This is a genomic window from Streptomyces sp. NBC_00887 (assembly GCF_045207585.1).
The window spans coordinates 9,953,130-10,004,517 of the sequence record NZ_CP108788.1; the positions used below are offsets into that span (position 1 = coordinate 9,953,130).

Here is a 51,388-nt window from a genome sequence, read left to right on the forward strand (position 1 = left end):
CCCAGCACGGCCGAACCGCCCGACCTACCAAGCCCGAGGACTGACCACCGTCGCTTGCGGCTGGGCAGCGGCCCTTGCGACCAGCCCGTTCCCCGAGCCCGTTGCGTGGAGACACCGCAACGGCGGGTGCGGCGGGGAATCGCGCAGGGCGTCTTGACCGTTAGGTCAGCCGTTTGTACCGGCGGCTGCCGGTCGTGGTGTCCACCGCAGTCGGGATTTGGAAGATCATTCATGGGAGTGAGATTGCACCTCGCCCGCCGGGCGGGCAGTCCAGCCCGCATCGTCGGGCCCACGCTCAGTGGTCCATGGCGCCCAGCCGACCCCCGTCGGTCCAAAGGTTCATCGTCGGGGCACGCACGTGTACCTGCGCGGTTGCAGTCCGCTGCCTGACCGAAGGGGGCTCAGGTGAACCGCCGGGCTGGCAGCCTCGGTGGCCGGGCAGGCTCCGAGGCTGCCAGCCGGTGCAGCGAGTGCGGCCTTGGGGGGTGAGGCGAACACCGCACCACGCTGGCCTCTATCACTGGGGCCACGGGCAGCTGCCTGCCACTATGGCCCACTCCCGGTCCGTCCGGCCGGGCACGACACGCCCCGCTGCCGCCCAGTGAGCGGTCAGTGCGGTGAAGCTCGGCTCAGTTGGCGTGGCAGGAGCCGGCGCAGGGCTGTCGCTGATTGGCGGGGCTGCGCACACAGCCGTCTTCGGCCCGTCGGCGACCGAGATGTCCTGGAAAACGTTGCCGTCCACCAGCGCGGTGAAGTCCTCAGCATCGATCAGCGCCATCAGCGCCCATGTTCTCTTGCAGCCAGTCGGCCGAAGCGCGCGGTTACGCCGCCGGCGCCGGTTCGTCAGTGCTGGCAGAGGCGGGCCGACAGTGCCTGACGCAGAGTCATGCCGAACCAGACCGATCGATCGTGTGCCCGGGCGCGCGCCCCGCCCGGTGGCGCCGTGACCGTCCCGTCACGGCTGCCCCGCCCCTCAGGAGCGCGTGTGCTAGGCGCTCAACAGGTTGAAATCCCGTTCTCCGAACGGAGATCAGCCGAGGCACGGAGTGCCGCGCGAGTGGCGAATGTGCAGGCAGTGGCATTGGCGTCACGTGATCTCGAATGGGCACTGAGTGCCGTAAGAGATCTTGGTCACTCGCCTCGATAAGTGGGCCTGATGCTCGCACAATTGCATGGTGTGCCGAAAGCATTTTTGAAGTAATCAAAAATGGGCGACCGTGCGCGATCCTGACTGATAACTGATCAGTTTGAGTGGAGTGCCAGCCGCTTGGTGGATGGATTTTCTGTACCGCCGTGCCGGGGGTTTGCAAGTTTTAGCCGATCAAATGGATAACGGCTGGTGCGGGGCGGTAGCGTCCGTGTCGCGAGTGGGGCCCCAGGCGGCCTTCCCAGCAACTCCAGGGCCCCCTCGTGTTCCACGACCGAATACATAGCTCCACAGAAGGAAGACCATGTATCTCGACCGCTTCATCGCTGCCGTGAGGGATTACCAGCTCGCGGCAGGTCACGACGCTAACATTCCGCGCTTCACGGCGGGCGAAACCCTCACGGGTGTCGCCTGGGATGTCACGGTCCAGCTGGGCGCTTTCCTGGCTGTTCCGGTCCTCGCCGTCATCCTGATCACTGAGTCCTGGGAGCAGCCCGCCGCGGCGGCTCTCGTCGGTGCTCTCTTCATGGGAACGCGCCACTCCTACCTCCGCTACCAGCGGGTTTCCCTGACCTGACCTCTACCCGGCGCCGCGCCCTCGCTGTGGGGGCGCGGCGCCGCCGGACAGGGGCGAGATGCCCGCACCCCCATCAATCGGAACCCTCTATTCCTTTTCTGTTGGGGTGCGCGGATTGCGCGACCGGTAAAGAAAACGGAGCGATCAGATGGTGACGGAAATGACGGACGAGGCGACCGAACAGAGTTCACGGTGCTGGCACTGCGGGCAGAGGATCGAGCAGCGCACCGGGCGTGGACGCAAGAAGACCTACTGCACGGCTACGTGCAGGCGGCAGGCCCAAAAAGCCCGCGACGGGCGGGGCGCCGGCGCCGGCACGGCGAACGCTCACGCCGGACGGCCACTGGCGAGGGTGATCGCAGAAGAGCTGCTTACCCTCGCATCGGACCTGCTCGACGCAGAGTACGAAGGGCAGGGCGTGGACGAGCTGTTGCCGCGTGCTGCGGTGGTCATGAAGGAAGTGGCGTATTACATGGGCGCCGCCGCCCGTGACGCACGCCGCCGGGGGACGAGCTGGGAGGACATCGCACGTGCGGCGTGCGTGAGCGAGAGCACCGCACGCACCCGCTGGGGCGAGAGCGAGGTGATGCGCCGCCTCGCACTGAGGTCCCTTGAGCGTCAGCGCGCCCGTCAGGCGCATACCTCACCGACCTCTGCAGTTCGGGAGACAGAGCCCGTTGTGGCCTCCGCCAGCAGGGCCGCCCGCCAGCTTGCCCAGGCCCTGGCCAACCTGCACCACGCCAGCGGTCTGAGCATCCAGGAAGTCGCTGACTCCACCGACCTCTCCCGCTCCTACGTCTCTCGCATCCTGTCGGTGCAGCGCACCCCCTCATGGCCGGTGGTCTGCCAGCTGGTCGAAGTCTTCGGCGAAGACCCCATGGCGTTACGTGCCATGTGGGAAAGCGCGAACGGGCTGGCCGCCCCGCCACAAGACCTGGTCGAGTCCAACGCCCGCCTGTACGCAGCACTGCAGGGCCTGCACCTGATGGCCGACCGCCCTGATGCGGTCAAGATCTGCGAACTGTCCGGCGGCGAGATCGACGTCGCGACCGCTGAACGCATTCTCGATGGCGGACACGTCCCCACCTGGGAGAAGACAGGCCGCTTCGTCACCGCAATCGGCGGATGCCCCGCCGACATCCGGCCGTTGTGGGAAGCGGTCTACACCGCCTTCCTCAACGCCTGCGACCCCGAACCGAGCAGCCGCAAAGACGGCGTGCGATTCGACTGCCAGGGCCCGCAGTGAATCCGGTCTCCTGGCCCGCACCTGTTCCGGCCCCGGCCGAGGGCTTCGGCACCCAGCCCCGCCCACCCCTGGCACTTACCTTGCCTGTCGAGTTCACCGCGTTCTGCCTGCGCCACCAGGAGCGCTACATCCGCTACGCCCGAGCCCGGTCTCTCGATGCGGGCAAGGCCCGGCAGATCGTCGAGTCCGTGCTCGGCGCGCTCGTGGTGGTCTGGCCCAGCGTCATCAGCAGCGACATGCCCTCCCGCGTGGCCTGGCAGGTACTCACTGCTCAGGTGGACTGGGCACTGCTTGACGCCGACCGGGCCCGCCGGGGCAATGCCGGAGATGCTGCGCATCTGGCACTGCCCCCCAGGCAGGCCGATGCCGTACTCCTGCGCTACCGGCTCTGTTTGAGTCGCGCGGAGACGGCGGAGCTGATGGGCGTGAAGGAGAGTGAGGTGGCCCTGGACCTGGCGAAGGCCGTCGACAGCCTGCAGAGCCAGGATCGTCACCGCCTGGACGCGACACCGGTCTTCCGCTGAGCGCGCCCCGCGTATGGGCATATGTCAGAGGCATGTGGAAGTTGCCCAGTTCGTCAAGTCAGCGCACGACTTGGCCCGCGCCACCCTAGTTGCTCGTGACATGCTTGTTACCGGGTAGATAGTGCATGGCTACGGGTGAGAGTGTTGATGGTGCAAGGACGCGAATTCCTGCCGGAAACGATCGACCTCAACAGGGCAAGCGTCCCTCGCATGTACGACTACTTCCTGGGCGGCAAGGACCATTACCCTGCTGACCGCGAGGCCTGCCACCGATTGCTGGACCAGGCGCCCCAGAGCCGGCTTTTAGCCCGCGCGCAGCGCCACTTCCGGCTTCGGGCCGTCCGGACCCTGGCTCTCGCCCATGGAATCGACCAATTCGTCGAGTTCGGCTGTGGACTGCCCAGGTGGGAGAACACGCATACAACCGCCCGCCGTGCCCGGCCCGAGAGCAAAGTCGTCTATGTGGACCGGGACCCCATGGTGGTCGCCCACGGGCGGGCATTGATGGAGGAGGCCGGCACGGCAGTGGTCCAGGGTGACCTGTCGCAGGCGCCGGGCATCCTCAGCCACCCCGACATCGCCAACCTGGTCGATCTCACCAGGCCCGTAGCCGTACTCGCTGTCTCCTATCTGCATACTCTCCCCGACCGGACTGGTGATCAGCCGGCCATCGCTCGTCTCATCGATGCACTGCCGACCGGAAGCTTCTTGGTGGCCAGTCAACTCATCAGCCGTGAAACGGAACTGGCCAACAGGATCGACGCGGTGATGCACGACGCGACGGGCGGGCAGTGGGGGCATGTGCGCTCTGTCCCCGAAGCCACGATTCTCTTCAATGGGCTCGAACTGCTCGATCCCGGAGTGACGGACGTGTCACTGTGGCGGCCTGACGACATGCAGGGCAGACCGGTCCCCGGACCGCTGCAGGAACTAGGCGGCATCGGGCAGAAATCCCGCTAACGGATGCTGCGGACCGTCTTCTTCAGCTCGCTGACCGTCTGAGCCGGCGAGAGCGCTGTCATGGACAGGTGGTCCAGCATGGACCGATACTGCGCGGTGTCCTCGGGCTTGTCGATGTAATTCGCTCCCGTCGGGTGCTCCAGATAGACCACATCCGGCAAGTCCGGCAGGCCGAACCGCAGCAACGTCACCGGGGTGCCGATAGCCAGACAGTCCGGCGGAAGCACCTGAAGCTTGATACTAGGAGAACTTGACATCTCGATGAGGTGCTCCAGCTGCCTGCGCATCAGTCCTGCACTTCCCAGAGGCCTGTGCAGCACCGGCCAGTCGACAACGGCCCACAATGTCGGGCTGACACTGCGCTGCAACAACTCCTGGCGGCGCTTACGCAGACCCACCCTGGCGCTGACCTCCTGCGGGGTGGCCAGCGGAACACCGCTCACGGTTACCGCGCGGGCGTATTCCTCGGTCTGCAACAGGCCGGGAACCAGCTGTACTTCATAGGTTCGGATCAGCTCCGCGGCCTCTTGCAGCCCCAGGAACTTGTCGAACCACGGAGGAACGGCTGGACCGAAATCCTCCCACCAGCCGGGCTCATTCGCCTTCCTGGCCAGTTCACACGCAGTCTCCAGCTCGGCGACCGCACCGTACCGCCGCATCAGGCAGCTCACATCGCCCACATGAGGAGGGGACTGCCCCCGCTCGAGCCGGCTGATCTTCGCTTCGGAGCAGCCGATCTCCGCGGCCGCCTCTCTCGCGCTCACCCCGGCCGCGATGCGCAGAGCCCGCAGCCTCGACCCCAGCGCCATGCTCAGCGCGGTCGGACTGAATCCCGGCAGAGAAAGGTAACTTCCGAGCGGGGGGTGCGGACGCTGGTCACTGGGAACAGCCTGCATGTGGGCTCCTGCGGGACGTCGCTTACTCGGATTATCCCACGCAGAAGCCCTCCGTCAGGGAACAACACCCCTGCCGAACAAGCAAGTTACATGCCGAGAGCGTCGAACTCGCCTTCCTTGACCCCGTGAAGGAAAGCGCTGATCTCCTCACGTGAGTAGATCAACGCCGGTCCCTGTGGGTCGCGCGAATTACGAAGCGCAACATCCCCGTCAGGCAACGCGGCCAACTCTACGCAGTTCCCCTGCGGTCCACTGTGCCGACTCTTCGCCCAGTCCACTCCTTCGAGTGAACCTGCAGAAATGCCATTGCGAAAATTGTCCATGCCGGATATCCCGTCTGCTGTTAGTTTCATCCCGCTGATGAAGCCCAGTGGCCTTCACAGTGGGAGCCCCTCGCCCCTCTTTTGCGTAGTAATCGTCGATGCAATTGCACGAGACGGGAGTGGGCTGGATACTAGCGACCGGCAGGCCGTGAGGGCTCCGGACAACTGAGCGCCCATCGGGGGATGAACAGTGCGGGCACCAGCATCGATTACACACTGCTGCGACAGCAGTGACCGAATCCAGTCCGGTCTGGCCGAAATGATCCCACTCGAAATCGGTAACCTCGCCGTCTCCCACCCCCCGGACTGGGGTCTGGCGCTCGGCATCAGCACCGCAGGGTTCGCCGCCAGCACATTCACCGACACCTTTGCCGCCCGGTCCCAAGTGCGGGAGTTCACCCACGAGACACTGGCCGAATGGGACGTGAACAGGCGGCAAGGGGCCGACGAGATCCTCGCCGTAGCCTGGGAACTGGCAGCCAACGCCATCCAGCATGCACTGCGCACCACTGCCCCCCACACGCGGACAAAGGCCTGGCTGGGACTCGTCCGCAAGGACGGCGCCATCGTCTGCGCCGTAACCGACCCCAGCACTTCTCTTCCACAGCACAGACCATCCAGCCTGCTCGACGAAACCGGCCGCGGGCTGTTCCTCGTCACAAGACTCAGCACGGCATGGGGATGGTCGGTCAGCCACGCAGGCACCAAGACCGTATGGGCGCGCGTACCCACACGGCCTTGAAGAGGCGAGTGCTGCGTCAGTGGCCGCACGCTCGAGAAGCCGGCCCAGGCAGGCGGTAGGTCCGTCCGCCAGGGCACCCTCCGTCCCAAACTCTCGCGGACGCTGACGCGCCAGCGTCGGCCTTTCACTCACCGCGGTCGTTGTCGTAGCGAACGGGCCGTCCTCTCCCACCCGCATGCACATCCCACAAGTTCCCACCGCTGCGCCGGGCGTCTGCGAGGCATGAGGCTGCCGTGCCGTGTGAAGAGAGCGGCGAGCGAAGAGGCGCCGTCGCGAGATCAGCCCCGCCGCCTGACAAGCCGAATCAGATAACTGATCGGACTTGAACGGGGGTGAAGTTGACGATAGCGTCAGCGCAGTAAAAGACCCGACGGGCCAGGAGGCAGGCCATGCTGCTCACGACGGGGCAAGTCGCCGAGGAGCTGGGCTGCGCAATCACCACCTACCGGCGCCTCGTCGAGGCAGGCGTACTCCCAGGGCTCTCCCGGCGGGGTGTTCGGGTGATGACGCCCCTCTGGGTCGTTCAAGCCCTGCAGGAACGAGAGCGTGCACCTCTGCACCACCTGGAGGCCAAGGAACTTGGGGTCCTACGTGTCGACGCGGCCCGCCAAGTCGAAGACACCGACCGACAATGGATCGGATACGGATCCAACCTCGGGCCCGACGACCTCCTCAAAGGCCTGCGCGGCTGGTGGCGCTGCGACGCCGCCAGTGTGGCTGCCGGGGGAATACTGCCGGTGACCCTGTCAGGCTACGTCGTGGCCGTCCTGACCGGCTTGGACACCTGGGAGAAAGGTGAGGGCGGCCGGCACACGTTTCCGGGCGCAGTCCTTGCCGGATACCTCACCGACCTGGCCACTCCTGTTAAGCACGTGACGGCCCCACGTCAAACGGACCGGAACGTAGCTGACCTTCTCCTGGGGACGCGCCTCACTTCGCATTCGGGCGGCGCGATCGCCTACGTCTCCACCGGAAACCGCCTCACCAACTGACCTGCGGGCATGAGGGATCGTGATGGACGCAAAGACCTATAACGCACAGTTGGCCGAGCTGCGCGTGCTGCGTGATGACATCAAGAAGTCCCAGGCCGCGCTCGCGAAGCTGGAGACGGACCGTGCACGGCAGATCACCGCGCTGGCCGGATACGAGAAGGCGAAGGCCGAGCGGATCGCACCTGCGGCCGGGCTCAGCCTTGCTGACGTGGTGGCCATCGCCCCGATCCTCGCCCCCGACCGGCTCACCACCGCCCCACCGGCAGCACAGTCCATCCCCGTCCAGCCGACGCCTCAACCCGGGGCAGGTCCGGCACCCACCAGTGTTGCTGAGGAGTCACCCGGCCGCTCAGGCACTGTTGCACCGGACATGACCCGACCGACTCCCGAACCTGCACCCAGCCGGCACTCGGAAACCAACGCGAGCGACACGGCGCCCGAACCTGCCTCAGTAGCCGGGCCCGCTACACAGACGCCCGGACGATGCTCAACCGATCCCGTCGCCCCTCAGGCACAAACACCACCAACTGCCCTTGCTCCGCCTGTGCGGACGGGAGAGCAGCGCGACCTTCCCGGCGTCCCTGAGGGCCCCGATGGCGACCGGTGGTTCGCACACACCGAAATCCTCACCTCCACACACCCCAACTTCACCCAGCAGGCCCGCAGCACCGTCTTCCTGGATACGCAGACGGGTGTGCTGGTGCACCGCGACCAGACGTTCCGCCTGGACCTGCCGACCGCCAGTGCCGCAGAGATTTTGAACACCGTCTTCCACGTTCTGCCCGACGGCGTCGAGCGGATCTACATCACCGCCGGGGCTCCCTGGCACCGCGTGGCAGACCAGCACCCCTTCCTCAAGGACGCTGTCGGAGCCTGGCTGAATGCCTCCACACCGGGCTGGCGTACCGACACCGGTCGCGGCAAGGACCGCATGGCCGGTCACTTCGTCCACCCCCGCAATCCCGTCGGCCGCTACCAGCGCGAAAACGGGGAGCAGCATGTGGAGATCCGCTCGGCGGGGGAGTGGTTCGACACCGAGGGCACCGAACCCGCCATCATCCGCGACGCGTTCGTTCTGCTCTGGAAAGCCCTGCGCCGTCACTGGCCCGACGCCGTCCTCATGGGCTCTCCCTCCCAGACCGGCCGGGACCTGTGGACCCGCACCGTCCCCACCAAGGGCCAGTACGCCGACGGCTACCCCGTCCTGTCCGAAGAGCTCCGCGGCCTCTTCCACGCGACGGCCGGACAGGGCCGCACCGAACTCATCACCCCGCCCCGCGTCCCTCAACAGCTTCCCGCCCTGGTCGAATACGACCGGACCTTCGCCTACGCCAAACACACCTGGAAATCAGGTGTCGGCACCCCCCGCCGCGTCACCGCCGCCACGTTTGCCTCCTGGTCCCAGAAGGAACAGACCAAAGCCCTGTTCGCCTGCGGGCACTGGCACGTCCGCGTCACCGTCCCCGACACCTGGAACCACGTCGGAATCCTTCCCGCACCCGCCCCCGGCGACCGCGCCTGGCACTACCCTGCCGCCCCCGGCCACACGTTCACCACCTGGGCAGGCGGACCCGAGATCTACACCGCCCTGTCCAACCCCTTGGGCCCGTGGAAGATCGAGATCCTCGACGGCATCCTCTTCGACGACGGCAAACCGCTCGACGACTGGTCCAAGAAGCTGAAAGAAGCCTGGGCTTCCCTCACCGCCCAGGCCGACCTCAACGGCGACCCCGCACAACGCACCGCCGCCCACCTCGCCTCCCGGGCCGTCCGCGCCATCCTCCTGTACGGCATCGGCGCCTTCGCCCAACGCCCCCGCACCGTCACCGGCACCACCCCCCGCACCGCAGAGCGCGACGTCCCCACCGACGCCGAAATCATCGGCTTCAACGACGAGACCATCACCTGGCAGCGCCCCACCGGCTTCACCCGCGACCCCAACGCCCACCCCGAATGGGCAGCCCACATCTGGTCCTCCGCCCGCGCCGCACTCCTCTCCCAGCGCCACCGCGAAGACGACACCTACGCCGGAGCCCTCCACACCCCGCCCGGCACCGTCGTCGCCTTCCGCACCGACGCCGTCTACCTCACCCAGCCCCAGCCATGGCCCTACCACGGCCAGCCCGGCGACTACCTGAACAAAGGCCACCTCACCGGTCCCGTCATCGCACCCGCCAGCGAAGACGAACTCCTCGCCCTGCGCGACCGAGGCCGCTCCACCCAGCAGCCCACGACCACCCCTGAGGCACCCTGATGCCGCCCCGCCGCCCCGCGCCCGGACCGCACCTGAACGAAGCAGCCCGCCTCGCCGACCAGCTCCAGGCAGCCGGCTACACCAAACGCGACATCGCCCGCATCATCAACCGCGACGCCTCCCTCGTCTCCCAGTTCTACACAAAGAACAAAGGTGCAGCCTTCGTCCCAGCCCTTACCCAAGTACTCGCCGCCGTCCAGACGGCGGGCATCACCGACACCACCGAACTCGCCACCATCGCAGCCAGGCACATCACCCGCCGCACCACCGCAGCAGGCACCAAAGCCCGAGTCCGCACCAAAGCCCTCCTCATCACCCCCACGGGCACCGGAACCGGCCGAGCCGGAGCGCAAGCCATCGCCTCCGGCTCCGCACGCCTACGCCCCCTCATCGCCGAAGCCGCCCGCCAGGGCCTACGCCTCGCGTTCACCGTGCGCCTGGCCAGAACCGGCTTCCTGCACGCTTCCGGAAGCAGGACCGACTCGCCAGGAATCCGCCGCGACGTCATTCAACGCGCCGACCACACCGAAGAGCGTTCCTACGGCTCTGCGACCAGCGGCGGGTTCGCAGCCACCGACTTTGCCCACCGCGTCGACCAAACACGTGGAGATGTGACCGCGGCTGTCCACCAATGGCTCGTGGAAAGCAGCCGCATCCGCCCAGACGCCCATATCGTGCACCTGGAAATCCGTACCTGGCGTCCGCGCTGACGCAGGACCGGTGGTGACGGATTCCTTGGTCGAATACCCAAACGGGTCTTCCCCGCTCCGCGAGCAGGGGCCGCAAGCCTCGCCGATGGCCCGGGTGACGGTCGAGCGTCCACGCCGAACCAGCAGGCCGGCACATCGTGAGTAACCCCGTGGCGAAGGTGCACCAGCGTGGCCAGGAGCCGGTCGACGAAGGCCATGCGGTGCTTCGCGCTGGGGCGCCCATCGCACGCTTCCGCGAGCGGGACACAAGCCTGACCTTGTGCCGTTCATGCCACAACGGGTCGAACTCGGCGACGAGTTCAGCGATCACAGCGGCCGACAGGCCCGTGATTCTCCGGTCGCTGATGATCGCTGTGCGCGTCGCTTTCCCCACCACGCAGCCATGATCGAAGATCCAGAGCTCGACGTCCCACCGCTAACCGTGCACGAGCTTGTTAGCCTGCGGCGGCGATCTTGTGAGCCCCGCGAGGACTGGGCTCCCCGGGAACAGGGTCCGGACCCGTTCGGCTCTTCGGCGCGCCTGCCTGGCATTTTCCAGCGCGAGTGCGAAGAGCACGCCGATCAGGGATGATCGTCGCCGCCGGTCTGGCGGATTTGGGACCGGCCTCGGCCCTTCGCTCGCTGGGTGAGGTGGCCCGCCGACGGGGTTGCGGACGCCGAAGTAGTACCGTGCGGCACTCGGTGGCCAACAGCCTGGTCGATGACGGCATCATCCCGGGCGTCGGCTGCTTGCGTGACACGCGGCCCTGACGTGGCCAGGGGAGAGGGAGATGCCGGGCGTGAGGTCCACCACGTCAGCGCGGACAGTACTGCTGCTGCGACCACCGCTCCGCTCGCCGTGCCGACTGCCCACCGGTCTCCGTCGTCGCTGGGCAACCAACCCCACGACGCCGCGCGCACCATCCACAGCACCAGAGCGAACGCCACTACCGACGAGGCGCCTGCCACCGTCCACCGTGCAGGACCCGACATCGCGAAGCCTCCCCTCTGCCCGCCTAACGCAGGATGTGCCCAACATGGCACACAGACAGGCTTCTTGTGTCGATTCGGCTGCACTTGATCAGGCCCTCGGGCCACACTGTGGCGCATGAGTCCACACGCCCCTGATGATGGGCTCGAATCAGCCGAGGACATCCGGCTCCAAGCCCGCGTGAAAGGCCAGGGACACGCCTACCAGGTCGTGAACGGCACACAGAGCATCGTCCACCATCACCACTACGAGGGCCTCGAGGCTCCGCTCGCTCTGCCCGACCTGCGTCTCTGGATCGACCGCATGACAACGGACTACCGCACCCTGACCAAAGCCAGCAACGCGCCTCTCGGGCGACGCCGCGCAGCGAGTCACGCCAAGGAACTCGACGCGTTGCAGCATGACCTAGCCACCCTTGCGAAATCCCCAAAAGATTCCGGTCAGCTCCGCCGTCTGCTCGCCGCGGGGGCCGCACAGTACCTCTACAAATGCACCCGGCTACCCGCCGAACCGCTCCCTGAGTCCGTCATGGTCGACCTCGCAGTCTTTGCCCTGTGGCCTGTCATCCAGACACCGGCACTGCCTTCGGGATGGCATGACGAACTCGCACAACTCACCTCACCCCGTCTAGCCCTGCTGGTGGCACAAGCCCGCCAAGCCGGCGAGGCTGGACGTCCGGTGGGCACCGATCTTTTCGGCCGCGCTCTGGCCGCCAAGCCGTTTGCCCACGGCATCCTGGCGCTGCTGGAAGACCTGGGCGACCCGAGAGGCGGTGGCGCATGCCTGACCCCCATAGCGCTGGCCCAGGGATTTACCGCGCCACCGCGCAAAGCTGAGCCCAAAGCCATGCTGGCCTGGCTGCTCGGTGCCGCCGCGGCGGGAGGCGCAGGAGCGACCACAGCTGCCGAGCTGGCGGACGAATCGTGGGCATGGATCCACCGCCAGGGCCGTGGACCAGCGGGCCCGCAGCCGACAGGCGATGCAGACCTCGACGATGACGGCCACATTGGGACCCACCGCGGGACCAGCCGAATTGCCCATGGAACTCGCACTGAAGCTGACGGCAACGGATTCCTAGACGATCTCCTCAACTGAGACGCGGTGTGCGCCATGGAAATTCTCAAGCATCTGCTGATCGCCATACTGATCACCGCCGCCCTGTGGGCGGTCTCGACGACGCTGCTGTTTCTGATCGGGTTCGGGCACGTCAAGGTCATCCGCGCGCTCATATCCATCCGCCGCACGATCCCTCGCCTACCAGCCGGTGCCGTGTTCCACTCGCGCGATGGCCAGGTGACGATGACTTGGTACAACGGGGCGCAGGACACAGACGAGAATCTCCTGTTCGCCCGCTTCTCGAAACCCACGCTGCTCACGTGGAAATCAGGACGTGGCAAGTCCAGAGCCGCCGTCGGCCGCAGAGTAACCGCGGAGTTGACATGGCGTACCGCGCTGCTCGCACTGGTCACGGTGCCTCTCTTCGTCGCAACCGTCTGGCTTGCCGTCAACGAGAGCTGGCTGTGGGTCTACGCGACGCTCTTCCTGGTGGCCCACTACGCCCTGAGAATGGTCACCAACCAAATCTTCTTCCTCAGGTTCGGGGTCGTCAGCTACGTAACTGCGAATTTGTTCCTGGAGCGAGCGAGGCTATGGCACCCATCCCCAACCATCGCCGCATCGCTGCTCTTCGGCGTCGTGATGTCAGCCATGGCCTTCCTGGTCATGGCTGAACGAATGGGAAGCACAGCAGCAGACAGCCGTTGAGGTGCACAAACGTCACCGGGAACACCCGTGCGGGAATCCGTACACCTGTCGCCTCGGACTCGGCCATACGCAGGACAACCCGGCACGCTCACCGCCGTTTGGGCGCGCCACCTGTCACCTTCGCGGCCACCCTGCTGCCAGCTCGCCTGACCCCTCCGTACGACCGGCGTCATCGAAAGATCTGTCGGCCGAACCGTGCCGGTGATCGTCCACGAGCTGGAGTACTACGAGGCGATCGCCCGGCAAACCGAGGCCGCCAACCCGCCCGGCCTCGCCGACGAGTTCACCTCATGGCTTCGCATCCGCCGCTCTCGCCTTCGTGCTCCTGCCGCCGCCACTCCGGTCCAGGCAGTCGAGTCGTTACCTCGCCGATTGCGTCCAGGTGTTGCCGCTGACCGCTGAGGCGTGGAAGGCGGCGAACGCTCGCAGTCGAACGCACCGTCACACAGTTACGTCTGCCTTCAGTCCTGGCTGAATGAAGGGGCGACCCCGTGTTGCGCCCCGCCCCAGGGACACGTAATCGCCTATCTCCACATATGCAGCGATGTTTATCTGAAAACACACCCGTAGCAGAGGCAGCATGACTACGGTCACGTCACATGAGGTTTCTGCACACTTCGGACTGGCATCTGGGCCGCCGGTTCCACGGGAATGACCTGGTCGACGCCCAGCGCAAAGTTCTTGATCACATCTGCAACACCGCCCGCGACGAACACGTGGACGCCCTGCTCGTCGCAGGAGACATCTACGACAGGGCCATCCCCAGCCTGGACGCAGTGCGCCTGTTCAGCCATGGCCTGAACCAGATGGCAGACCTGGGCATACCGACCATCATGATCAGCGGGAATCACGACTCCGCACACCGCCTCGGAGTCGGCTCCGCACTCCTCGCCCGAGCCGACGTGCACCTGAGGACCGACCCGGCCGATGCCGCCACCCCCATCCTGCTGAACAGCCCCACCGGCACCATCGCCATCTACGGAGTGCCCTACCTCGAGCCCACCCTGGTTCGCACACATCTCGAAGCCGAAGCCGCCACCCATCAAGCAGTCCTCACCTCGGCTCTGGACCGGATCCGCGCCGACCTCGCCACCCGCCCCACCGGCACCCGCTCCATCGTGCTGGCCCACGCCTTCATCACCGGCGCGACCGGCTGCAAGAGCGAACGCGACATCAGCGTCGGCGGCGTCGACCACGCCGCCGCGAGTGTCTTCGACGGCATCGACTACGTCGCACTCGGACACCTCCACGGCGCCCAGCGGGTCAACAACCGCATCCACTACAGCGGCTCCCCGCTGGCCTACTCCTTCTCCGAAGCCGGACACGACAAGTCCCTGACCCTGATCGACCTGCCCGCCGGTGCAGCACCCACCGTGACCCGAACCGCCCTGCCCGCGGACCTGCAGCTGCCGCTGGCGCGCCTCACAGGCCGGCTGGAAGACCTCCTGTCAGACCCCGCCCACGAATCCCTGGCCAAGTCCTGGCTGCACGTCACCCTCACCGACACCGCCCGCCCCTACGAACCGATGGCACGCCTCCAACAGCGCTTCCCTTACACACTCGACCTCGAGCACAAGCCCACCGCCATCCCCACACAGACGACCACTAGCCCTACCTACAGCGAACGGCTCCGCGGCCGCGGTGACCTCGACATCACCCACGACTTCATCTCCACCGTGCGGGGCACCCAGCCCACCGACGAAGAGCGCAGCCTCCTCCAGGAAGCGATCGACAACTCCCGCGTCAGCGCCCAGGAGAAGGAAACCGTCTAATGCGCCTGCACACCCTGCAACTGCAGGCTTTCGGCCCCTTCGCCGCTACCCACACCGTCGACTTCGACACGCTGTCCGGCGACGGCCTCTTCCTCCTGTACGGCGACACCGGCGCCGGCAAAAGCACCCTCTTCGCCGCGATCTGCGTCGCCCTCTACGGCGAGCCCCCCGTCGACCGCAACCTGCAACTGCGCAGCGACCACGCTGCCCCCGGTCTCCTGACCGAGGTGACACTAGAGGCCACCCTCGCCGGGAAACGCCTGCGGATCCGGCGGATCCCGGCGCAGATGAAGCCGAAGGTCCGCGGCGACGGTGACACCCTGCAGAAAGCCGAGACCTACCTCAGCGAATGGTCCCTCGACTCCTTCGGACAGGGACGCTGGGAAGCGCTGAGCAAGTCCCACCGGGAAGCCGCGGACGAGATCAAGGACCTGCTGGGCATGAGCCGGCAACAGTTCTGCCAGGTCGTCCTCCTGCCCCAGAACGAGTTCACCAAATTCCTGCGTGCAAGCGCCTCCGACCGCAAGAATCTGCTCGGCAAGCTCTTCCACACCCACCGCTTCGGATCCATCGAGGACTGGCTGGCAGCGCGCAAGAGCACCCTCGCCAAACAGCGAGACGAGGCACGCAACGACGTTGTGCGCCTGGCCGAACGAACCCAGCAGCAAGCCAGAGACGACCTCGAACCCGAACAGGGCGCACCTGCGGCCTCCGACCCCGCCACCCTCACAGGCCCTGCCCTCGCCTGGTCAACCGCCCTGCACACCAAAGCCACCACCCACGAAAAGGACGCAGCCACCGCTGCCGCTATCGCGGAAAAGGAACTAGGAGCCTTCCGGGACAGGGAGCACGCCGTACGCGATCTCGCCGTCCACCAGGAAGCACACCGCGCAGCACGCCAGCGGCTCGACGCTCTCGAAGAACAAGCAGAGCAGCAGGCCGAACTGAGCCGGCAACGCCAACGCGCCCTGCAAGGCCAGAAAGTGGCCCCACTGCTGAAGGCCGCCGCCTCAGCCGCCACCCAGCACACCCGTGCGCAGGAAGACGAACACGACGCCCGTACCCTTCTCAACCCTGAGCACGCCACGCTCAGCCCCGCCGAGCTGACCACCGCCGGCCAGCACCTGCGCGCCGATATCGGCGCGCTGCGCGCGCTGCTCCCCGACGAGGCCACCCTGCAGCAGTACCGGACAGAGCTGCAGAAGCTGGATGACGAACGACAGGACCTGGCCCAGGACCTTCTTGACGCCGAAGCCTGGCTCAATGACGAACCGCAGCGCCGCAGCATCCTCAAGGTCCGTCTCGAAGCTGCCCGCACCGCTGAGGAAGCCAGCCGACGGCACACTGCGGGACTGGCACTGCTTGCCGACCGCCTGGACGCGGCGAAACGCCGAGACGACTACGAAAAGAAGATCACCAAGACGCAGCAGACCCTCGTCACGGCCCAGGCCGCCACGAAGAAGGCCGCCCAAGACCATATCGATATCCGGCGCAGGCGCACCGACGGCATGGCCGCCGAACTCGCCCTCCAGCTCACCGAAGGTGAACCCTGCGTGGTCTGCGGCTCTCCCACGCACCCCAACCCCGCTGCCCCCCACCCCGACCAGCCCACAGCCGCCGATGAACAGAACGCCGAAAACCGCCACATCAAGGCCCAGGACACCCAGGACACGCTCCAGGAAGAGCTACGACAACTGACCGGGCAGGCTGCCACCGCTCGAGGCGAAGCAGGAGGAGACACCCCCTGGCCGAGCTCATCGCCGAACACACCACCCTGCAGCAACACCTGGGACAAGCCCTCGAAGCCGCAGCCGACACCGGGTCCGCAACCGAAGAGCTCGACAACCTCGACCAGCAGCACACCCAGACCGAAGGCACCCGCACCAACACCGCCACCCGTCTGGCCGCCATCGACACCAGCTGCGAGAGCCTCTCCACCCAGATCCAGGACCTCGACCAGAAGCTCGCCACCGCCCGCGCCGACGCCCCCACCCTCACCCAGCGCATCACCCAACTCACAACGACAGCCGACCGCCTCAACACCGCAGCCGACCGCGCGAACGACGCCGCCCGCACAGCGGCGGATCACCAGCTGGCAGCCGAACAAGCAGAACAAGCCGCCCGCACCGCCGGATTCGACTCGCTCGACACCGCGGCACAAGCACTACTGACCGACGACGCCCTGCACGCCCTGGAAGAAGAAATCAACGAATGGCGCGAACAGCGCGCCGCCGCCACCACCCGCCTCCAGGACCCCGCCCTCACCGCCGCCGCAGCCCAGCCACCCGCCAACCTCAACGAAGCTGCCGCACAACTCGACGCCGCCACCACCCACCACACCCACGCCGCCACCAAAGCCGCACACGCCACCGAACGCACCCGCGCCCTCGCCGCCCTCCTCACCCAACTCACCACCCACATCCAGCACCTCGAACCCCTCGAACACTCCTACCGCACCGTCGACCACCTGCACGGCCTCATCAACGGCACCTCACCCAGCAACCAGCTCCGCATGCAACTGGAGGCCTACGTCCTGGCCGCCCGACTCGAAGAAGTCGTCGCATCAGCCAACACCCGACTCACCCGCATGTCAGAAAACCGCTACACCCTCATCCACTCCGACGACCGGGCCTCCCACGGCGCCCGCTCCGGCCTAGGACTCAAGATCACCGACGCCTGGAGCGGGAAAGACCGCGACACCGACACCCTCTCCGGAGGCGAATCCTTCTTCGCCTCCCTCTCTCTCGCCCTCGGACTCGCCGACGTCGTCACCGCCGAATCAGGCGGACAAGCCCTCGACACCCTCTTCATCGACGAAGGCTTCGGCACCCTCGACGAAGACACCCTCCACAACGTCCTCGACGTCCTGGACTCCCTACGCGCCCACGACCGCACCGTCGGCGTCATCAGCCACGTCCCCGAACTACGCCGACGCATCACCCACCGCCTCCACGTCCGCAAAGCCGCCACCGGCTCCACCCTGGCCGTCATCACCGAAGCAGCCGAATAACCCCACGGGGGGCGGTGAAACAATGCCACCGCCCCCACCAACCCACCCCCGGAGCGGTACACCCCTCATGGCCATCGCCGGCATCGAGCTCAGGCCCCACCAGAAGGAAGCCGTCACCGCCGCGGTCAAAACGCTGCGCACCCATGCGCGGGCGAGCGTGATCGCCGCGTGCGGCACCGGGAAAACCCTGATCGCGGCCCGCACCACCGCCCGCCTCGCCCCGCGCGGACGGGTCCTAGTCCTGGTCCCGACACTCGACCTGCTCTCCCAGACCGTGCGCTCCTGGCACGCCGCCGGCCACACAGGCCCAGCGGTAGCCGTCTGCTCGGCCCGCCAGGCCATGGAACACCCCTCAGCAGGCAACGTCCCGATGACGACGAAGCCGGCCGAGCTGTCCGAACTCACCCAGACCACCGGCCCGGTGACCGTCTACGCCACCTACGCCTCCCTGCCCACCGTCATCAACGCCCACCGCGACCACCACCTGCCGCCCTGGGACCTTGTGATCGTCGACGAAGCCCACCGCACCGCCGGCCGCCTCGGCAAAGCCTGGGCCGGAATCCACCACGACGACCAGGTCCCCGCCACCCGCCGCCTCTACCTCACCGCGACCCCCCGTATCTGGGACCCCGACACCGACCACAGCGACACCCCCGTCGCTTCCATGGACGACGAAACCCTCTTCGGCCCCGTCGCCTGGCGCCTCACCCTCTCCGACGCCATCGACCTCGGCCTCCTCGCCGACTACCAGATCCTCGTCCCCGTCATCCAGGACACCGACCTGCGCGACTGGCTCGCCACCAGCCCCGGCGCAGGCGCCGACGGCCTCCGCCTCGCCGGCCACCAAGTCGCCGTCCTCAGAGCCATCCACGACCACCAACTCCGCCGCGTCCTGACCTTCCACCACCGCGTCTCCGACGCCAGAGCGTTCGCCACCACCCTCCCCGACACCGCAGCCGCCCTCCCCACACACCTGCAACCAGAAGGCCTCTGGTCGCAATGGATCAGCGGCAGCCATCCGCCCCGCACCCGCCGCCGCATCCTCCTCGACTTCGCCACCCACACCCACCCCGAACAACCCGCCGTCCTGTCCAACGCCCGCGTCCTCGGCGAAGGCATCGACGTCCCCACCATCGACGCCGTCGTCTTCGCAGACCCCAAAAACAGCCCCGTCGACACCGTCCAAGCCGTCGGCCGCGCCCTGCGGCAAACCCCCGGCGCCGGCAAAAGAGCCACCCTCATCGTCCCCGTCTACCTCACCCCCGACGAAGACCCCGACGACCTCCTCGGCGCCGACGCCTACACCCCCCTGTGGCGCACCGTCCAAGCCCTGCGCGCCCACGACGAACGCCTCACCGCACGCCTCGCCGACCCCCGCACCCACCGCCCCACCCTCGGATCCGAAGACCCAGGCGCCTGGCTCCACTTCGCACGCCCCACCCAACAAGAAGAAGTCGCACTCGCCCTCACACTGCGCGTCCTCAACCCCAAAAGCGCCGAATGGCGCCGCGGCCTCACCGCCGCCCGCCGCTACCACCGCACCCACCACCACCTCGACGCCCCCCAGACCTACGAAGACAACGACGACTACCCCCTCGGCCGCTGGCTCACCTGGCAACGCCACCTCCACACCACCGGCGCCCTCGACCCCGCCCGAACCCAAGCCCTCGAACGCCTCGGCATCATCTGGGACCCCCGCCAGCAAGCCTTCGACCGCGGCCTCACCCACGCCACCGCCTACGCAGCCCTGCACGGCCACCTCGCCGCTCCCGTCGACCACCACCAGGACGGATTCGCCCTCGGCCGCTGGCTCGCCACCCAACGCAAACGAGCCGATGACCTCGCTCCCGCCCGCACCCAGGCACTCCAAGACCTCGATCCGCACTGGAATCCACCCTGGCCCCTGACCTGGCACCGCGCCTATCACGCTGCCCGCAGACACCACACGGCCGGCCACCACCTGACCGACGTCCCCCGGGACTACAACACCGATGACGGACATCACCTGGGGGAGTGGCTGTACAACCAGCGCCTCCACCCCGAACGCCTGCACCCCGCCCAGCAGCAGCTCCTGGCCGATCTCGGCCTGATCCAGAACACCGAGCCATCCCCGCAGAAGCGGCAACAGACTGCCCGGAAGCGGGATCAAGGCCTTGCTGCCGCCCGCGCCTTCCACGACCGGGAGGGGCATCTCGATGTTCCCCAGCGCCACGTCGAACACCTCAACGGTCAACCCGTACGGCTCGGGCAGTGGATCAGTAACGCTCGTCGCCGTAAGGAACGTCTTCCTGCAGAGCGGATTCGCGCGCTTGATGCTCTGAAGATGCGCTGGTAACCCTGGGCCATGCTTTCGCAGGCTGCGGGGCATGACGGCACCCATGCTTTCCGACATCGAGTCCATCCAGCCGTTCTCCTCCGCCCTCGCACCGACGCCCGACACCGCCTGCAGCGCCCACGGCTGGAAGGCATGCCAGCGACCTCTGGTTGCCGAAGCCGTACTACGTGAACCTTCGGGCACCCTCGTGCGGTACAGGAGGGTTTGCCGTCACTGGCTCACGACCCAGATCAAGGCAGCGCAGTATCTCGACGAGCGGCGCATCGCCCTGCCCGACTAGGGAACACATGCCAACCTCAGACCGATTTGCCGGCCGGAGGGCGGAGAGGCGGGCCTGCGCTCCGCCAGACACGCCTGCCCCGACGACCACAGGTACGTCGCCGCCCTGACCGACCTGCACGCCAGGCGGTGACGGCAACTTCGTTTCGCCAGCACCGCAGTGAGCCGGGGCGTGGTGGCGAGCGCGCCGACGAACCGGCTGGCAGGGACACGGCTTTCAGCGCGCCATGTTCTGTGGTGCCTCGGCTGTACCCCTCGTTTCAGCTGACATGACCCGCAGGCGAAGGACGAAGTCTTGATCGCAGAGATCGTTAGGGACTGTCCTTAGTCAATCGCCCTGGCGAAGCGGGCCCAGTCCGTGAATTCCCAGTCCCAGCGACGGCACACACGTTCGCGGGGCAGGTCCTCGCTAGAGGGGTCGAGGAGCAAGAGTTTGACGTGACGTCCATCGCCCACGATTACAGCGAGCAGGTAGCCGCCTGGAGCTGTCAGCATCAGTGACATCTCATTGTTCGTCATGGCGAATCGGGCGTCTGGATGATCGACCTTTTTCACCTCGACCCGCACTTGCCGCGCGTCCGGGTCCGTTCCCTCCAGGTCGTAGCCGACGTTCTGACCGCTGACATCGCGCAGGTTCCAGCCTCGACCGTTGAGGAATTCCATGGTGGCGACTTCTGCAGTGCGCCACCGGGCGATAACCGCGGGGAGAGAACCCGCCGGTTGGGACGGGGACACGGAAACAGCTGAGGGTGCTGGTGTGGGTGAGGAGGAGTCCTCCACTGCTTGTGCGAGCTTTCGCTCGGCAGCGGTGAGGGTGCGGCCATGGGTGCGTGCCAGTTCCTGGAAGTGCTGGCCCAGCCGGCTCTGCAGGGTGCCGGACAGCTTCGGTGGTTCGGGCTTGCTCAGCACGCTGGAAAAGTCGAGACTCTTCAGTCCGAGCACGGCCTTCATGGACCTGGCCGCCATCTGATTACGCTGATCGTAGAGTGCGGCGGGCGCTCCATCGGGGAACACCGCGGCCACGTCTTCGGCTTCGAGGGGCAGGCTCGAGTACGCGAAGGACGGACGAACTGCCGTCATTTCCTCCCGCAGCGACGTCAGAAGGACCTTGCTGGCCGATGTGCCCATCGATACCAGGAGGCTACGAATGTCTTCCCCTTCCAGGATCAGTTGCCACAGCCGCTCTGACACCGGGTCGCCCGGCGCACGGAGACGGTCGGCGACAGCCTTGGCTGCGTCGGCCAGGACTCGCTGTGTGGAGTCGTCCGCCACCACGGCGTGCGTTCGCGACGGGTCTGTAAGGAGATCGCCCGATACCACGATGGGCAGACCGACCTCGTCGTCGAGGGGGAGGAAGCAGGCAAGCCTGCCGCGAACACCCGTCAGCGCCGAGGCGCGTGCGTTGAGTGGCACAGCCACGGTCGCGGTGCCGTATCTGAGTACACCGAACCGTGCGTCGCCCTCGTCGAGGCAAAGACTGACTTCCGACTGTCCGCGGTCGATCCGAATAGATCGGGTGCTCCCCTTCGATCGGATTTCCACGTGGGTGATGTTCCTGAGGAACAGGGCACTGATGGGGTCGATGGCGTCCAGCCCGCCGTTGACGCTGGGCCGGCAGCTGATCGTGAAACTGGTTCCACCCACCCGCTCTGCGACACGGACATTGGCGGGGATGCGGATCAGAGGCAGAGACGCGCCACTCGGCTCGCCGAGCAGCGCCGCCGCCGTCGTCTTGTCGAAAGTGAAGACGACGTCGGCCGAACGCACCTCGATGCGTGAGGCTATCGCTGCCAGCGATTTGAACCCGATTCCCCGGTAGCCGATCGAGTCGCCGCCGCGGAGCTTGGTCGAGCTGGCGCTGCGGCACAGTGCTTCGACATCACGCTCATCGAGAACTCTTCCGTCGTTGCTCCACGAGAAGCGGCCATCGCCAAGCGTTTCCACGATGACGGCGGTCGAGTCGGCGTCGTCGGAGTTCTGGAGCAACTCGTAGGGCACCCGGTTGCGGTAGGTGTCTGCGAGCAGGTCTTCCATCCGAGCGATTTCACCGAAGAGCCCAGGTGCCTGGGCGTGTTCGCGAACGAGCGTGTCCTGCAGAGCGAGAAGATGCCGGGCCAGATCGCTCACAGGTCTTCCGCATCCATGATGCGGACGATGACACGTGCCGGCTGCCCGGCGTACTCGTCGAGATCGTCGCCCGCATCCGCGATCCAGCGCGGCTGACGGCCGGGCAGCTTGCCCGATTCTCCTACGGGAACATGACCAAAAAGATTGATCTCCTTCTTCTGCAGAAGGAAGCCTCCTTCGTCCAGGACTTCGACGACCAGTCCGGGCAAGGCGACCTCGAAGGGGCAGGTGTCCTCGAGAGTTGCGTCCTGGTCGTACCAGTCATCGGACGTCAGATGGTCGGCCAGCAGCGCGTTTGCCGTGCTGAACTCCGCACTGCCGGCCATATGCACGCGCAATCCCGAGTCGTACTCCGTACGAAGGATGTGGGCGTCGCTGGAAGCGACACGAAGGCGTACCGACTTATGCGTTGTTTCGTCGATGACCTCGACCGGGAGGGCGGAGGACTTCTTGGGCGGGAGGACGAAGCCGGAATCGATCTCCTCAACATCGAGAGCAGTGACTCGAAGAGTGATCTCGTTGGGCAGGAGCGGCTTCTTGCACTCCCATGAATCGCTCTTCTCCGAGAATCGTTGAGGGCGCTTGCTCACCTTCTTGACCGTCTCGACGACAACCCGCTGGTAGCTGGGGGCAGCGGGGGAGCCGGTGCGGCTCAGAGCAAGAAGAAGCGTAGGCGCGTAGTCGCCCGCGCCGAAACGGTCGGACCAGTCCTCGCCGAGGAAGCGAGCTGTTCCGGACACCGCGATCTCCTGGAAGTGTTCCTTCTTCCCGAAGGTCGTAGTTACCAGACGGGCCTCGATCCCATCGATCTGCCACCCCAAAAGGGACAGGGACAGTTCGTCGACCGCCACATCAAGAGGCTGCACAGTCTTGTCGCCCACTGTTCTTCCTTACCCTCCCCGCGATGCCTGCCGGTTTGTACCGGACCTGGCCGGATACCGGACCATACCCCTTGGTGCGACTGCGACTTCCCCGACGTTCCTCCGGAGGCTTGGACCGTGATGGTGGGCCCGCCCGCAGGCACGTGGGTCTGCCGCGCGACCATCCCTTCGCGCCGGTCTGGCCACCAGGGCAGTACACATCCGCGCGAGCGTCCAGCCGTCGGGCACTGGCGAGAACACCTGCCTCACCGCCATCAAGGCGGCGTCCGTCGGACGACGTTCGCTGAAGCCATCGGTCTGGTCCGGATCGATGACGAGGACCGCACCGGCTACGCCCGCTCGTCCTTCCGGCACTGGAATTCCGGCGACATCGCCACCGACGGCTGCAACACCCGCAACGAGGTGCTGCTCGCCGAGGCGGTCACGGCCCCGGTGGTGGGTGCCGGCTGCAAGCTGACCGGGGGAGTGTGGCTGTCGTACTACGACGGCCAGGAGGTCACTGACCCCGGTGCCCTGGACATCGACCACATGGTCCCTCTCGCCGAAGCCTGGGACTCGAAGTAGGCGGAGCTGGGCTCGACGCATCATTCTGCTCCCGCACGCTGACGGCGAGGGGTAGGTCGGGGATGGGGTTGTCACCCGTAGAGGTGACGGTAGGTGCGTTCTGACCTGCGGAGGGGCGTTCAACGCCACGATGTTGCATCTGATGCAACTCTCGGAGGCGGCATTGAGCAGGGCGAGTTTGCCTGGGGCGGTCCGGCTTGTGCGGGCGGCGAATGTGGCCGCGTTGGATCCGGAGGCGGCGATGTTCGCCGCGATGCTGACCGGGTGGGAACAGCAGCAGCGCAGTCGGCTGCTGACAAAGAAGACAATCAGCGACCGGGTCAGTCTGGTGCGTCGGTTCGCCGAGTTCACCGGCACCTACCCCTGGGACTGGGCCCCCGAGGACGTTGAGGCGTACTTCTCCGCCAGGCTCTCACGCGGCGAGCTGGTGTGGTCGACGGTGCGGGGGCAGCAGGGCGACCCGGCGCGATCCTCCTGCTGTTCGGCCAACACCTCACCCGGATCGCTGCACTGCCCACCACCGCCCTGACCGCCGGAGACGGGACGACGTTCCTCACTTTGGGCAGGACCCCGATCCCGCTCCCCACCACCCTGGCCGACCTGTTGACCACCCTCGCCGACCGCCCCGCTCCCCAGGGCTGAGCCGTGAACACGAGTGCTGGCTGGCTGTTCCCCGGCCACCTGCCCGGTGCCCACATCTCCGCCGCGGCCCTCAGTCGACGCCTGGCCGCCTGTCACATCCCCAACCGGCCCGCCCGGACCACCGCCCTGGTGGCCCTCGCTTGCGACCTGCCGCCCGCGGTCCTCGGCCCGATGCTCGGCCTCCACCCGATCACAGCCGTCCAGTGGCGTCGCCGCGCCGCCACCGACTGGACCGCCTACCTTCAAGCACGCCAGTGTGCCCTTACCGACGGGCCTCCATACCCCGGGCCCTGATTCGATCGTCATGCAAGTCCGCCAAGCCGTGCCAGCCTGTTATCCGCCCCGTCGGGCCGATTTCGGCAGATCTACACTGAGCTGCGAGAACGCTACGGGGGAACAGGATCATGGGCGTGGGTACGGGTACGAGCAATGCGGTGGACGGCCAGTCCTCCCTGATCTCCGCGGTCCAGGCTGGAGACACGGATCTGGTGAGGATCCTTCTCCACGAGCACAGCGACTCCGACTACCTGGACGCCGCGTTCTGCCTGGCCGTCCGGATGCACGCCGGGCGCATCGCCCAACTGCTGCTCCAGTACGGTGCGGATTCGGGCCAGAGCCGCCCCGATGACCTCATTCCCTTGAGTGAGGCGGTCGACTCGGGTTCGCCCGCTCTGTTCGAGGCGCTCCTGGACCACGAGATCCGCGGCAGGTATCCCGAAATCGAACTCCTGAAGGCCCGGGACCTCGCGCGCCGCTGGCACGAGACGGGGGTCGAGGCCGAGCTGCGACGCCGTACCGGATCCCGGGACGCTGTCGGCCGTAAGCGGGTTCAAGACGGCGAGTTCGCCAGCGTCGTCGAGTTCACCCTTGGTGGCATGACTGCGCGGGACGGCCATGGGGCGATCCTCACGTACGTCGAGGAACTGCTCGGGGTACGAACCTCGTTCGAGGAGCTGATGGACCGCGCGTTGGCCCAGGTCGATCAGCAGGACCATGCAACGTGGTGCCGTGCCAGCCTCCAGTTGAGTGGACGGCGAGAGGAGGCGACCTGGGCCGCTGCGGCGGTACTGCGTACGAGCCCGGACCCATCCCACCGATTGTTCGGTGCCGAGGTACTCCGCCTTATTCATCTGTTCGACGACAGCGACGAGGACGCGTTCGCTGGTCCCGCTCTGGACCTGTTCACCGGCTGGGCGGCCGCCGAGACGGATGTCGCCGTCCTCACCGAGGTGCTGGTCGCTCTTGGAGAACACAGCGACCCCCGCGCGGAGGCGGCCCTTCTGCCCCACGCCGGCCATCCCGATGCCCGGGTACGGCGTGCGGTGGCGCAAGGGCTGGGTGCCTTGTCCTCGCCGCCGGCCTTTTCCGGCGATGCTCGCACGGCGTTGCTGGGGCTGATGGCCGATCCGGACGCGGTGGTACGAAAGATCGCCTGCCGCGTGGTTGCCGAGGGGAGGGACCACGATCCCGTGTTCGCGGACGCCATGGCAGCTGTGCTGGACGATACGGACCGTCTGGTCCAGCTGGCTGCCGTCTACGGGCTCGCCCTCCACGACGACGAAAGGTGCGTGGAGGCAGCACGCCTTCTCGGCCCGCCGCAGCGCGGTTCCCTGGAAGAGGAGGGCTACCTCGACGCGGCGTGGCGTTACCAATGGCGCCGCGACGGCCGCTGAACGTCCCCGTCTGTGCCTGTCAGCTGCTCCGGAGCCGGGAATACCGCACGGTTCGAATGACGCTCCCCGCCAGCTGGTGCTTCCGCCTGGACGGCCGCCCGGCGCGAGGCCTACGCGAACGACCAGGGCGCCGCGACGTCGCTGGTCGCGGTGACCGCTCGTACCAACAGGCAGAAGTCGGATCAGGACCCGCCGAGTGGCTGCCGCCGGCCCCGGAGGTGCAGTGCCGGTACGTGGGGGAGTGGGTGGCCACCAAGCTTCGCTGGCAGTTGGCTGCGGACGCAGCCGAACTCGAGGCGCTGAAGGCATTCGCCGACGGCCCCTGCGAGGAAACCGTCCTCTCCTACACCCCCGCCCCGTAACAACCCGCCCCGGGATGGTGCTGGCGCCAGCGGCCAGCATCCCCGGACCGCAGCACGTGCCCCCAGCAGACATCTCCCCGTCTGTGCCGGTGCGCACTGCGCCAATATTCCTGGAGCCCCGGCCGGTACGACCCGGGCTCCAGGAGAGCTTGGATCACGCGGACGCCCCTGGTCGGCGTCGGGTGTCCGCGTAGATCCGTGCCTTGACACCAGGTGCTCCGGGTTCGCGCCGAACGGGCCCAATCCCTGAGGTGACCCAGTGCTGTTCGAGTGCGGCCATCGCCGCCCGGGCGGTCGGTTCATCGGCCGCGGTGATGTCGACAACGATGAGGCCGGGCTCACTGATGTGCTGTGCGTCGATCGGTTCCATGCCCGTAACGACGACTGCGGTACCCACGGAGTTCTGCTGAAGAGGCCCCTGTCGTTCGTACGAGCGACAGCGGCTCCGCCCCTCAGGCCAGGGGCCCTCTCAAGAGGAGAGCAGACAGGCCTTCCCAGAACCCTCCTTCCTCGGCTGTGGACGGGGACCGCTTTCCGGCCCTTGCCAGTGTTTGACCGTCACGCGCGGCATCAGGGGGCGGGGATGTACCGGCGGGCTCGACCGCCCGGTGACCCCGATGCACGTGACCGTGCACGGTGACGTACAAGTCTGATCCAGCCAGGTCCGATGGCTTTTGTGCCATCCGTCAGCAACGTGCCTCCAACATCACGGTGGCGCGGCTACACAAGAGTGCTGGGCGGTGGCTGCTGCCCCGCGGCGTCGTGTGGTCCTGGGGGAGGTCCTGCAGTTGCTGACGATCAATGTGGCTGTGCTGCTCGCGGTCATCGTCATCTTCCGGCTGCGACGGCGTACGGAGGCCCGAAGCCGACTGGATGAGAAGTTCACCGTCGTCATCGTTCTGGCCCTGGGGGTACTCATCGCACCGACACCGGTGGGTCACGAAATTATGGACTTCCTAGGCGAGCTCGCCAGCGGTGTCACGCAGGCCAGCCGATGAGTCCCCGCTCACGCAAGGCCCGGGCAGCAGCGATCAGACGGCCGCCAGCACGACGGCGGACCCGGAGGCCGGGCAAACGGCGGCAGCGAGCAGATGACCGGCTGATCGGGTTCCTCGTGAGTGCGGCCTTGGCCATGGCTCTGGTGGTGGCTGTCGTCAACTGGCTGCTTGCCCACTGGTGGATGCTGATCGTCATCGGCGTACTCGCGGTGCTGGCCAGCGGAGGCTGGCTCTACCAGAAGCAGCACAGGGCGCGGTGGGAGACGGTCCGCGCACAGGGCCTGCGGTACGGGCTGTCTCATCTGGACGCCCTGCACCACTCCCAGTTCGAAGACGCGGTGCGGGACCTGATGCGCCGTGACGGATGCTGGGACGCCGTCCGGGTGGGCGGCGGTGGGGACCTGGGTGCTGACGTGAAGGCCACTGACCCCTACGGACGCCGCTGGGTGATCCAGTGCAAACACCGCCGCAACGGCCTGGCCGGCTCCGCGGTAGGCACACCGGACCTCCAGGTCCTCAACGGCACAGCCCGCCCGGTCCACGGCGCCGACATCGCTGTGATCGTCACGAACGGGCGGGTCACCGCGCCCGCCGTGGCCTTCGCCAAGCAGCAGCGCCTCCACGTCACTGACCGCCACACGCTTGCAGCATGGGCGTCCGGCTCGCGTCCGCTGTGGGAACTGCTGCAGGCCGTGCCGCCACCCCGGAAACCGACCGCCCACCCCTGACGGACGCGGTAGGGGGCTGCCTCAGCAACGGACCCATACCGCTCCAAGCGGCGCTTGGTAAATGCCCGGCGCCACAGGATCAGGATTCACGTCGGCCTTCGAAGACGTGCCGGGCGGATCCCAGCCCGGACACCGCTTGCCCAGATGGTCGTCTGCGCGATGATGGAAGAGCCTCGCCTGCTGCTGGAGCAGGCCACCTTTCGAGAGGTAGCAGGATGCAGTTCACTCAGGCTGAGCAAACTGCGATCACGGCGCACGCCGCCAGCCTGGGCATCGGCCACGACGAATACGTCCGGCAGGCGGCGGCCGAACGAGCGCTGTCCTGGCAGCGAGAACACGACGCGTTCACCAGGCTTGCTGAGCGGCGCGGCATCAACGCACAAGACCTTCTGCGCAGTGGTTGCCTCACCGACGACGACCTGCCCTGACACCGCCCCCAGCCCTGCGCCACATGCGGCAGCAGCTTCTGCTCCGGCCGCACCGGCCGCGGATCAACCGGGACATCCAGCGAATCAGGGCAGCTGCAGCTGGTTGAGCATGCGGTGCGCTAGGGCGAGATGGCGGTGCCCGGCTCCAGGACGCGCTGCGCGTCGTCGACGATCTGCATCAGCTCCTGCTGCGCCTGCTCGCTGTGGCCCGAGCTCATCAGCCCTTGAGCTCGTTGCAGGCGGGTATGGAGGGCATGGGGGTGGTCGTGGCCGAGGACCCTGCTGCGTTCGGCAATCAGCTGCGTGAAGATTGAGGTTGCTTCGCGGACCCTGCCTGCCCGGGCGGCGAAGTCCGCCTGGGTACTGCGTATGGCAAGCATGTGAGGGTCATCCGGGCCGAGCGTTCGCAGGGCGTCCTCCATCAACTGCCGCAACTGCTGTTCGGCGTCCACGAGGTTTCCGTTCAGGCCGGAGAACCAGATAAGACTGCGCCGACCCGCAAGAACTTGCGGGTGGCCGGGCCCCTCCAGCCGTGTCCTGTCCTCCAAGAGGTCCCTGAGCTGCTGAACAGCGGATTGCGTGTCCCCGGCTTCCCCGGTGAAGTAGGCCCGTTGGTGCCGTGCGGCGAGCGTATCGGTGTGCTCGGGGCCCAGAGCCGCGGTCGTCTCGGCGACCAGTTCCCCGAACGCATCTGCGGCTGCCTGCCCCTCGCCGGCCTCCCCGGTGAAGAACGCCCACTGGTGTAAGAAAGCAAGCGTGTCGGGGTGACGCGGGCCCAGCTGGGCCCGCCTGTGCCGCACGATGCCCTCAAGACTTCTGACCGCCTCGCGCGGTCGCCCACGGTCGCCGACCGCTATCGCCAGCAGGAAATCTGCTCCCGCCACACCTCCCGCCCGAGCCCGCTCCAGGGCTGCGGTCGCCCGCGACAGCTGACTTGCCTGATGGGCGAGAAGCCCCATGTCGTACGCGTCCGCCGCCTCCACACGGGATAAGAGCGCCTCCCACAGATGATCCGGCACCGGAGACAGCCGTGGGGCGCTCAGCAGGTAGTCGAAGGCGGTGTAGCCCTGGCTGTAATTCCCGACCAGGAGTCCGCTGGTGGCGTACGCGGGCTTGCACGCCCACTGCATCGCCTCGGCAAACGGCTCGGGCTGCAGGTCCGGCCCACCACGCTCGGCGAGATAGGGCAGATGAAAGTCCTGAAGCCACTGCCTGCTCGCCGGCCGCCGTAATCCCGACCGCCGACAGTCGACCGCTGCGGCGACGATCGCCGCGCCCCGCGGATTGGCTTCCGGCGCCCAGGCGTTCTCCCACGCCGCCAACAACTCCGGCCCTGCCGCCAGGACTTCCGCGAGCCCGAAACGGTCGCAACTGCCCAGAGCCAGTTGGATCCGTGGATCTCGGTGTGCGGCAGCACGCTCCTGCTCTGCCGTGGACCAGCGGCGTTCCAACCGGACCTTCACGGCCATGTGGAGCACCTCGCGCTGCGCCCGCCAAGCGTCCCGGTCCGACCCCGTGAGCCGGCTCTCTTCCCGGGCGTCGTAACGTCGGAACTCCTGCGACCGTATTGTCGCCAGGACCACCACCCGCCCGGGCCGGCCCTGAAGCAGTCCGGTGAGCGCGGATGCGGTCACCCCGTCAGCACCCAGATAGTTCTCGAGATTGTCCAGCCATAGAACAGTCCGGCGACGACGCCGAGCGACCTTGAGGGCATGCGCGAGCGCCGGCCTGGTCAGGGGGCACACAAAGGCATGACGAGGGAAACATAAGCGCGCAACCTCATACGCGAGCCGGGTCTTGCCCGCGGTCGACTCACCCACGATGAGGACAAAGCCGCCCTCCAGCAAAGCTTGCCGCAGCTCAGGCCCGACATCACGTTCCACGTAGGACGGCGCCAGCTGGTGATCAGGGTGCCTGTCAGCGGGATGAACACCGGCCAGCCCAGGACGGTCCACCTGATCGAATCGAGGAATCCGGCCCGACGCAGTCAGCAAGAGTGCAGCCTCACTCGGCTCGCTACGCTGCGGCCGCACACGATCGGTGACAAGGGTGTAGACAGCCGTAACAGCAGCCCCGATACCCGCGGCCAGCGGACCGGACGCCCACATCGCCGACAGCGCCACAGCAGCCCCACCAGCCCCCACCGCCGTCAGGTACCCCAGCCAGCCTCGCGACCGCCCGCGACCATGCCGCAGATACGTAGACACGCTGCCCCCTTGCGTGACGTGGTCTTCCATTCTCACCACCACGCCGCCCCTGTCGAGGGAACGTCCAGACACAGCTGCACCGGGATCCCGCACCGCCCAACCGCCGCGATCGCGGCCCCACCAACGCGAGGCAACAACCAGCACGACCGCACCAGCCAACCCTCGCGGAAGACCCGTGTAAGCAAGCCCACCGGCACCTCACGACCCTGTCCAGAAACCCTGAATACACCGCAACGCCCTTGTCCATGGGCCCGTCCGGGGCAAGTGTCGGCGTGCGCTGCTGTACCGCTGCGGGCGTAGTGCATCGGCGTTCGAGCGGAGGCATTGCCTCGTGCCTGGCTGGTTAGGCTCCTCGGCATGACTGACTACGTGCAGGTGTCCACGGCCACGGAGACGAAAGATCAGGCGGTAGCGCTTGCGGGCCCGGCAGTTCAGCAGCGGCTTGCTGCTGGTGCTCAGATCATCGGGCCGGTCACGAGCGTGTTCTGGCACCTGGGGGAGTACGGCACCGGTGAAGAGTGGCAACTCCTCCTCAAGACGACGGTCGACCGGTATCCAGAGCTGGAGTCCTACCTCTTGGAGCACCATCCCTGGGACAATCCGGAGGTGTGTGCCGTGCCGATCGCTGCAGGTGCCGACCGGTGTTTGAAGTGGATCAGTGACTCCGTGGACGGGGCCTAACCGGCAGCGTGCTCCAGGACGTCCCGGACCGGGCCGATGTCCGCGTGAGGCCGTAGCCGGTCGAGCAGGGGAGTAATGCGCTGCCGAGGCCGGATGGAGGCCACGCCGGTGGCGAGTTCGAGCGCGCGGCCTACGGTCTCGGCTGCCTGCTCGACCTCACCGGCGCTGAGGTAGGCGTCAGCGAGCCAGGAGAGGTACAAGGCCTTGTCGCGCGCGTGGTCGTCGGAGTACCGGCCCAGGGCATCGGTCAGGACGGGGACAGCACGCAAGGGGCGGCCAAGTTCGGTCCAGCAGCGGCCGGTCATGATGTCCAGCTCCGTGCGGTCGACCCAGACGGACCAATCGGGTTGAGGCTCGCTGTCCTGCCCGTTGTCCAGGGCCTCGCGTGCGGCGTCGAGGGCGCTCTGCGTTCCTGTCGGCTGACCGTCAACGGCGCAGGCCCACGCGAGGCGTTCGTACAGGAGGGCACGGACGGTGGACGGCGTGTGGGCGGTGATGGTGGCGCAAGAGTCCTGGGCGAACGTAACGGCGGTGCTCCGGTCGTCAGGGATAGTGCGGTAGGCGAGGAAGGCCAGGCTGTTGCCGTAGAGGTTCTGGTCGCGTGCGTCTTTCGCGTAGCTGCGGCTCTCCTCGTAGAGCGTGGTGGCGTCGCGTGTGCGGCCTGCGTCGAACGCTGCCCATCCGGCTTGCTGCGCCTGTTCGGCGAGGAGCGCGGTGAGTCGGCGGCGTGCGTCGTCGGTGAACGAGCCCTGCCGTAGGAGGCCCTTTGTGAACTGCACTTCGCCGAGGTATACGCGGTAGGTGTCGCCGCCGCCCAGGACATCGTCCAGGCGTCGGAGGCGGGCCGTGCGTTCGCGGAGCCGGTCGACGTAGGCGTGCGTGATGCGGCGGGGCGTGTCAGGCCGGTGGAGGGCGGGCAGGGCGGCGGCCAGGCTGGTGCTGGTTGCTGCTTGGAGGATGGTTCGGCGGCGCACGTGCGGTCCGTTCTCTGCGCGGGACGTTCCAGCAGGAGCGCCGTCCGCCTCCCATGGGCGGGGCGCGAGACCGACCAGGTGCCCGGGGATGCGTAAGGCGTCCGCGATCTGCATGACCTTCTCGAAGCTTGTGATGCGCCCCCGGCCCCGGGCGAGCGTTCCGACCCGCTCTGGCTTGATGTCGCACTCGGCTGCGATCTTCGAGTAGCTGATGCCGGCCCGGTCCCGCGCAATCCGGAAGATCACACCGAAGTCATGGTCGGCCAGGGCGCGTTGCACGTCGTCTTCGTGGAGGAGGTCACGCGGTAAGGCCGTGGGTGGTTGGTAGGTCATGCGGCACTCTTCCTGCTGACGCGAGTCTGCGCGCCGGTCGTCCACGGCGTCTACCCATCATGGGGATACCCCGGGCTGGGAAGCGGCGGCTTCGCAGGAAGTCCACTCTCAAACGCCTAGCCCCCGGGGGCGGTGCTGACCGTTTGCCCGGGGTGACGACTGACGAGGAGTCATCGTGCACGAGCGTACCCGGACCCCATCCGTGACGGTGGCGCCCAGAGGGATTCGGGTTGCCGCCCGCGCCTGTCCCCATGTGACCACTGCGGCGGAGCGGCAACTCGCTGTCGAGCACTGGTTGCTGGCGGCGGCACCCAACCGCGTCCAGGCGCGCACGGAGTGGGACGACCGGCATGTTGCCCTGCTGTCCTGCGGCACGATCTTCTCCGCCGTACGCATCCCGGCTTCCGTGGTCCAGGCCGCAGCCCGGAGCACCGAACCTGTGGTCATCGACGCCTACCTCGTCGCTGCCCTGTTGGAGGGCCCGGTCATCTGCGACCGGTACGCCGACTGGTACTACGCTCTCGTGCCGGCGAGCACGGCTGCGCGGTGGGATGTCTCAAGCACGGTGTGCCTGGGGCGTCAGTCCAGCCTCGGGGTGCCCCGTCCGGGCCGTACCGGGGCCGACGGCGTCCGGGTGTACTGGTCGGTGCCCATGGACTCGCCCGCGATGCTGTGCTTGCCGCAGGCGGTCGCCCAGCTGGTCGCGGCCAGCCGTTGGAGTCTCGCCCAACCCGGTCCTCGGCCAACTGGACTGACCAAGGGAACGCGGGCCCAGCGACATAAATGAACGCCCGGCCTGGAAACGAGCCAGCGACCAACGACCCCCACCCCGGCTGGCACGTGCCCCGCACACCTCGCCACTGGGTGGGCCAAATCCAGGACAGACCCTGCTACCCGTGGAGGCTCATGTGACTGCCCGCGTGATTGTCAGCGAAGCAGAGCCCGCGCCCCGCAGTGCTCCACCGCGGCTCGTCGCCAGCCCCTTCCTCGGGCAGTACCTGCTCGTCCAGCCGGGCCAGGCGGCAGGCGTCCGCATCCCCGAAGCCCGCTACGAGGAACTGTTGGCAGGCAGTGACCGGCCCGTTCCAGCCTGGTTGGCCGACGCGGCAGCCAGGGCCTGGAGTGCTGAGCTCCCTGAAGCCGCCCTCGGTGACGTCGTCCTCGTTCGCGAGCGGTCGCAGTACGGGTATGCCAAAGCGTCGTGGGAGATCAACCTCGGCTGTGACTACGACTGCGAGTTCTGCTACCTCGGCGAGAAGCGGTTCGAGGGCCTGGACTGGGATGGCAAGCGGCGGCTCCTGGAGGTGATGCGGGATGCAGGGGTGCTGTGGTTACAGATCACCGGCGGCGAGGCGCTGATCGACCGAGAGTTCGGCGCGGCATACGAGTACGCGCACCAGCTCGGGATGATGGTGCAGGTCTCCTCGAACGGCTCCAGCTTGCGCAAGCGTCCGATCCGGGACCTGTTCGCCCGGCACCGCCCCTACCGGCTGACACTGAGCGTCTACGGAGCAACCGCCGACACGTACGACAAGGTCACGAGGAATCGCGGCGCCTTCGACCGGTTCACACAGGGCCTGGACGCCGCCCGCGAGGACCGACTCCCGGTCCGGCTCAACGTGATCGTGTCCGACGACAACGCGCATGAGGTCGACGCGATGGTGGCCATGTGCGAGAGGTACGGCTTCCCGCACCAGGTGTTCACGAACATGTCCCCGACGATCGACGGCGAGGCGAACCCTCTGGCCACGCAGTCCCAGAGCCACCTCACGCCCCGCAGCGTCTTCACCGGCTGCAACGCGGGCCACACGTTCTTCCATGCCAACCCGCACGGCATCGCCTCGATCTGCAAAGTCGGCCGCGACCCCAGCGTGAACCTCATCGCCGAAGGCGTCGAAGGCCTCACCCGACTCGGCGCGATCGCCGAGTCCCTACAACTCCGCACCGGTGGATGCTCCGGCTGCACGAAGGTCGGCACATGCCGCACATGCCGACCACTGGCCAAGCTCTACCAGGAGGCGGGAGACCAACGAGAGCTCTACTGCCAACACGGAGGTTACGGATCATGACACCACCCACCACGCTGCTCACCCGCCCGGGACCAGTGCCGGTCATTATCGGTCTGCGCCCGCGCGCAGGGGCGGCCGGCGCCCTCCCTGTGCCGCTGAACGTCTCCCCGATCGGGGACGACGAGATCCGGATCATCGCCGACCTCGACGAGGCAGCCGAAGCGGCTGAGTGCAGCTGCTCCGCCGGCGACGACCAGCCCTACTAACCCTTTTCGGGCCCACCCCGCCTTCTCCCCTCGGATGCCGCCCCAAGCCGTACCCTGGCTGGGGCGGCATCCCTCATCCCGGCAGCCAAGGAACAGTGCGCGTGTCCATGTCCCGCATCCCCTTCGATCAGCTTCCCGCCGACGTCCGCCAGGCCGTCGCCGACAAGACCGGCGCAGTGCACCAAGCGACGACCGTGAGCGGTGGCATGAATTCCGGCATCGCTTCCGTCCTCCGTACCGAAAACGGCAGCATCTTCGTCAAAGGCATCCCCGCCGACCACCCGCAGGCCGCTGCCCAGCGCCGTGAGGCCGCCGTGGCACCACACCTGCCACCGTCCTGCCCGCACCTGTACTGGCACCTGGCGGTCGACGGCTGGAGCATCCTCGGCTACGAGGTAATCGACGGCCGGCACGCCGACTACTCGCCGGGCTCGGCCGACCTGTCGCTCGTCGCGGCAGCCCTGGCGGAGCTGCAAGGGATCGCCGCCCCGGCAGACGTCGACATCAAGGATGCAGCCGACCGATGGGCCGACTACGCACCACCGGGCACACTCCACCACTTCGAGGGCAAAACGTTGCTGCACACCGACTTCGCTCCGGACAACGTCCTGATCACGCAGGGACGAGCTCGACTCGTCGACTGGGCGTGGCCCACCCGGGGAGCCGCGTGGATCGACCCCGGCGCCCTGGTGCTGCGCCTCATGGACGCAGGCCACTCAGCCGAGCAGGCCATCGCCTTCGCCGACCGCTTTCCGTCGTGGTGTAACGCTGCGCCTGAAGTGCTGGCCGCGTTCGGCGCCGCGACAGCGACGCTGTGGCGGGAGATCGCCGAGCAGGACAGCGACGAATGGAAACAGGGCATGGCTGAGCACGCGGTGGAGCTGGAGCGAGCGCTCGGCGCGGACCTGTAGGCACATGCTCTGGGCAGGCAGCCTGGTCAAGCAGTGCTTTCGTCTCCACGACGGACGATCAGTCCTTTTCACTCTCCGATCGGGCCCATCGCTCGGTGGCGTCGCCCGGCTGGCCTGAGACGGATGGCATGGCCATCGTCGCGTTCTGGGTAACAAGATCGGACTGGTGAGTGTAGGTGTGGACGGGCTGGGGGAGGACGGGAGTGGCCGCCCGAAGAAAGGGCGCCGCAACGGCCCGTCCCAGGGCCGCTGCTGAATTTGACCAGGGGGACCAGCATGGCCAGCGGCACCGTGAAGTGGTTCAACTCCGAAAAGGGCTTTGGCTTCATCGCCCAGGACGGAGGCGGACCGGACGTCTTCGCGCACTACTCCAACATCTCCGGCAACGGATACCGCGAGCTGACCGAGGGCGAAGCCGTGACGTTCGACATCACGCAGGGCCAGAAGGGGCCGCAAGCGGAGAACATCGTCCGCAGCTGAGCCCCCAGCCCCGCTCATCCCCATTCCCTCGGCGCCCGCACCGTGCACGGGCGCCGTCGGCATGTCGTGACCACTCGTGCTACGCCAGCGACCTCGGACAGCGAAGGCCGATTCACGCACAGCAGCCGCAGCCTCGTTGTCAGTGCGAGGTGAAGCCTGTGCAGGTGATGAAGCTGTCCGAGCCGTTGCCTACCGACCTCGCCCTCCGTTGCGACCGAAGTGCGGAGGACGGAGAGCCGATTCACGATGAGGCATGAGCACTCCCTCGGAAGGCCGCCGCAACAAGGAACTGCGGCTGGCCGTCGCCATGCGCGGCGGGGTCAGCCTGGCCGTCTGAATGGGCGGAGCATGCTGCGAACTAGCCCGCCTACGCGCTGCGTCCCCCGGCAGCCCCAGGAGGACCGGCCGCCCGACACCACCACCGCCGTCTACCGCGCCGTCCTCGAACAGTGCAAGTACGAGGACGTCGACATCGACGTCCCCGGGACCAGCGCCAGCGGCCTCAACGGAGTGCTGCTCGCCTGCCACCTCGTCTACGGCATGCCCTTCGGCCCCGATGTACGCCGGCTGTGGCTGGAGCTCGGCGACCTCGAACGGCTACTCAACCACTCGACCCCCTTCCACACGCCGCCCAGCTCCCTGATGCGGGGCGACAAGGTGTTCTACGGCCAGCTGCGCGCCGCACTCGATGACCACCTCGCACAGCCCCCCGACCCCGGCTGGCGCCCCGCCCGCTCGCTGCGACTGATCCTCACCGCGACCCGGCTGCGCCCCCGCCGGGACGGGGTGCGGCCGAAACTCGGTCAGCCGCTGCTCGTAGGCCGTTCCCACGCCTACTTCCGCTTTCGTCGCCGCCCAGGCCCCTGACCGACTTCAACAGACCAGGGGGCTACGCGCCTCGTGCGCTCGAACCCATCGGTGAACACCGAGGCCGGAACCGTGCGGTACTCCGCGGCGAGCGATGACCGGTTTGATGCCCCGAGCCCAGACCAGGCGGCGGTACTTGTCGTGGTCATAGCCGCAGTCGCCGAGGAGGATGTCAGGCCGTCGACGTGGTCGTCCGACGAGTCCCGGGACATCAGCTGGGTGACGTCGTTACGGTTTCCTCCGGTCAGGGGCACCGCGAGCGGGATGCCCTGACGGTCCACAAGGATGTGGTGCTTGCTGCCCGGCCGTGCGCGGATAACCGGGCTGGGACCACGCAGCATAAACAAGATCCCGCACAGCGCCTGCCGGTCAGGCACCCTCAGCCGACCGGCCACCAGCTTTGGGACTGGAACAGGCAACAACGGCTCGCTCAGCGACCACAGTTCATCCGAGACGATCCACGGACGCGACTCTCTCTTCCCCACGAACAATCAAGCCGACAGTCACATCATCAGAGGCTTCTGTTAGGACCATTTACGGCGCCACGCAATAGGGGGCGAGCGCGGACGCTGTCAGACCGCTGGCGAAATAGGTGTTAAGGGTATGAAAGTCGACAGGCGACATGTGGGCCTCGTGGTGTGAGTCGACAGGGAAGCGGTCGCCCAGGCGGCGGGGGAGCGCTACCAGGTCACCGGCCTCGGCGATGTTGGCCCAGTGGCGGAGACCCGGGGGTCGCGTGCCGCGGCCGGACGCATCGGGCGCCGGATCCAGCATGTCGAACACAGCCCCGGGTACCCCCAGCGGGGAACCGACCGTGATCAAGACCTCCACACCGAGATCGGGATAAGCGTGCAGGGCTTCGTAGGTGACGATCGACCCGAGAGAGTGCGCGACGACGACCTTCGCCCCACTGTGCTCGATCGTCCTGGCAACCTCGTCCCGCGCCCGGCGCCTGCGCTCGGGGGAGGCGAGGTAGCTGTAGACCTCCGGCATGAACGCCACCACGATCCGTCCCAGCACCCGTGCGGTCAGACCCCGCCTGCGCGCGACGAGATCGATAGCCTGCCGTACCGGCATCCCGCCCCACGACTGGCTCTCCGCAGGCTCATCCGGCATGCCCACCACACGCAGCCACCCCAGAACCGCCTGCTGTTGGGCCGGAGAGAGCTGGTCGAGCTCGTCGCCTGCTCCCTGCCCCTCGGCGTCACGCAGGAGATATGCGTAATAAGCGACCGTGATGCCGGGAACCGTGAGGTGGTCCAGGCCGGCCTCCTTGTATCCATGCGCCAGATAGCCCTGCCAGCCGTCGGCGAGCTTACGCGCCGCAGCCCCAGGCTCCAGCCTCTTCTGGAAGTTGCCCACCCCATGGACCACCACAATGCGCCCCATCAGCTCCCCGATTCCCGTGTTGTGTCCGTCTCGTCGGCGCGGTTCGACCAGGCGAAGAACGCCACCCGGGTGCCGAACCCTACGAAGATGCCCGCGTCACTGACAGCGATGTTGCCCAGGCTGTCGGGAAAGACGACCTCTTCCCGCGCTACGCCCGGATCACGAGGATCCCAGACACGGACACGATGGTCCTGCCCCGAGGTCACCAACAACTCTTCCATGGCGACTCTGACAAACGCCACAGACCATACGCCCCCCGTATGAGCAGGAAAGCGCGACAGCTCCAGGCCGGTTTTCAGACTCAGCACCCTGATGAAGCCGGCTTCCTCACCGCAAACGACAGCGTCGTGCTCGTCCCACCGGCCGATCGCCAAGGCATCCACCGCTGGTGTCTCCGTGTCCAGTAGGCGGCTGACACCAGACGCGTGACGCACAGTCAGGCTCCGGGCCGCCTTCCACCTCGAGTCAACGAACGTGTGTGTCGTGTGAGCGATGACCATCGTGTCGTCGGCGCCGTACCGCTGCCAGGCAAAGCAGTCCGCTACTGGCGACTCAAGGTCATCTTCCTCGTATTCCTCATAAAGCGTCAGTTTCGGCTTGCCTTCATGGAGCGCGAACATGCAGACACCAGAACTCGTACGTACGAAGACTCTGGTGACTTCACCTGAGTCGTCGACGGACAGCTCCTCGACGGTGTCCGGCGGCGTATAGGGCGCGCGGACCGCCCGCCCGCTGCCGGCATCCAGGAACTCGATCCTGCTGCTGCCGCCAAAGCCGTGGCTCAGGAATACGACGTTCTTCCCAGCCAGGCCCCCCACCTTCACGGCGTTGATGGCGCCTCTCATGCCGCCCCACAGCGCCGCGCTCGTCAGGGCGTCCCAGACGAGGAACGATCCCTCTTCGTCCACGCTGACAGCGGGAAGCCGCCCATTACTGACCACCTTGGCCACAGCGACGTATTCCAACAGGGAGTCGTGTCCGGTTGCCACCCTCAGCGATGCTTTGCCGTCGCGCGCGCTCTGGGCGAGCAACGCCATCGGCTGGTTCCATGTGGACGTCTCGCTCACCATCTGGCCTATCGCCGCCCACCGTGTTCCATCCGTCGCCAAAACGCTGACGCTTGCAAGCCGCTGCGGCAGCTCACACACACCACCGCGCACCACCGGGCCACCGTCCAGCGGCTGCGCACAGATGCCGGTGCCCGGCTCGAAGTACGCGAAGCACGGTACGCCGTTGTGCAGTACGACTGCTCCAGCATCGGCCCTCCTGATGCTGCTCAGCAGCCGTGACGCCCCAGTCTTCAGATCCCACGCCCGGGTGCCGTCCATAGCGTCCGTCACCGCGATCGGTCCCCGGGGACCGCGAAGGATCTGCAGGCTGAAGATGGGCTTCTGGCCCCCTGGCCACACCACGTGGTCCCTGCCGTTCGCATTCCATACGTGCACGGCGCCGTCGACAGCGCCGGCCACGTATACCGCGTTCCCGTCCAGCTCGGTGATATCGACTGCGGTGCAGTCGTAGCCTTCGATGTCCATGTCGGGTTCGAGGAGGTCTTCCACGTCCCCGTCGGCCTCCATCCGCGACAGCCAGGCGTCGATCACATTCAGGGAAGCGACTCTGTTCCCCCTCAGGTCGTATGCGATGACCTCCCCACCACCGCAGGCCACGACGAACGCCTGGCCGTGCTGCTCGACAAGGCCGAGGGCGGTCAAGGGAATCGCATCCGTCTGAACCGTGGTCTTGACCAGGCCCGTGTCAGCGTTCCACACCACGACCTGGCCGTCGGACATCCCCCCTGCGATGAGCGTGCCGAAAGCCCCGTACCTGGCGCACAACAGTTCCGGAGGAGCCGTGTCGGGCGTCTCGAGAGGGAAGAGCAGGCGATGCAGATGGACGTCCCACACCTGTAGCTGTCCGGTGAAGGCCTCACCGACTGCCAGCCAGCGCTGCGAGCACTGCACAAGGATGAGGTTGAAGTCTCCCCAAGAAACTGGCCCGTCCTCGACGAGTGTTGCCGACGTGCCCCAGACGAAGTCGAGCATCGCCTGCCGGGGACGCTGCGCAGTGGGTTCCTCTAGCGCGTCAAGCGCTTCCACGAGCCACAACTCGTCCCACACCGCAGCCGTGTTCCTCAGCCACTCACGGCGCTGCCACGGTTCGTGTGCAGCCGACAGCGCGGCATGGCTCATCAGCGCTGCGATCCGCCCTCGCACCGTGCGGCCGCGGGTGTGCTCGTGGAGCAGCAGTGGATCGCAGTACACGAGGAAGGAAGCGGACAACAGCAGTTCATCGACGGTCCGGGCATCAGCGGCATGCTGAGCGGCATGCCGCAGCACGTAAGGGAGGGCCAGCCCGAACCGGCGCGCAGTCAACTCGGCAGGACCGGGAACCGTATCTAGAACACGCCTGAAGATCTCCACCCGTCTGACCCGGGCGTACGTGGCGCGCAGATGGTCGACAAGACTCTGGTGGTAGAAGCGGTACAGCTGCTGCCCGTCGGTGTCGGTGCTGAACCGCAGGTAGAACGATGCCGCCGACAGAGCCTTGCGCACATCATCCAGATCCGGCGCCTTGCCGCCGGATGCCACGACGAATGCCTGCGCGACGCTGTGCACGACCTCGAGCGGCATGCCCTGCCCGTATCCGTGGGCCACTGCCGCCAGCACGGCGGACATGGCCGGGTGCTCCCGCTGCAGCACGTCCAGATGCAGGTCAAGCATGGTCGGCAGATCTGCCGGAACCTTCTCGACCACCTCCTCAACGCTCGGTGGAGTTTCCCGGTGGACGAGATAGTGCGCGAACAGGGAAGCGAGCAGGAACGCGCCGGACTTGTGGCGCAACCCCAGCTGCTGTGCCACGGCACGAGCGGTGGTCTTGCGGACCTCGGCAGTTCCCCGCCCGCTGTATGCCCGAGACGTCTCCAGAACGTCACAGAGGTAGTCGGTCAGCTCCGTCGTCCGCTGATCCGCCGAGATGCCGTCCAGATTGACGAGCAGCCCGCGGTCCTCCAACTCCTTGAGCAAAGACGCATACTTCGTCCACCACGGGCGGCTGTCGGTCGGGCGGGTGATTTGTGCCCCGTCAGCCAAGTCTTCGAGAAGTGCCGCGTACCTGTCCCACCACGGCCGTGTCCCCACCAGCACCCGGCACAGCACGAGGTCCCTGTCAGCAGCCTTTGCATCGAACCGACGCCGTCCCTGAGCCAGCTGCCTCAGCACATTGATCAGCGCCATGTCCAAAGACGCCTCGTCCAGGGCGTCGACCACGATGGTCACCGGGCGGTCGCACTTCTCACCGATCCGGTTCAGCAGAACCGTAGTGCTCCAGCCGCGGCCTGGCTCGGCATCCAGGCTGAGCTGCGCGGCAATCGATGCCAGAACCTCGGCGGGGCCCCGCTGCCGGGCGTGAACCGCCACCAGATAGGGGTCCGGCTCAGGTCGCACATCCCTGTGGACTGCGTTGGCGACCTGCCGGGACACCTCCCGCAGCTGCGAATGAGCCAGACAGACCACCACCCCGAGCAGTGCGGACTTTCCCGAACCGGGGCTGCCGGTCACGATCATCATCGTCTGCTCGCCAGGGCCTTCCAGCCACCGCTTGATCACCTCCAGCTGTTCGCTGCGCCCGGTGAAGAAGCAGCCCTGGCCGATGTCCTGCTGCTGCGGCGTTCCCGAAGCGCGCGAGATGAAGTGCAACGGGTCGAGCGCGGGATCCACTGCGGTCGCGAACTGCCACAGCCCCACGTCGATCGTCTGCCGGAACTGGCCGCCGGCTGTCTCCCGGTAGGAAGGGTTGAGCAGGAACGACGGCACCAGGGCGCGGGCTTCCGGATGAGTCGTCCGCAGCACACTCTGCGACGGCCGGTTTTCATCCGCCGCTGACCGGGCGAGCTCACGGTCGATCTCCCGTGCAAGCGTGTCCACCGGCACGTGCGCGACCGCGGGGGAGATGTCGAGCTGCCCCTCACGCAGCCGCTCCAGGATTCTTCCGGTCGCCACGGTGAACCGGGCCTGGTACGTCTTCTCGTCCGCAGCGCACGCCGCGATGACCCAGACCCGCCGGTCCTCCGCCCTGATGCCGTCCAGGAGCTGCTCCACCACGGCTCTGCCGGCCCCGCATACGTCCAGCAGCAGCAGCACCGGCGGCCCGCCCACCATCGCCTCAGCTTCACCCAGCCAGGTACCGACCTGGGCAGCCGTCCACGACAGATCCTTCCGGGTCGTCTCCCGTGATGCCAGGAAGAGCCCCTTCCCAGGACCGGCGACCCCGTGCCCCGCAAAGTGCACGATGAGGGCTTCGGCACCAGCGCTGGCCTGCGCCTGCCGCAGCGCCTCCCGCCACAGACGCGTGAGCGTCTTGTAGTCGGGATCGAGCGAGGCCGTGCCGCCCAGCACGTTCAGTCCGGGAGTCTTGGCCAGTTGCGCGGTCAGGGCGCCGACGGCCGGTGCCACGGAGGGCAGTGCCTCCAGTGTGCTGGGGGGAGCCAGAGGATCTTCGTCGTCGAGCTCGTCATCCTCGTTGAAGTCACCCACTCCGACAACAAGGACCTGCGTCACTTGCTACCTCCGCCTTCTCAAACCCCAGTCTCATCCTAGGGTCGAGGCGCACGTCCCTCAGCCGAACCAGACGATGAGTACCGTGCACCTCTCGCTATGGCAATCGAAGCTGTGAGTGCGGCCCCACGTCTCCGAATCAAAGGCATGCGTACGTGGATACCTTCAGAAGAGGTTGGCGTGCTTGACGCGCCGGATCCGGGTGACACCGGTGCGTGGTGCGAGCTGCTGGCGGTCGAGGCGATGGGCCTGAGCGTCACGCACCCATCCCGGGTTGAGTAGTGGGATCAACCCCGCTCCCTGCTCAGATCGGGTCCCTCGTCACGGTAGGGAAATATGCGCGTGTCGCATGCACCGGAGACGGATGCTGATGTAAGCAGGCTCGAAACCCCACGGCCGCAGACGTCTGGTGGGGAGCAGGGATCGGGGTGGGGCTCGTGACAGAAAGCGCGTACGAGGAGCTGCAGACCGGCGGGTTGGGGCCGGCCACGTTCGAACTGCTGCGGAGGCTGGTTCACCAGGTGCGCCGTGGCACCGGTTTTCCACCCCCCGAGGGGCACACGGTGTGGAGCGATGACGCGGCTTACGACGTGATCAGCGCGATGTTGTCCCAGGAAGGAGCGGGACAACGGTTCGTGACCGTCTGTTTCACCCAGGCCGCCGACGAAGCCTCCTTGGAAAGACTGTTTCTGACGTCGATCAAGAACTTCCTCATCGACGAGGCGAAGAAGACACCGCGAGGCAAACTCCGGCGCCGTATCGCCCGGCTGATGGGCGGGGACGCGGACTACCGCAAGAGCAACGGCTCCCCGCCGCGCTGGGCGCTGGCCGACCACTCCGAAGAAGCTCTGTGGCAGGGGGACCTCGATGATCTCATTGGCCATGCCGCGCGCGTCAGAGGCGTCGGCATCACCCGCTGGAACCATTCCGGCCCAACGCCCAAGCAGACCGTCCACGCCCTCAAAACCATCCTGCTGGGCGTGCTGCAGCACGCCCAGGGAGCGGTACGGGAGGAAGACCTCGCCAAGGTTCTCGAGGCCCGCTTCGAGCTCCTGGCACCGGCCCGAGTGACCAGGCTGTTCGCCGATGAGGGGACCGTCGCCGCCATTGTCGAGCAGCATGCGGCCACTACCGCGCCGGACCCGACCGGGACGGAGGGGGTGGCCGAGGATATTTGGCGGCGCCTCTCACTCAACGAGCGCCTGCTGCTTCCCTACCTCGACAAGGACGCGCATCACGCGGCGCAGCTGCTGGAGATCCGGCAGGGCCACGCAGTTCTTGTCCTGTCCAACCTCAAGATCATGCTCCGCGATGCCCTGTCGTTGGACAGTGACCCGGAGGCAGTGATGGCCGCGCTGCTGCGGCGCTGCGGTGAGGCTGCGTCGTGAACGGCCCCAGTTACGTCGTCTGGACCCAGTGAGAAGAGAATGCGCTGATGGACCGCAGCCGAGGAGACGGGGGAGACGGCATGAGCTCTGTCCACACCACTGCCTACCAGAGGTTGGTAGCCGCCGCGGCGGGCCTGAAGGTGCCCGACGCCGTCCACCGCGTGGCCACCACACCACCCCAGGACCCCCGCCCCGGCCAGATCTGGCGCGCGGTGTGGGAAGACACCATCCAGCTGCTCCTGATCACCCTGACCGGTGACGACGACACCGTGCGAGCCGTTCCTGCTTCCTTCGAACGGTACGCCGACGCCGACACGTTGCTCCTGCCCGCCCAAGCGACCACGCTGGAGCAGCCGCTTGGACTGTGGTGGGGCCTGGAGACCACCGTGCCGTGGTGTGTGTTGGACCGGCAGGTCAGCGAGCTGACCAGCCGCCCTGACACCCTCACTTCCCAGACGATCGCCGACACTGTGACCGGCGCCCGATGGGGGAGCGGTACCGTCTTGTCCGCGGCGGTCAGCGAATACCGTGCCGTCCTCACCGACCACGTGGAGGTCCTCGCCTCGGCACGGTGGGCGCCGCAAGGGTCGGGAGGCCTCTCCCAGATGTTTCGTGACCACGGCATCACCACCCAGCAGATCGCGGCCGAGCTGAAACTTCCGGTGCCCTTGGCGCTGGACGTGTGGAGGGGACAGCAGCCTCTCACCGCCGAACAGGCCGCCAGGCTCGCCGCACTCCTCGGACAGCCGGCCGGACGCCTCCTGGATGCCAACCCCGCAGTGCCGCCCGCCGTCGTGCACGAGCTCAACCGCCCCTTGCGCCGCAGCCAGGTAAAGAAGCTCGCCGCCCAGCATGACGAGACGGAACACGACGCGCGGCTACGTGCCGTCTATGGCATCTACACCCTGGCCGCACGCGACCGCGACCGGACCCAGCCGAACTGGACCGCACGCACCGACCGCTACTTCGAACTCCTCCTGGACGCATAGAGAAAAGGGGGCACCCTGAGGTGGTCAACTACGTGCTCGCCGGCGCCGCCCGCACCCAGGCTGTCGCCATGATCACAGAGCTCGAGGCGATACGTTCCGGCGCCGTCGAACGCCTCACGCAGGGCGCCCTCGCGGAACTGCGGACCTGGCCCGAGCTCACCGTCAAAGACGTTCCCGAGAACGAGACGGGTCAAGGATGCAGCGTCGCCGGAGCGTACGACTACGGCCCCCCGCCCCGGCTGTCCGTCGCAGCATCCGCAAGCCACGCACGGCGGGACTTCACCGCCCTGCACGAACTCGGTCACCACCTGCAGAGGACCAGCTTCGACCTCATAGAGCCCTTCAGCCGGGAACCGGACGGTGGACTCCTCCTTGAAGACGCCGCCTGCGACGCATTCGCCGCCGAGATCCTGCTTCCTGCACATCTCGTCGACCAGCACCTGGACGCCAAAGGGCCCACCGCCTCCGCGATCACCCGCCTGTGGGCGGCGAGCAACGCCTCCCGGATGGCCGTCTGTGTGCGAGCAGCCCAGCACCTTCCCGCGCCCGGCCACGTCCTCCTCCTCAAGACCACCGGACACCTCGCCTTCGCCGCCTCCCACGGCCTGCCACCCCTGCGGCGCGGCGGCTTCCAAGGCGACATCCCCGTCATCGAACGTGCCCTGACCGGCCCCGGCCGTGCGCAAGGACGAACCCAGGTCCGCTACCGCGACGGCATCCTCGGACGCGAACTGCACACCGACACCGCCCCCATGGACGGCTACCTCGTCGCCGTCCTCGTCGCCGACTCCGCCCCCTGGCGCCCCTTCACCCCGCCCACCGCCGACACCGGCCCCCGCTCACGCAGCTACATCTGCGCGAACTGCGACGAGCACTACCGCTCCTTCGATCCTGCCTGCCAGCGCTGCCGCACCCCCGTATGCCCCGACTGCGGCCGCTGCGCCTGCCCGCCCCGCAACCCCGGCCGCACCTGCCCCGGCTGCTTCATCGTGCACCCGCCCGCCATGTTCCCCGCGGACAGCGACCGCTGCCTCGACTGCTCCTGACACCCCGTAAGGCCCGTCCGCCACACACTCCTGCCTACCCGCGAGTTACGTCGTCCGTCCCAGGCGAAGCACCCCACCCAGGGTGCTCAAGGGACCCGGGCGCCGGCCGCGGGAACTCATCGGAACGCTGCCGGCAGGAACAGCAGGAACAACAACATGGCTATCCAGATCACCGCGGTGCGCCTGACGGCCGGCGGCACCACGCACGAGCACATCACGCACCTGTGGTGGACCAACCAGACCTCCGGCGACACCGGCAACAGCACCCGGGCACAGATCGTCGACTGGATCGAGAACAAGTCCGGCAAGGCCTACACCAGCGACGCGGCCGGACACCGCACGGAAGTCGGCGTCGTCACGCCCTCCAGGGGCGAGAAGTACTTGCGGACCCACGCCGACGGCGTGTGGACCAACAACCTCCTCGCCCTCCCGCGGCGCTGACCCGCCGCCATCAACCGGCCGTTGAACGCGCCGCCCACGCGGCGGCGCGCCAGGCGTTCCCGGCGCACACCGGTCCGAGCACGCGCTCCCCACTTCAGGAGAACCTCATGTCCCAGGACAGCCACAAGCCGAAGCCCGTCACGATCATCGTCAACGCCCGCCCCCACACCTGGGAGGCGAAGGAGATCACCTACGAACAGGTTGTCGACCTCGCCTACCCGGGCCAGCAGCCGAATGACCAGGACACCTACACGGTCCGCTACAGCCGCGGCCACGACGGCCACGGCACCGGCAGCCTCACCGCCAGCCACAGCGTCCGAGTGAAGAAGGAGATGGTCTTCGATGTCTACCGCACTTCTCGCTCGTGACCCCGACCTCTCCCGCCTCCTCGACGACGGCCACGACGTCACCTTCGTCGCCGGCCACGTCATCATCCGCATCCCGTACGTCACCGAGAACCGCACCGTCACCAACGGCTTCCTCGCCCACCCCGTCACCGTCGCCGGAGACCGCCTCGTCTCCGGCACCGACCACCGCATCTGGTTCAGCGGCTCCACCCCCTGCAACGAGCACGGTTGCCCCCTGACTCTTGCCACCTCTGATCCCAGGGCGATTGCCGACGACATGCAGGCGAACTTCATGCTCTCCAGCAAGCCCCCGGACGGCTACCCCGACCAGTACACGAAGATCACCGCGTACGTGCGGATCGTCGCCGACCACGCCCACGCCCTTGACCCCTCGGCCACACCCACCCCCGGCGCGGCGTACCAGGAAATCGAGGAGGATACGCCCTTCGCCTACCGCGACACCGCCACCTCCCGCGCCGGCATCACGACCATCAACCGCCGCTTCCGCGGGCAGCGCATCGTGATCGTCGGCCTCGGCGGCAGCGGAAGTTACATCCTCGACCAGGTCGCCAAGACCGAGGTCGACTCAATCCTCCTGATCGACGGCGACACCTTCGACAACCACAACGCCTTCCGCGCACCCGGCGCACCCACCCTCGACGCCCTCCGCGAACGCCCGCCCAAGGCCGCCTACTTCGCCTCTATCTACGCCAACATGCACCGCGGAGTGGCCAGCTGCACGCAGTACCTCGACGAAGACAGCCTCGACCTTCTCGACGGGACGACGTTCGTGTTCCTAGCCTCCGACGACGCCGCCACCAAGCCAGCCATCATGGACTGGCTCGAAGCCCACGATGTGCCCTTCATCGACGTCGGCATGGGCATCGATCAGATCGACGGCCACCTCAGCGGACTGCTCCGTGTTACCACCAGCCTTCCGGGCCGCCGAGACACCGCACGCCACCGCATCCCCCGGCCAGCACCTGAACGCGACGCCTACGCAAGCAACATCCAGACCGCCGACCTCAACGCGCTCAACGCCATCCTGGCCGTCATCCGCTGGAAACGCTCCCTCGGCATCTACGCCGACGTCACCGACGAAAGCCACACCACGTACTCACTGATCACCAACGAGATCGCCAACGAGGACCTCCCGTGACCCCACAAGAGACCCTGCGCCCGGTTTTCACCGAGACCTTCCCCCCGACCATGGACGCAGGGGTCCTCTACATCTCGATTCCCTACCGCACCTGCGGCCACCTGTGCTGCTGCGGATGCGGCCACGAAGTCGTCACACCACTCTCCCCGGCCCAGTGGTCCCTCACCTACAACGGCGAGAACGTCTCCTTCACCCCCTCGATCGGCAACTGGTCCCTCCCGTGCCGTTCGCACTACTGGATCCGCGACGGCCGTGTCCGCTGGAGCCGCCGCTACTCGCCGTCGGAAATCGATCAGAACCAGGACCGGGACCGCCGCCTGCTGGCCGCCCATGACAGCGGCGAGCGGCAGCCGGGACGAGCAGCCAGTCTCCGCCGACTCCTCAGGTTCTGGCGCCCGTAGGCCGACCCATGCGCCTTAGACGGTGTCTTGATTGGCTATCCCTCGTTGTTCTGAGCATGGACATAGTTGTGCGCTTGGTCCCGGATGGGCTGTGGGAGGTCTTCCAGGGCGTGGCGCCGGAGCCGCCGGTCCGCGCTCAAGCTTGCGCAGTTCGCCGATGCTCACGCTGACCACTCAGCGCGAAACCCATGTGGAATCGGCCCCGAATAGGCGGCACCTGAACATGCCAGCTCACCAGTCCCGAAGCCGAGGTACGGAACTCACGACCCGGTTTTCATCGCCCACAGTCGAGCCTCGACTTCGGCGACGACCCGCCCCGATTCCTCGGTCATCTGTTCCTCCGCGTCAGTGAGCGGGCAGCCCATGACCATGAGGGCGAGGCCGTCGAGTTCCACCATCGCCGCCACTTCTGCGCGCCGACGGGGATCGTATCGGGCAAAGTCGTCGCACGCCTCGACCAGCGCGGTGAATGACGGCAGCCGTCCTACCAGCATGAACCGGAGGTCCTGCAGGACGCGCTGCATGTCCTTGCTGCGCTCGTGCAAGGCGGGCGCAGCGTCCTGCACCTCGCTGATCCTCCTCTCACACCGCTCCAGGTCCCGGGCTTTTTTCAGCTGGCCGTCTCTGAGCGCCTGGATCTGCCCCTGAGCGATGGCTTTCTGCGTGAGGCTGGCTGAAGCCGTTTCGATCTTGAACAGCAACTCCTTCCCGGCCGCCCTCCCGCCACCGCCCGCGGCGAGAGAGCCACGGCCAAACCAGGCTTCCGTGGCGTTGCGGGCCGCCGCTCCGTTCAGCCTCTTTATCGCCCTGCCGGTGGAGGCGGAGCCGAGGTTTCGCACCGCGTGATAAGGGCCTGCTTTGGCAACGTGACCAACGACAAGCGGGCCAACCACTAGGAGCGCGGCGCCTGCCAGCGCGCCGACAGCAGACGGCCAGGCAATGCTGAGCGGCTGCCGAGGCTCGATGACCGCCTCACCGCCGATAGTTGGTCTCTCGATTGCGGTCAGCTCGACCAGATCGACGTGCTTGAGACACTGAAAAACATCACGGAAGGGGACGATGGCCTCGTCGTGGAGTAGCTGCCTTGCCTTCTGCAGGGCAGCGTTCTCCTCCGCGGTCCGCTGATCGAGCTCCTCCTCGCAGGCAAGCAGACGTTTGTCCCTCCGCCGGTTCGTCCTTGCGAGCCTGACAGCGTCGACTACGTCGATGGCCATGTTGTCCCCCTAGTACTCGGTTCGGAGATCTTAGTGCCGAATCAGCCTGTTTCGTTGTGTTGTGACGTGCCGTAGAGAAACGAGTGTGGGCCGCCCTGCATGCGCTGGCGTCAGCCGGCGCGGGGGTCGGGAAGAGGGAGCCTGCGAGAGGCTGTTTGGTTTGGTTCGCCGGCTTCCCGTCATGCAACTGCCGCCTTCTCGGACCGAGTTCGTCGGCTGAGTACACGCCGAAACGAGCAACGAAGGGCAAGGAGACTGGATGCAACTCCTCAATCCTCATGAACATTCGTCAGGACTGCTCAACAGACAGGCCGTTCCAGGACTGTGGGGGCGTAGCCCCCTCAGGCTCAACTCACCCCACCCAAAAAGAGAGAACCCCCCCCCGACACGACACCCCGCGGAACACCGTGGTACTCGTGGCGCCCGCAACCCCACCACACCAAGATTAGGCCGTCAGGCCCCCTCCGGGCAGGGGAGAGCAAATCAAATCCCTGCCCAAAAACAAAAATGACATCAGCAGCGCTGGCAGGCGCCAACATGAAGCCCACCAACCCAACCGCCAGTCAGGCCATCAGGCCTGACACCCCGCCACCTACAAACACCAGGCCAGAACAGGCCTAAACATGCAGACAGTTTTCCCCGCCACGGGGCAAACCCCTAACCCACGCCACCCAAAACACAGTCAGGCCGTCAGGCCTGACACCTCACCAACCAACGGGCCGTCAGGCCCAGCACACACTCACAGTCAGGCCGTCAGGCCTGACGCCCTGCAACCGGTCCGTCCGTCAGGACGGAGTTGGGCCGCCAGGCCCAACTCAAGAGCCGCCAG

The 51,388-nt window shown here is 67.1% G+C and carries 47 protein-coding genes and 4 pseudogenes; 37 read left to right on the top strand and 14 right to left on the bottom strand.

The window, feature by feature from the left end; translation table 11 throughout:
- Positions 1 to 517 precede the first annotated feature (517 nt).
- A complete protein-coding gene (locus tag OG844_RS45355; RefSeq protein ID WP_406387288.1) occupies positions 518 to 778 on the bottom strand; it encodes a hypothetical protein in 261 nt (86 codons plus the stop codon).
- A gap of 673 nt (positions 779 to 1,451) precedes the next feature.
- Here OG844_RS45355 and OG844_RS45360 point away from each other — a divergent pair.
- From OG844_RS45360 to OG844_RS45375, 4 genes are all read left to right on the top strand, one after another.
- Positions 1,452 to 1,724, top strand: coding sequence for a hypothetical protein (locus OG844_RS45360; protein WP_406387287.1), 273 nt, complete (start codon positions 1,452 to 1,454; stop codon positions 1,722 to 1,724).
- Between the two features lie 148 nt (positions 1,725 to 1,872).
- Complete coding sequence (locus tag OG844_RS45365; RefSeq protein WP_406387286.1) at positions 1,873 to 2,970, top strand: helix-turn-helix domain-containing protein; 1,098 nt, start codon at positions 1,873 to 1,875, stop codon at positions 2,968 to 2,970.
- An 80-nt stretch (positions 2,971 to 3,050) separates the two neighbouring features.
- Positions 3,051 to 3,494: a sigma factor-like helix-turn-helix DNA-binding protein gene (locus OG844_RS45370; RefSeq protein WP_406387285.1), complete on the top strand. Its 444-nt coding sequence runs from the start codon at positions 3,051 to 3,053 to the stop codon at positions 3,492 to 3,494.
- A gap of 147 nt (positions 3,495 to 3,641) precedes the next feature.
- Positions 3,642 to 4,454: an SAM-dependent methyltransferase gene (locus OG844_RS45375; RefSeq protein ID WP_406387283.1), complete on the top strand. Its 813-nt coding sequence runs from the start codon at positions 3,642 to 3,644 to the stop codon at positions 4,452 to 4,454.
- On the opposite strand, the gene OG844_RS45380 is transcribed toward OG844_RS45375, so the two are convergent.
- Positions 4,451 to 5,350, bottom strand: coding sequence for a helix-turn-helix domain-containing protein (locus OG844_RS45380; protein WP_406387282.1), 900 nt, complete (start codon positions 5,348 to 5,350; stop codon positions 4,451 to 4,453). The two genes, OG844_RS45375 and OG844_RS45380, sit on opposite strands and share 4 nt — an antisense overlap.
- Before the next feature lie 86 nt (positions 5,351 to 5,436).
- Complete coding sequence (locus tag OG844_RS45385; RefSeq protein ID WP_406387281.1) at positions 5,437 to 5,673, bottom strand: DUF397 domain-containing protein; 237 nt, start codon at positions 5,671 to 5,673, stop codon at positions 5,437 to 5,439.
- A 259-nt stretch (positions 5,674 to 5,932) separates the two neighbouring features.
- Here OG844_RS45385 and OG844_RS45390 point away from each other — a divergent pair, with 259 nt between their 5' ends.
- The 4 genes from OG844_RS45390 to OG844_RS45405 all read left to right on the top strand — a co-directional run bounded on the left by OG844_RS45390 (position 5,933) and on the right by OG844_RS45405 (position 10,371).
- Positions 5,933 to 6,415 carry an ATP-binding protein gene (locus tag OG844_RS45390; protein ID WP_406387280.1) on the top strand — a complete coding sequence of 161 codons (483 nt, stop codon included), beginning with the start codon at positions 5,933 to 5,935 and terminating at the stop codon, positions 6,413 to 6,415.
- Positions 6,416 to 6,804: 389 nt separating this feature from the next.
- Positions 6,805 to 7,407, top strand: coding sequence for a DNA-binding protein (locus tag OG844_RS45395; RefSeq protein ID WP_406387279.1), 603 nt, complete (start codon positions 6,805 to 6,807; stop codon positions 7,405 to 7,407).
- A 22-nt stretch (positions 7,408 to 7,429) separates the two neighbouring features.
- Positions 7,430 to 9,661: a hypothetical protein gene (locus OG844_RS45400; RefSeq protein WP_406387278.1), complete on the top strand. Its 2,232-nt coding sequence runs from the start codon at positions 7,430 to 7,432 to the stop codon at positions 9,659 to 9,661.
- Positions 9,661 to 10,371, top strand: a complete 711-nt coding sequence (locus tag OG844_RS45405; RefSeq protein ID WP_406387277.1) for a helix-turn-helix domain containing protein — start codon at positions 9,661 to 9,663, stop codon at positions 10,369 to 10,371. Before OG844_RS45400 ends, OG844_RS45405 begins: the two co-directional genes overlap by 1 nt.
- 149 nt (positions 10,372 to 10,520) lie before the next feature.
- Here the strand turns inward: OG844_RS45405 and OG844_RS45410 are convergent.
- A pseudogene (locus OG844_RS45410) lies at positions 10,521 to 10,568 on the bottom strand (hypothetical protein); the annotation flags it as partial.
- 890 nt (positions 10,569 to 11,458) lie between these two features.
- Between OG844_RS45410 and OG844_RS45415 the strand changes: the two are divergent.
- From OG844_RS45415 to OG844_RS45430, 4 genes are all read left to right on the top strand, one after another.
- Positions 11,459 to 12,436, top strand: coding sequence for a hypothetical protein (locus OG844_RS45415; protein WP_406387276.1), 978 nt, complete (start codon positions 11,459 to 11,461; stop codon positions 12,434 to 12,436).
- 15 nt (positions 12,437 to 12,451) lie between these two features.
- Entirely contained in the window at positions 12,452 to 13,105 is a 654-nt protein-coding gene (locus OG844_RS45420; RefSeq protein ID WP_406387275.1) for a hypothetical protein, read from the top strand.
- A gap of 599 nt (positions 13,106 to 13,704) precedes the next feature.
- Positions 13,705 to 14,877: an exonuclease SbcCD subunit D gene (locus tag OG844_RS45425; protein WP_406387273.1), complete on the top strand. Its 1,173-nt coding sequence runs from the start codon at positions 13,705 to 13,707 to the stop codon at positions 14,875 to 14,877.
- On the top strand, positions 14,877 to 17,048 hold the full coding sequence (locus OG844_RS45430) for an AAA family ATPase (RefSeq protein ID WP_406387271.1): 2,172 nt from the start codon (positions 14,877 to 14,879) through the stop codon (positions 17,046 to 17,048). Before OG844_RS45425 ends, OG844_RS45430 begins: the two co-directional genes overlap by 1 nt.
- Here the strand turns inward: OG844_RS45430 and OG844_RS45435 are convergent.
- Positions 17,042 to 17,350, bottom strand: a complete 309-nt coding sequence (locus tag OG844_RS45435; protein ID WP_406387270.1) for a hypothetical protein — start codon at positions 17,348 to 17,350, stop codon at positions 17,042 to 17,044. The genes OG844_RS45430 and OG844_RS45435 overlap by 7 nt on opposite strands.
- A gap of 39 nt (positions 17,351 to 17,389) precedes the next feature.
- On the opposite strand from OG844_RS45435, the gene OG844_RS45440 reads away from it, so the two are divergent.
- The 3 genes from OG844_RS45440 to OG844_RS45450 all read left to right on the top strand — a co-directional run bounded on the left by OG844_RS45440 (position 17,390) and on the right by OG844_RS45450 (position 20,502).
- Positions 17,390 to 17,887 (top strand): SbcC/MukB-like Walker B domain-containing protein, encoded by a 498-nt coding sequence (locus OG844_RS45440; protein ID WP_406387268.1) that lies wholly within the window; start codon positions 17,390 to 17,392, stop codon positions 17,885 to 17,887.
- A 67-nt stretch (positions 17,888 to 17,954) separates the two neighbouring features.
- Positions 17,955 to 20,222 (top strand): Helicase associated domain protein, encoded by a 2,268-nt coding sequence (locus OG844_RS45445; RefSeq protein ID WP_406395929.1) that lies wholly within the window; start codon positions 17,955 to 17,957, stop codon positions 20,220 to 20,222.
- A 31-nt stretch (positions 20,223 to 20,253) separates the two neighbouring features.
- On the top strand, positions 20,254 to 20,502 hold the full coding sequence (locus tag OG844_RS45450) for a hypothetical protein (protein WP_406387266.1): 249 nt from the start codon (positions 20,254 to 20,256) through the stop codon (positions 20,500 to 20,502).
- 323 nt (positions 20,503 to 20,825) lie between these two features.
- Here the strand turns inward: OG844_RS45450 and OG844_RS45455 are convergent, their stop codons facing one another.
- Together OG844_RS45455 and OG844_RS45460 are read right to left on the bottom strand one after the other, a co-directional pair.
- Positions 20,826 to 22,628, bottom strand: a complete 1,803-nt coding sequence (locus tag OG844_RS45455; RefSeq protein ID WP_406387264.1) for a sacsin N-terminal ATP-binding-like domain-containing protein — start codon at positions 22,626 to 22,628, stop codon at positions 20,826 to 20,828.
- A complete protein-coding gene (locus OG844_RS45460) occupies positions 22,625 to 23,479 on the bottom strand; it encodes a hypothetical protein (RefSeq protein WP_406387262.1) in 855 nt (284 codons plus the stop codon). Before OG844_RS45460 ends, OG844_RS45455 begins: the two co-directional genes overlap by 4 nt.
- Positions 23,480 to 23,749: 270 nt before the next feature.
- Between OG844_RS45460 and OG844_RS45465 the strand changes: the two are divergent.
- The 5 genes and pseudogenes from OG844_RS45465 to OG844_RS45485 form a co-directional block, all read left to right on the top strand.
- A pseudogene (locus tag OG844_RS45465) lies at positions 23,750 to 24,067 on the top strand (hypothetical protein); the annotation flags it as partial.
- Positions 24,068 to 24,287: 220 nt separating this feature from the next.
- Positions 24,288 to 24,602: a hypothetical protein gene (locus tag OG844_RS45470; RefSeq protein ID WP_406387261.1), complete on the top strand. Its 315-nt coding sequence runs from the start codon at positions 24,288 to 24,290 to the stop codon at positions 24,600 to 24,602.
- Positions 24,603 to 24,718: 116 nt separating this feature from the next.
- The gene (locus tag OG844_RS45475; RefSeq protein ID WP_406387260.1) at positions 24,719 to 25,009 is read left to right on the top strand and encodes a hypothetical protein; all 291 of its coding nucleotides are present in this window, start codon (positions 24,719 to 24,721) and stop codon (positions 25,007 to 25,009) included.
- Between the two features lie 116 nt (positions 25,010 to 25,125).
- A complete protein-coding gene (locus OG844_RS45480) occupies positions 25,126 to 26,388 on the top strand; it encodes a HEAT repeat domain-containing protein (RefSeq protein WP_406387259.1) in 1,263 nt (420 codons plus the stop codon).
- A gap of 72 nt (positions 26,389 to 26,460) precedes the next feature.
- A pseudogene (locus tag OG844_RS45485) lies at positions 26,461 to 26,750 on the top strand (HNH endonuclease); the annotation flags it as partial.
- Positions 26,751 to 26,904: 154 nt separating this feature from the next.
- Here OG844_RS45485 and OG844_RS45490 read toward each other — a convergent pair.
- Positions 26,905 to 27,120: a DUF6207 family protein gene (locus OG844_RS45490; protein ID WP_406387258.1), complete on the bottom strand. Its 216-nt coding sequence runs from the start codon at positions 27,118 to 27,120 to the stop codon at positions 26,905 to 26,907.
- A gap of 418 nt (positions 27,121 to 27,538) precedes the next feature.
- Here OG844_RS45490 and OG844_RS45495 point away from each other — a divergent pair, with 418 nt between their 5' ends.
- The 3 genes from OG844_RS45495 (at position 27,539) to OG844_RS45505 (ending at position 28,904) form a co-directional block, all read left to right on the top strand.
- On the top strand, positions 27,539 to 27,748 hold the full coding sequence (locus OG844_RS45495) for a hypothetical protein (protein WP_406395934.1): 210 nt from the start codon (positions 27,539 to 27,541) through the stop codon (positions 27,746 to 27,748).
- Positions 27,745 to 28,476 carry a restriction endonuclease gene (locus tag OG844_RS45500; protein ID WP_406387257.1) on the top strand — a complete coding sequence of 244 codons (732 nt, stop codon included), beginning with the start codon at positions 27,745 to 27,747 and terminating at the stop codon, positions 28,474 to 28,476. Before OG844_RS45495 ends, OG844_RS45500 begins: the two co-directional genes overlap by 4 nt.
- A 215-nt stretch (positions 28,477 to 28,691) precedes the next feature.
- Positions 28,692 to 28,904, top strand: coding sequence for a hypothetical protein (locus tag OG844_RS45505; RefSeq protein ID WP_406387256.1), 213 nt, complete (start codon positions 28,692 to 28,694; stop codon positions 28,902 to 28,904).
- Positions 28,905 to 29,023: 119 nt separating this feature from the next.
- Here the strand turns inward: OG844_RS45505 and OG844_RS45510 are convergent, their stop codons facing one another.
- Complete coding sequence (locus OG844_RS45510) at positions 29,024 to 31,027, bottom strand: tetratricopeptide repeat protein (RefSeq protein WP_406387255.1); 2,004 nt, start codon at positions 31,025 to 31,027, stop codon at positions 29,024 to 29,026.
- A gap of 441 nt (positions 31,028 to 31,468) precedes the next feature.
- Between OG844_RS45510 and cutA the strand changes: the two genes are divergently transcribed.
- Complete coding sequence (gene cutA, locus OG844_RS45515; protein ID WP_406387254.1) at positions 31,469 to 31,792, top strand: divalent-cation tolerance protein CutA; 324 nt, start codon at positions 31,469 to 31,471, stop codon at positions 31,790 to 31,792.
- Here cutA and OG844_RS45520 read toward each other — a convergent pair.
- The gene (locus OG844_RS45520; RefSeq protein WP_406387253.1) at positions 31,789 to 33,099 is read right to left on the bottom strand and encodes a helix-turn-helix domain-containing protein; all 1,311 of its coding nucleotides are present in this window, start codon (positions 33,097 to 33,099) and stop codon (positions 31,789 to 31,791) included. The two genes, cutA and OG844_RS45520, sit on opposite strands and share 4 nt — an antisense overlap.
- A gap of 175 nt (positions 33,100 to 33,274) precedes the next feature.
- Here OG844_RS45520 and OG844_RS45525 point away from each other — a divergent pair, with 175 nt between their 5' ends.
- The 6 genes from OG844_RS45525 (at position 33,275) to OG844_RS45550 (ending at position 37,632) form a co-directional block, all read left to right on the top strand.
- Entirely contained in the window at positions 33,275 to 33,886 is a 612-nt protein-coding gene (locus OG844_RS45525) for a hypothetical protein (RefSeq protein WP_406387252.1), read from the top strand.
- Between the two features lie 136 nt (positions 33,887 to 34,022).
- Positions 34,023 to 35,168: a radical SAM protein gene (locus OG844_RS45530; RefSeq protein ID WP_406395933.1), complete on the top strand. Its 1,146-nt coding sequence runs from the start codon at positions 34,023 to 34,025 to the stop codon at positions 35,166 to 35,168.
- Entirely contained in the window at positions 35,165 to 35,374 is a 210-nt protein-coding gene (locus OG844_RS45535; RefSeq protein WP_406387251.1) for a hypothetical protein, read from the top strand. Before OG844_RS45530 ends, OG844_RS45535 begins: the two co-directional genes overlap by 4 nt.
- 107 nt (positions 35,375 to 35,481) lie before the next feature.
- Positions 35,482 to 36,285: an aminoglycoside phosphotransferase gene (locus tag OG844_RS45540; RefSeq protein WP_406395931.1), complete on the top strand. Its 804-nt coding sequence runs from the start codon at positions 35,482 to 35,484 to the stop codon at positions 36,283 to 36,285.
- A 276-nt stretch (positions 36,286 to 36,561) separates the two neighbouring features.
- Positions 36,562 to 36,765, top strand: coding sequence for a cold-shock protein (locus OG844_RS45545; protein WP_406387250.1), 204 nt, complete (start codon positions 36,562 to 36,564; stop codon positions 36,763 to 36,765).
- Between the two features lie 348 nt (positions 36,766 to 37,113).
- Positions 37,114 to 37,632 (top strand): hypothetical protein, encoded by a 519-nt coding sequence (locus OG844_RS45550; protein ID WP_406387249.1) that lies wholly within the window; start codon positions 37,114 to 37,116, stop codon positions 37,630 to 37,632.
- A gap of 42 nt (positions 37,633 to 37,674) precedes the next feature.
- Here the strand turns inward: OG844_RS45550 and OG844_RS45555 are convergent.
- The 3 genes and pseudogenes from OG844_RS45555 to OG844_RS45565 form a co-directional block, all read right to left on the bottom strand.
- Positions 37,675 to 38,123, bottom strand: a pseudogene (locus OG844_RS45555) (transposase); the annotation flags it as partial.
- 43 nt (positions 38,124 to 38,166) lie between these two features.
- Positions 38,167 to 39,021: a serine peptidase gene (locus OG844_RS45560; RefSeq protein ID WP_406387248.1), complete on the bottom strand. Its 855-nt coding sequence runs from the start codon at positions 39,019 to 39,021 to the stop codon at positions 38,167 to 38,169.
- Positions 39,021 to 43,577 carry a hypothetical protein gene (locus OG844_RS45565; protein WP_406387247.1) on the bottom strand — a complete coding sequence of 1,519 codons (4,557 nt, stop codon included), beginning with the start codon at positions 43,575 to 43,577 and terminating at the stop codon, positions 39,021 to 39,023. Before OG844_RS45565 ends, OG844_RS45560 begins: the two co-directional genes overlap by 1 nt.
- Positions 43,578 to 44,011: 434 nt before the next feature.
- Between OG844_RS45565 and OG844_RS45570 the strand changes: the two genes are divergently transcribed.
- From OG844_RS45570 to OG844_RS45600, 7 genes are all read left to right on the top strand, one after another.
- Positions 44,012 to 44,962: a hypothetical protein gene (locus OG844_RS45570; RefSeq protein WP_406387246.1), complete on the top strand. Its 951-nt coding sequence runs from the start codon at positions 44,012 to 44,014 to the stop codon at positions 44,960 to 44,962.
- Positions 44,963 to 45,042: 80 nt separating this feature from the next.
- The gene (locus OG844_RS45575; RefSeq protein ID WP_406387245.1) at positions 45,043 to 45,951 is read left to right on the top strand and encodes a hypothetical protein; all 909 of its coding nucleotides are present in this window, start codon (positions 45,043 to 45,045) and stop codon (positions 45,949 to 45,951) included.
- 20 nt (positions 45,952 to 45,971) lie between these two features.
- Positions 45,972 to 46,997: an ImmA/IrrE family metallo-endopeptidase gene (locus OG844_RS45580; protein ID WP_406387244.1), complete on the top strand. Its 1,026-nt coding sequence runs from the start codon at positions 45,972 to 45,974 to the stop codon at positions 46,995 to 46,997.
- A gap of 156 nt (positions 46,998 to 47,153) precedes the next feature.
- On the top strand, positions 47,154 to 47,438 hold the full coding sequence (locus tag OG844_RS45585; RefSeq protein ID WP_406387242.1) for a DUF3892 domain-containing protein: 285 nt from the start codon (positions 47,154 to 47,156) through the stop codon (positions 47,436 to 47,438).
- Between the two features lie 107 nt (positions 47,439 to 47,545).
- The gene (locus OG844_RS45590) at positions 47,546 to 47,806 is read left to right on the top strand and encodes a multiubiquitin domain-containing protein (RefSeq protein ID WP_406387241.1); all 261 of its coding nucleotides are present in this window, start codon (positions 47,546 to 47,548) and stop codon (positions 47,804 to 47,806) included.
- Positions 47,781 to 48,944, top strand: coding sequence for a ThiF family adenylyltransferase (locus OG844_RS45595; protein ID WP_406387239.1), 1,164 nt, complete (start codon positions 47,781 to 47,783; stop codon positions 48,942 to 48,944). Before OG844_RS45590 ends, OG844_RS45595 begins: the two co-directional genes overlap by 26 nt.
- Positions 48,941 to 49,345: a DUF6527 family protein gene (locus OG844_RS45600; protein WP_406387237.1), complete on the top strand. Its 405-nt coding sequence runs from the start codon at positions 48,941 to 48,943 to the stop codon at positions 49,343 to 49,345. Before OG844_RS45595 ends, OG844_RS45600 begins: the two co-directional genes overlap by 4 nt.
- Before the next feature lie 260 nt (positions 49,346 to 49,605).
- Here the strand turns inward: OG844_RS45600 and OG844_RS45605 are convergent, their stop codons facing one another.
- Positions 49,606 to 50,559: a hypothetical protein gene (locus OG844_RS45605; protein WP_406387236.1), complete on the bottom strand. Its 954-nt coding sequence runs from the start codon at positions 50,557 to 50,559 to the stop codon at positions 49,606 to 49,608.
- Positions 50,560 to 51,388: the final 829 nt, after the last annotated feature.

Excerpts from the sequence above, each read along its gene's own strand:
- OG844_RS45355 (WP_406387288.1), bottom strand. The coding sequence starts at position 778 with ATGGCGCTGATCGATGCTGAGGACTTCACCGCGCTGGTGGACGGCAAC.
- OG844_RS45360 (WP_406387287.1), top strand. The coding sequence starts at position 1,452 with ATGTATCTCGACCGCTTCATCGCTGCCGTGAGGGATTACCAGCTCGCG.
- OG844_RS45365 (WP_406387286.1), top strand. The coding sequence starts at position 1,873 with ATGGTGACGGAAATGACGGACGAGGCGACCGAACAGAGTTCACGGTGC.
- OG844_RS45375 (WP_406387283.1), top strand. The coding sequence starts at position 3,642 with ATGGTGCAAGGACGCGAATTCCTGCCGGAAACGATCGACCTCAACAGG.
- OG844_RS45380 (WP_406387282.1), bottom strand. The coding sequence starts at position 5,350 with ATGCAGGCTGTTCCCAGTGACCAGCGTCCGCACCCCCCGCTCGGAAGT.
- OG844_RS45385 (WP_406387281.1), bottom strand. The coding sequence starts at position 5,673 with ATGGACAATTTTCGCAATGGCATTTCTGCAGGTTCACTCGAAGGAGTG.
- OG844_RS45390 (WP_406387280.1), top strand. The coding sequence starts at position 5,933 with ATGATCCCACTCGAAATCGGTAACCTCGCCGTCTCCCACCCCCCGGAC.
- OG844_RS45395 (WP_406387279.1), top strand. The coding sequence starts at position 6,805 with ATGCTGCTCACGACGGGGCAAGTCGCCGAGGAGCTGGGCTGCGCAATC.
- OG844_RS45400 (WP_406387278.1), top strand. The coding sequence starts at position 7,430 with ATGGACGCAAAGACCTATAACGCACAGTTGGCCGAGCTGCGCGTGCTG.
- OG844_RS45405 (WP_406387277.1), top strand. The coding sequence starts at position 9,661 with ATGCCGCCCCGCCGCCCCGCGCCCGGACCGCACCTGAACGAAGCAGCC.
- OG844_RS45415 (WP_406387276.1), top strand. The coding sequence starts at position 11,459 with ATGAGTCCACACGCCCCTGATGATGGGCTCGAATCAGCCGAGGACATC.
- OG844_RS45420 (WP_406387275.1), top strand. The coding sequence starts at position 12,452 with ATGGAAATTCTCAAGCATCTGCTGATCGCCATACTGATCACCGCCGCC.
- OG844_RS45425 (WP_406387273.1), top strand. The coding sequence starts at position 13,705 with ATGAGGTTTCTGCACACTTCGGACTGGCATCTGGGCCGCCGGTTCCAC.
- OG844_RS45430 (WP_406387271.1), top strand. The coding sequence starts at position 14,877 with ATGCGCCTGCACACCCTGCAACTGCAGGCTTTCGGCCCCTTCGCCGCT.
- OG844_RS45440 (WP_406387268.1), top strand. The coding sequence starts at position 17,390 with ATGCAACTGGAGGCCTACGTCCTGGCCGCCCGACTCGAAGAAGTCGTC.
- OG844_RS45445 (WP_406395929.1), top strand. The coding sequence starts at position 17,955 with ATGGCCATCGCCGGCATCGAGCTCAGGCCCCACCAGAAGGAAGCCGTC.
- OG844_RS45450 (WP_406387266.1), top strand. The coding sequence starts at position 20,254 with ATGACGGCACCCATGCTTTCCGACATCGAGTCCATCCAGCCGTTCTCC.
- OG844_RS45490 (WP_406387258.1), bottom strand. The coding sequence starts at position 27,120 with ATGGAACCGATCGACGCACAGCACATCAGTGAGCCCGGCCTCATCGTT.
- OG844_RS45500 (WP_406387257.1), top strand. The coding sequence starts at position 27,745 with ATGAGTCCCCGCTCACGCAAGGCCCGGGCAGCAGCGATCAGACGGCCG.
- OG844_RS45505 (WP_406387256.1), top strand. The coding sequence starts at position 28,692 with ATGCAGTTCACTCAGGCTGAGCAAACTGCGATCACGGCGCACGCCGCC.
- cutA (WP_406387254.1), top strand. The coding sequence starts at position 31,469 with ATGACTGACTACGTGCAGGTGTCCACGGCCACGGAGACGAAAGATCAG.
- OG844_RS45520 (WP_406387253.1), bottom strand. The coding sequence starts at position 33,099 with ATGACCTACCAACCACCCACGGCCTTACCGCGTGACCTCCTCCACGAA.
- OG844_RS45535 (WP_406387251.1), top strand. The coding sequence starts at position 35,165 with ATGACACCACCCACCACGCTGCTCACCCGCCCGGGACCAGTGCCGGTC.
- OG844_RS45540 (WP_406395931.1), top strand. The coding sequence starts at position 35,482 with ATGTCCCGCATCCCCTTCGATCAGCTTCCCGCCGACGTCCGCCAGGCC.
- OG844_RS45545 (WP_406387250.1), top strand. The coding sequence starts at position 36,562 with ATGGCCAGCGGCACCGTGAAGTGGTTCAACTCCGAAAAGGGCTTTGGC.
- OG844_RS45550 (WP_406387249.1), top strand. The coding sequence starts at position 37,114 with ATGCTGCGAACTAGCCCGCCTACGCGCTGCGTCCCCCGGCAGCCCCAG.
- OG844_RS45560 (WP_406387248.1), bottom strand. The coding sequence starts at position 39,021 with ATGGGGCGCATTGTGGTGGTCCATGGGGTGGGCAACTTCCAGAAGAGG.
- OG844_RS45575 (WP_406387245.1), top strand. The coding sequence starts at position 45,043 with ATGAGCTCTGTCCACACCACTGCCTACCAGAGGTTGGTAGCCGCCGCG.
- OG844_RS45585 (WP_406387242.1), top strand. The coding sequence starts at position 47,154 with ATGGCTATCCAGATCACCGCGGTGCGCCTGACGGCCGGCGGCACCACG.
- OG844_RS45590 (WP_406387241.1), top strand. The coding sequence starts at position 47,546 with ATGTCCCAGGACAGCCACAAGCCGAAGCCCGTCACGATCATCGTCAAC.
- OG844_RS45595 (WP_406387239.1), top strand. The coding sequence starts at position 47,781 with ATGTCTACCGCACTTCTCGCTCGTGACCCCGACCTCTCCCGCCTCCTC.
- OG844_RS45605 (WP_406387236.1), bottom strand. The coding sequence starts at position 50,559 with ATGGCCATCGACGTAGTCGACGCTGTCAGGCTCGCAAGGACGAACCGG.